This window comes from Pseudomonas sp. Pf153, from assembly GCF_001269775.1.
Lineage (GTDB): Bacteria > Pseudomonadota > Gammaproteobacteria > Pseudomonadales > Pseudomonadaceae > Aquipseudomonas > Aquipseudomonas uvaldensis.
Genome location: NZ_LHVL01000006.1, coordinates 343,946 through 401,426, shown reverse-complemented (window position 1 = coordinate 401,426; position 57,481 = coordinate 343,946). Strand labels below are relative to the sequence as shown.

The 57,481-nt window shown below is 57.6% G+C and carries 50 protein-coding genes, 4 tRNA genes, 1 pseudogene and 1 riboswitch (1 of these 56 only partly in view); of the genes and pseudogenes, 19 read left to right on the top strand and 36 right to left on the bottom strand.

Translation table 11 applies throughout. From position 1 onward, the window contains the following. The first annotated feature begins 48 nt into the window (after window positions 1-48). The 4 genes from flgA (at window position 49) to AD666_RS02655 (ending at window position 2,646) form a co-directional block, all read left to right on the top strand. Complete coding sequence (flgA, locus tag AD666_RS02670) at window positions 49-813, top strand: flagellar basal body P-ring formation chaperone FlgA (RefSeq protein ID WP_053147266.1); 765 nt, start codon at window positions 49-51, stop codon at window positions 811-813. A 173-nt stretch (window positions 814-986) separates the two neighbouring features. Continuing rightward, a complete protein-coding gene (gene flgM, locus AD666_RS02665; RefSeq protein ID WP_053147265.1) occupies window positions 987-1,292 on the top strand; it encodes a flagellar biosynthesis anti-sigma factor FlgM in 306 nt (101 codons plus the stop codon). Window positions 1,293-1,340: 48 nt separating this feature from the next. Next, window positions 1,341-1,808, top strand: coding sequence for a flagella synthesis protein FlgN (locus AD666_RS02660; protein WP_053147263.1), 468 nt, complete (start codon window positions 1,341-1,343; stop codon window positions 1,806-1,808). Between the two features lie 91 nt (window positions 1,809-1,899). Next, window positions 1,900-2,646 carry a flagellar brake protein gene (locus tag AD666_RS02655; RefSeq protein ID WP_053147261.1) on the top strand — a complete coding sequence of 249 codons (747 nt, stop codon included), beginning with the start codon at window positions 1,900-1,902 and terminating at the stop codon, window positions 2,644-2,646. A gap of 174 nt (window positions 2,647-2,820) precedes the next feature. On the opposite strand, the gene AD666_RS02650 is transcribed toward AD666_RS02655, so the two are convergent. The 5 genes from AD666_RS02650 to AD666_RS02630 all read right to left on the bottom strand — a co-directional run bounded on the left by AD666_RS02650 (window position 2,821) and on the right by AD666_RS02630 (window position 8,488). Then, a complete protein-coding gene (locus tag AD666_RS02650; protein WP_053147259.1) occupies window positions 2,821-4,131 on the bottom strand; it encodes an MFS transporter in 1,311 nt (436 codons plus the stop codon). A gap of 67 nt (window positions 4,132-4,198) precedes the next feature. Next, entirely contained in the window at window positions 4,199-5,440 is a 1,242-nt protein-coding gene (locus tag AD666_RS02645; RefSeq protein ID WP_172679586.1) for a glutamine synthetase family protein, read from the bottom strand. Between the two features lie 332 nt (window positions 5,441-5,772). Next, window positions 5,773-6,465: a sensor histidine kinase KdpD gene (locus AD666_RS02640; protein WP_053147255.1), complete on the bottom strand. Its 693-nt coding sequence runs from the start codon at window positions 6,463-6,465 to the stop codon at window positions 5,773-5,775. Continuing rightward, on the bottom strand, window positions 6,458-8,065 hold the full coding sequence (locus AD666_RS02635; protein WP_053147254.1) for a tetratricopeptide repeat-containing response regulator: 1,608 nt from the start codon (window positions 8,063-8,065) through the stop codon (window positions 6,458-6,460). Before AD666_RS02635 ends, AD666_RS02640 begins: the two co-directional genes overlap by 8 nt. Before the next feature lie 346 nt (window positions 8,066-8,411). Next, window positions 8,412-8,488: transfer RNA gene (locus tag AD666_RS02630), tRNA-Arg, on the bottom strand. A gap of 526 nt (window positions 8,489-9,014) precedes the next feature. On the opposite strand from AD666_RS02630, the gene AD666_RS02625 reads away from it, so the two are divergent. Beyond that, the gene (locus tag AD666_RS02625) at window positions 9,015-9,341 is read left to right on the top strand and encodes an Arc family DNA-binding protein (protein ID WP_053147252.1); all 327 of its coding nucleotides are present in this window, start codon (window positions 9,015-9,017) and stop codon (window positions 9,339-9,341) included. Window positions 9,342-9,511: 170 nt separating this feature from the next. On the opposite strand, the gene mgtE is transcribed toward AD666_RS02625, so the two are convergent. Then, window positions 9,512-10,954: a magnesium transporter gene (gene mgtE / locus AD666_RS02620; RefSeq protein WP_053147250.1), complete on the bottom strand. Its 1,443-nt coding sequence runs from the start codon at window positions 10,952-10,954 to the stop codon at window positions 9,512-9,514. A 377-nt stretch (window positions 10,955-11,331) separates the two neighbouring features. Here mgtE and AD666_RS02615 point away from each other — a divergent pair, with 377 nt between their 5' ends. Beyond that, a complete protein-coding gene (locus AD666_RS02615; RefSeq protein WP_053147248.1) occupies window positions 11,332-11,835 on the top strand; it encodes a cell envelope protein SmpA in 504 nt (167 codons plus the stop codon). 40 nt (window positions 11,836-11,875) lie between these two features. On the opposite strand, the gene AD666_RS02610 is transcribed toward AD666_RS02615, so the two are convergent. The 7 genes from AD666_RS02610 to ltaE all read right to left on the bottom strand — a co-directional run bounded on the left by AD666_RS02610 (window position 11,876) and on the right by ltaE (window position 17,835). Continuing rightward, window positions 11,876-11,952 (bottom strand) — tRNA-Arg (locus AD666_RS02610). Between the two features lie 73 nt (window positions 11,953-12,025). Then, window positions 12,026-12,102: transfer RNA gene (locus AD666_RS02605), tRNA-Arg, on the bottom strand. Window positions 12,103-12,208: 106 nt separating this feature from the next. Further along, window positions 12,209-12,299, bottom strand: a tRNA-Ser gene (locus AD666_RS02600). A 62-nt stretch (window positions 12,300-12,361) separates the two neighbouring features. Beyond that, entirely contained in the window at window positions 12,362-12,550 is a 189-nt protein-coding gene (gene csrA, locus AD666_RS02595; RefSeq protein ID WP_003178872.1) for a carbon storage regulator CsrA, read from the bottom strand. A 185-nt stretch (window positions 12,551-12,735) separates the two neighbouring features. Further along, window positions 12,736-13,977: an aspartate kinase gene (locus AD666_RS02590; protein ID WP_053147246.1), complete on the bottom strand. Its 1,242-nt coding sequence runs from the start codon at window positions 13,975-13,977 to the stop codon at window positions 12,736-12,738. A gap of 87 nt (window positions 13,978-14,064) precedes the next feature. Further along, window positions 14,065-16,686, bottom strand: a complete 2,622-nt coding sequence (gene alaS, locus AD666_RS02585) for an alanine--tRNA ligase (RefSeq protein WP_053147244.1) — start codon at window positions 16,684-16,686, stop codon at window positions 14,065-14,067. 144 nt (window positions 16,687-16,830) lie between these two features. After that, the gene (gene ltaE, locus AD666_RS02580) at window positions 16,831-17,835 is read right to left on the bottom strand and encodes a low-specificity L-threonine aldolase (protein ID WP_053147242.1); all 1,005 of its coding nucleotides are present in this window, start codon (window positions 17,833-17,835) and stop codon (window positions 16,831-16,833) included. Window positions 17,836-17,982: 147 nt separating this feature from the next. Beyond that, a riboswitch (FMN riboswitch) is annotated at window positions 17,983-18,149 on the top strand. 100 nt (window positions 18,150-18,249) lie between these two features. On the opposite strand from ltaE, the gene AD666_RS02575 reads away from it, so the two are divergent. Then, window positions 18,250-18,759: a 6,7-dimethyl-8-ribityllumazine synthase gene (locus AD666_RS02575; RefSeq protein WP_053147240.1), complete on the top strand. Its 510-nt coding sequence runs from the start codon at window positions 18,250-18,252 to the stop codon at window positions 18,757-18,759. Between the two features lie 139 nt (window positions 18,760-18,898). On the opposite strand, the gene astE is transcribed toward AD666_RS02575, so the two are convergent. The 13 genes from astE to acs form a co-directional block, all read right to left on the bottom strand. Then, a complete protein-coding gene (astE, locus tag AD666_RS02570) occupies window positions 18,899-19,906 on the bottom strand; it encodes a succinylglutamate desuccinylase (RefSeq protein ID WP_053147238.1) in 1,008 nt (335 codons plus the stop codon). Window positions 19,907-19,918: 12 nt separating this feature from the next. After that, window positions 19,919-20,206 carry a hypothetical protein gene (locus tag AD666_RS02565; RefSeq protein ID WP_053147236.1) on the bottom strand — a complete coding sequence of 96 codons (288 nt, stop codon included), beginning with the start codon at window positions 20,204-20,206 and terminating at the stop codon, window positions 19,919-19,921. Between the two features lie 68 nt (window positions 20,207-20,274). After that, window positions 20,275-21,621, bottom strand: a complete 1,347-nt coding sequence (gene astB / locus AD666_RS02560) for an N-succinylarginine dihydrolase (RefSeq protein ID WP_053147233.1) — start codon at window positions 21,619-21,621, stop codon at window positions 20,275-20,277. A gap of 171 nt (window positions 21,622-21,792) precedes the next feature. After that, a complete protein-coding gene (gene astD / locus AD666_RS02555; protein ID WP_172679580.1) occupies window positions 21,793-23,262 on the bottom strand; it encodes a succinylglutamate-semialdehyde dehydrogenase in 1,470 nt (489 codons plus the stop codon). Continuing rightward, window positions 23,259-24,284, bottom strand: a complete 1,026-nt coding sequence (astA, locus tag AD666_RS02550) for an arginine N-succinyltransferase (RefSeq protein WP_053147229.1) — start codon at window positions 24,282-24,284, stop codon at window positions 23,259-23,261. Before astA ends, astD begins: the two co-directional genes overlap by 4 nt. A gap of 43 nt (window positions 24,285-24,327) precedes the next feature. Then, a complete protein-coding gene (aruF, locus tag AD666_RS02545; protein ID WP_053147227.1) occupies window positions 24,328-25,347 on the bottom strand; it encodes an arginine/ornithine succinyltransferase subunit alpha in 1,020 nt (339 codons plus the stop codon). Between the two features lie 201 nt (window positions 25,348-25,548). Further along, window positions 25,549-26,769 (bottom strand): aspartate aminotransferase family protein, encoded by a 1,221-nt coding sequence (locus AD666_RS02540; protein WP_053147224.1) that lies wholly within the window; start codon window positions 26,767-26,769, stop codon window positions 25,549-25,551. A 357-nt stretch (window positions 26,770-27,126) separates the two neighbouring features. Beyond that, complete coding sequence (gene argR / locus AD666_RS02535) at window positions 27,127-28,107, bottom strand: transcriptional regulator ArgR (RefSeq protein WP_053147223.1); 981 nt, start codon at window positions 28,105-28,107, stop codon at window positions 27,127-27,129. 113 nt (window positions 28,108-28,220) lie between these two features. Beyond that, window positions 28,221-28,985 carry an ABC transporter ATP-binding protein gene (locus AD666_RS02530; RefSeq protein ID WP_053147221.1) on the bottom strand — a complete coding sequence of 255 codons (765 nt, stop codon included), beginning with the start codon at window positions 28,983-28,985 and terminating at the stop codon, window positions 28,221-28,223. Window positions 28,986-29,041: 56 nt separating this feature from the next. Next, the gene (locus tag AD666_RS02525) at window positions 29,042-29,740 is read right to left on the bottom strand and encodes an ABC transporter permease (RefSeq protein WP_053147218.1); all 699 of its coding nucleotides are present in this window, start codon (window positions 29,738-29,740) and stop codon (window positions 29,042-29,044) included. Then, window positions 29,737-30,426: an ABC transporter permease gene (locus tag AD666_RS02520; RefSeq protein ID WP_053147216.1), complete on the bottom strand. Its 690-nt coding sequence runs from the start codon at window positions 30,424-30,426 to the stop codon at window positions 29,737-29,739. Before AD666_RS02520 ends, AD666_RS02525 begins: the two co-directional genes overlap by 4 nt. Before the next feature lie 90 nt (window positions 30,427-30,516). Then, the gene (locus AD666_RS02515; RefSeq protein ID WP_053147213.1) at window positions 30,517-31,290 is read right to left on the bottom strand and encodes an ABC transporter substrate-binding protein; all 774 of its coding nucleotides are present in this window, start codon (window positions 31,288-31,290) and stop codon (window positions 30,517-30,519) included. Window positions 31,291-31,986: 696 nt separating this feature from the next. Then, window positions 31,987-33,942, bottom strand: a complete 1,956-nt coding sequence (gene acs, locus AD666_RS02510) for an acetate--CoA ligase (protein WP_053147211.1) — start codon at window positions 33,940-33,942, stop codon at window positions 31,987-31,989. A gap of 430 nt (window positions 33,943-34,372) precedes the next feature. Between acs and AD666_RS02505 the strand changes: the two genes are divergently transcribed. The 4 genes from AD666_RS02505 (at window position 34,373) to AD666_RS02490 (ending at window position 38,154) form a co-directional block, all read left to right on the top strand. Then, window positions 34,373-34,636: a DUF2790 domain-containing protein gene (locus AD666_RS02505; protein ID WP_053147209.1), complete on the top strand. Its 264-nt coding sequence runs from the start codon at window positions 34,373-34,375 to the stop codon at window positions 34,634-34,636. A gap of 18 nt (window positions 34,637-34,654) precedes the next feature. After that, complete coding sequence (locus AD666_RS02500; RefSeq protein WP_053147206.1) at window positions 34,655-34,870, top strand: hypothetical protein; 216 nt, start codon at window positions 34,655-34,657, stop codon at window positions 34,868-34,870. 501 nt (window positions 34,871-35,371) lie between these two features. Next, complete coding sequence (locus tag AD666_RS02495; protein ID WP_053147204.1) at window positions 35,372-36,619, top strand: ribonucleotide-diphosphate reductase subunit beta; 1,248 nt, start codon at window positions 35,372-35,374, stop codon at window positions 36,617-36,619. A 401-nt stretch (window positions 36,620-37,020) separates the two neighbouring features. Further along, window positions 37,021-38,154 carry a hypothetical protein gene (locus tag AD666_RS02490; RefSeq protein ID WP_156315905.1) on the top strand — a complete coding sequence of 378 codons (1,134 nt, stop codon included), beginning with the start codon at window positions 37,021-37,023 and terminating at the stop codon, window positions 38,152-38,154. Window positions 38,155-38,314: 160 nt separating this feature from the next. Here the strand turns inward: AD666_RS02490 and AD666_RS02485 are convergent, their stop codons facing one another. From AD666_RS02485 to AD666_RS02455, 7 genes and pseudogenes are all read right to left on the bottom strand, one after another. After that, entirely contained in the window at window positions 38,315-40,126 is a 1,812-nt protein-coding gene (locus AD666_RS02485; RefSeq protein WP_053147200.1) for a hypothetical protein, read from the bottom strand. A 15-nt stretch (window positions 40,127-40,141) separates the two neighbouring features. Next, window positions 40,142-42,532: an ATP-binding protein gene (locus AD666_RS02480; protein ID WP_053147199.1), complete on the bottom strand. Its 2,391-nt coding sequence runs from the start codon at window positions 42,530-42,532 to the stop codon at window positions 40,142-40,144. A gap of 31 nt (window positions 42,533-42,563) precedes the next feature. Then, complete coding sequence (locus AD666_RS02475; protein WP_053147198.1) at window positions 42,564-43,391, bottom strand: phosphoadenosine phosphosulfate reductase family protein; 828 nt, start codon at window positions 43,389-43,391, stop codon at window positions 42,564-42,566. Beyond that, entirely contained in the window at window positions 43,369-46,830 is a 3,462-nt protein-coding gene (locus AD666_RS02470; protein ID WP_053147197.1) for a hypothetical protein, read from the bottom strand. The genes AD666_RS02475 and AD666_RS02470 overlap by 23 nt, the downstream gene beginning before the upstream one ends. After that, window positions 46,823-47,728 (bottom strand): DUF4007 family protein, encoded by a 906-nt coding sequence (locus tag AD666_RS02465; RefSeq protein ID WP_053147196.1) that lies wholly within the window; start codon window positions 47,726-47,728, stop codon window positions 46,823-46,825. The genes AD666_RS02470 and AD666_RS02465 overlap by 8 nt, the downstream gene beginning before the upstream one ends. Then, window positions 47,721-47,921 (bottom strand): hypothetical protein, encoded by a 201-nt coding sequence (locus tag AD666_RS02460; RefSeq protein ID WP_039591846.1) that lies wholly within the window; start codon window positions 47,919-47,921, stop codon window positions 47,721-47,723. Before AD666_RS02460 ends, AD666_RS02465 begins: the two co-directional genes overlap by 8 nt. A 777-nt stretch (window positions 47,922-48,698) precedes the next feature. Beyond that, a pseudogene (locus AD666_RS02455) lies at window positions 48,699-48,866 on the bottom strand (antitoxin Xre/MbcA/ParS toxin-binding domain-containing protein); the annotation flags it as partial. A 191-nt stretch (window positions 48,867-49,057) separates the two neighbouring features. On the opposite strand from AD666_RS02455, the gene AD666_RS26960 reads away from it, so the two are divergent. Beyond that, window positions 49,058-49,216 carry an HNH endonuclease gene (locus tag AD666_RS26960; RefSeq protein ID WP_371259562.1) on the top strand — a complete coding sequence of 53 codons (159 nt, stop codon included), beginning with the start codon at window positions 49,058-49,060 and terminating at the stop codon, window positions 49,214-49,216. A 156-nt stretch (window positions 49,217-49,372) separates the two neighbouring features. Here AD666_RS26960 and AD666_RS02450 read toward each other — a convergent pair whose 3' ends face one another. Together AD666_RS02450 and AD666_RS02445 are read right to left on the bottom strand one after the other, a co-directional pair. Continuing rightward, entirely contained in the window at window positions 49,373-49,774 is a 402-nt protein-coding gene (locus AD666_RS02450; RefSeq protein WP_053147194.1) for a hypothetical protein, read from the bottom strand. Window positions 49,775-49,986: 212 nt separating this feature from the next. Continuing rightward, on the bottom strand, window positions 49,987-50,253 hold the full coding sequence (locus AD666_RS02445; protein ID WP_053147193.1) for a type II toxin-antitoxin system Phd/YefM family antitoxin: 267 nt from the start codon (window positions 50,251-50,253) through the stop codon (window positions 49,987-49,989). Window positions 50,254-50,559: 306 nt separating this feature from the next. Between AD666_RS02445 and AD666_RS02440 the strand changes: the two genes are divergently transcribed. Then, window positions 50,560-51,180 carry a LysE family translocator gene (locus tag AD666_RS02440; RefSeq protein ID WP_053147192.1) on the top strand — a complete coding sequence of 207 codons (621 nt, stop codon included), beginning with the start codon at window positions 50,560-50,562 and terminating at the stop codon, window positions 51,178-51,180. A 10-nt stretch (window positions 51,181-51,190) separates the two neighbouring features. After that, window positions 51,191-52,177: a quinone oxidoreductase gene (locus tag AD666_RS02435; protein WP_256222419.1), complete on the top strand. Its 987-nt coding sequence runs from the start codon at window positions 51,191-51,193 to the stop codon at window positions 52,175-52,177. 18 nt (window positions 52,178-52,195) lie between these two features. On the opposite strand, the gene AD666_RS02430 is transcribed toward AD666_RS02435, so the two are convergent. Next, window positions 52,196-53,077, bottom strand: a complete 882-nt coding sequence (locus tag AD666_RS02430) for a LysR family transcriptional regulator (protein ID WP_053147191.1) — start codon at window positions 53,075-53,077, stop codon at window positions 52,196-52,198. 110 nt (window positions 53,078-53,187) lie between these two features. On the opposite strand from AD666_RS02430, the gene AD666_RS02425 reads away from it, so the two are divergent. From AD666_RS02425 to AD666_RS02405, 5 genes are all read left to right on the top strand, one after another. Continuing rightward, on the top strand, window positions 53,188-54,324 hold the full coding sequence (locus AD666_RS02425) for a fatty acid desaturase (RefSeq protein WP_172679579.1): 1,137 nt from the start codon (window positions 53,188-53,190) through the stop codon (window positions 54,322-54,324). Window positions 54,325-54,326: 2 nt separating this feature from the next. Further along, window positions 54,327-54,782, top strand: coding sequence for a cobalamin B12-binding domain-containing protein (locus AD666_RS02420; protein WP_053147190.1), 456 nt, complete (start codon window positions 54,327-54,329; stop codon window positions 54,780-54,782). Window positions 54,783-54,824: 42 nt separating this feature from the next. Then, window positions 54,825-56,030 (top strand): methylaspartate mutase, encoded by a 1,206-nt coding sequence (locus tag AD666_RS02415; protein WP_053147189.1) that lies wholly within the window; start codon window positions 54,825-54,827, stop codon window positions 56,028-56,030. A 219-nt stretch (window positions 56,031-56,249) separates the two neighbouring features. After that, a complete protein-coding gene (locus tag AD666_RS02410; RefSeq protein WP_053147188.1) occupies window positions 56,250-57,236 on the top strand; it encodes a hypothetical protein in 987 nt (328 codons plus the stop codon). 138 nt (window positions 57,237-57,374) lie between these two features. Then, window positions 57,375-57,481: the start of a helix-turn-helix transcriptional regulator gene (locus AD666_RS02405; RefSeq protein ID WP_053147187.1), read on the top strand. It continues 211 nt past the right edge of the window; 107 of the gene's 318 nt are visible here — the first part of the coding sequence; it begins with the start codon at window positions 57,375-57,377; its stop codon lies off the right edge, out of view.

Below are 57,481 nucleotides of genomic sequence, written 5' to 3'. Positions count from 1 at the left end.
CGACGCGCATTCATCACTAAACGGCACGGGGCTTGCTATTCAACCGGCATGAACGCACAAACGACATTTTCTCGACGCCTGACCACTCATTGCCGCCACTGGCTAGGTGCGCTGCTGGCTGTCTGCCTGTTCGCCTCGGGCGGTCGTGCCCTCGCCGATGCTTCGGTTACCTTGCCTGATCTCCTTATCGGCGTCACTCAGGGCTTTCTTGAATTCACCGTAGAAGACTATCTGGCTTCCAGTCAAACCGAAGGCCGCTACGAAATCGAAGTCAATCAGCTCGACCCGCGCTTGCGCATGCCGCTGTGCGACAAGGATTTGACTGCCTCACTGGAAAGCCCGGCCAGGCCCCTGGGTCGCGTCACGGTCAAGCTTCGCTGCGACAGCGCGGCCCCGTGGACGGTGTTCGTGCCGGCTCAGGTGCGCCTGTATCGCGAAATCGTCACCACTACCCGCCCGCTCAAGCGCGCCGGCATCGTCGAACCCCAGGACGTCATGCTGCGCGAGCGAGACGTCAGCCAGATCACCCAGGGTTTCCTGACTTCCGTTGACCAGGCCATCGGGCAGAAACTTGTCCGACCAATGGTAGCCGATCAAGTGGTAACCCTCGTGCACCTGGAACAGGCCGAAGTGGTCCGCAAGGGTGACCAGGTCGTGATCACTGCCCGTAGCGGCACCCTGGCCGTGAGAATGCCGGGCGAGGCCCTGTCCAACGGTGGTATGCGTGAACAGATCCGGGTGAAAAACCTCAATTCCCAACGCGTGATTAAAGCGCAAGTGATGGCCCCGGGCCAGGTGGAAGTGGCTATGTAGCGATCCGGTAGAAGCGGGTAGAAAGCTGGCGCTAGCCCCCGCCGTTCCCTAGACTGTGCCTTATGCCAAGGCAAGCGCAGACGTGCGCACGTTCATTGAATAAATGAGCCTAAAGTTTTTTTGGGAATGGCCGAGAACATGGCAAGCGTCCAAATACCCAGAGGTTTTCTACCATGGTCATCGACTTCAATCGTTTAAACAGCTCTTCACCCCTGACAGGCACCACGCGCACCAGCGCCAGCAAGGAAACCGAGAAATCCTCGCCGGTCGAGCAGGCCGCCACGGTCAAGAATGGAGAGACGGTACACCTCAGCGATGAGGCTCAACAGTTGCAGAAGGTCACTGACAAGCTGCGCGATCAACCTGTCGTCGACAACGCCCGCGTGGCCGCGTTGAAAGCAGCAATCGCCGATGGCAGCTATAAAGTCGACAGCAACCGTGTAGCCAGCAAACTGCTCAACTTCGAAGCCCAGCGCTAGGCCGCCGCCTGCGCCAGGCTTTTGGACGCTTAAGACCCAAGGCCAGCCATGCACGACACTACTTTATTGCAACTGATCATCGACGACTTCGTTCCAGTACAGCAATTACTGGAACTCCTGCAGACCGAATCACTGGCGCTGCACGGTCGCGACATGCCTTTGCTGGAAAATATTCTGGCGCAGAAACAGGCGTTGATCATCTTGCTCGATCAGCATGGCCGCAAGCGCAGCGAGATTCTTGCCAGCCTCAACCTGCCCGCCAATCAAGGCGGCCTGGAACAACTGGCCAGCCAGTCGCCGATCGGCGACCAACTATTGTCCCAAAGCGCGGCACTCAATGACCTGCTTGCCCAATGCCAGGCCGCCAACGCCCGGAACGGCCAGTCGATTCAGGTCCAGCAGGCGGCGACCGCCAACCAGCTTCGCATTCTCAATGGCGGCGAAATCCCGACGCTTTACGATGCTCGCGGCTCGACCGCAAAAATGGTCAAGCATCGCCCGCTCAGCCAGGCATGAAATGAACGATGCCTGTGCTCTATCAACGTGCGATACATGCTGGCAAAATGCTGGCTACTTGTAGTCGTATTTAGCCTGGAGATTGACCCTCGTGTTCAATGCCTCAAACGCGGATGATGCTCCGCAGCCCCCCAAGGTCCTCACCACACCTCTGGAAATCTCCGGCAACCTGAGGATGCTCCAAGAGAGCCATGATCCGCTGATCATCACCTTCCACGAACGCAGCCAGCGCTTCCAGAGCTATCTGGTCGATGTCGATCGCGAGAAGAATGCCCTCGCCCTGGACGAGATGATCCCGCGCGACGGGGAGCGTTTTCTGCTGGCAGGCGAGCCGTTTCGGGTCGAGGGCTTCCATGACGGCGTGCGCATTGCCTGGGAAAGCAATGGCCCGTTGATCATTGATGACTCCAGTGACGGCCGCTGCTATCGCGGCGCGCTGCCCGAGGAAGTGGTCTACCACCAGCGTCGCAATGCCTTCCGCGCCGCCTTGAAACTGGCGCAACTGGTGGACGTTGAATTGGGTGGCGAAAAGCTCAAGTCACCGGTAGTTGGCAAGCTGTTGGATATTTCCGCGACCGGCTGCAAGCTGCGTTTCGATGGCGACATCACCGCACGCCTGCAATTGGGCCAAGTCTATGAGCGCTTCATTGCGGCCCTGCCCTTCGGCAACATGACCGCGCCGGTCGAACTGCGTTACCTGCATTTCGAAGAAAGGATCAACACCACCTTCGCCGGCGTGCGCTTCCACAACATCAGTGGCCTGGTGCAACGGCAGGTCGAGCGCTTCGTCTATCAGTTACAGCGCGAAGCCCGCCGTTTCGATAAAGACGACCTCTGATCAGCCGGGCATAAAAAACGGGCAGCCTCCACAGGGGACTGCCCGTTTTTTTTGCCGTTTAGATCCGAGTGCTACCGCGTTTGGGCCGGCCTCATTACGAGCAGGGCTCGCACCCACCGGGCCCACCACCAATCCCTGAGGGAGCGAGCCTGCTCGCGATGAGAACACCACGGTCTACTTGAGCGGCTCCTCGACCGGCGTTTCAGCGACCTGCTCCTCCACAGGAGTCTGCATCTGCTCCTGCACCACCTGTTCGTCCACCCGCGGATCAAGGCACGCGACCAGGGGCGAGCTCGACATGCTGTCCGGCATCGCCACGTGGTGCAGCGGTGCATCGTCGACCTGATGCAGGTTGGTCACGGCTTTCGGCCGGATGCGCCACACCAGGATCAATGCAAAGAACGCGAAGAAGGCATACAGCATGTGGCTGCCAAACGACTTCATCAGCACACCGGCCACCAGTGGCCCGATACTGGCGCCGATGCCATAGGTCACCAACAACATTGCCGTCAATGACACCCGGCGATCGCCTTCGACGTGGTCATTGGAAAACGCCACCGCCAGTGGGTACAGGCAGAACTGAACCAACGAGCAGAGGAATCCGGCGACGAACAGCACTTCCAGCGGCACCTGGGGCAGAATCGCCAGCGGCAGTGCGCAAACCGCCAGGAATAGTGCGAAACAGCGGATCAGCAACGCCCGGTCATAACGGTCGGACAACCAACCCAACGGCCATTGCACCAACAGCCCGGCAAAAATGCAGCTGCCCATGAACAAGCCCACCTGCTCCGTGGACAACCCTTGCTGGGACGCGTACAGGGGCGCCAGGCCATAGAACGAGCCGGCAATCAATCCGGAACCCAACACCGTGCTCAACGATTGCGGTACGCGCTTGATGAAGAAGCGTGGCTCCATCGGCGCAGGACGCAGCGGCGCCGGGTGGATCCGCCGGGTCAGCGCCACCGGCACCAGGCACAGGGCGAAACACAGCGCCACCAGCATCAGCAGCTCGAGCCCCAGGGAGGGATGCATGACCAGAATCAGTTGCCCCAGCACCAGCCCCAGGTACGACGCGATCATATAACCGCTGAACACCACGCCGCGCTGGCTGGCCTCGGCCTGCTCGTTGAGCCAGCTTTCGATGACCATGTACTGGCACATCATGCCCAGGCCGACGATCACCCGCAGTACGATCCAGGCCGGCAACCAATCCACCAGACCATGGCCCAGCACCGCAGCGCCGACCAGCCCGGCGCAAGCCGAATAGGCGCGGATGTGCCCCACGCGGGCAATCAGCCGATGGCCGATCTTGCCGCCCAGTACCAGGCCGAAATAGTTGGCCGCCATCAGCGCGCCGACCCACAGGCTGTCTACGTGATCGGCAGCCAGGCGCAAGGCCAGGTAGGTACTCAGCAGGCCCGAGCCGATGAGCATCATCAGCGAAGCGAAATAAAGCGCTCGAAAAGGTTTCCAGATTTGGCGCATCGGCGTTCCGAGCGGCTCCTTGAGGTGGGTAAGGGCTACCTATAGATAGCCCAAATGCGACAGTACGTTAGACCTGTGCTCCTAGCACGCGTCGTTCCCAGGGCGTGATTTCATCGAGGAAACTGGTCAGTTCAAGGGTTTTCGAAGCGATGTAACCTTCGATGAACTCCGTACCGAACAGTTCCTTCGCCAGAGGACTACGCTTCAGACGCTCCAGAGCGGCATGCAAGGTACATGGCAGGGAGAGCTTGTCCGGCACCTGGAACTCACCCTGTATCGCGGCGCTCGGCTCCAGCCGGTTTTCGATGCCATGAAGACCGGCCGCCAGGCTGGCGGCAATCGCCAGGTAAGGGTTGGCATCGGCCCCCGGCAAGCGGTTCTCGACCCGACGGGCCACCGGCGAGCTGGCGGGGATTCGCAACCCGGCAGACCGGTTGTCGTTGGACCAGCAGGCATTGTTCGGCGATGCGAACGGGTGGCACAGGCGCTGGTAGGAATTGACGTTGGGCGCGAACAGCGCCGTGAAATCCGCCATGCCAGCCTGTTGCCCGCCAATAAAGTGCCGGAACACCGCCGTCGGCTCCCCTGCCTCATCGCTGAACACATTGCGGCCGCTGTCCAGCTCGACCACGCTCTGGTGAATATGCATCGAGCTGCCTGGTGTGTGAGCCAGGGGCTTGGCCATGCACACCACGGTCACACCGTGCTTGAGGGCCACTTCCTTGAGCAAGTGTTTGAACAGGAATGTCTGGTCGGCCAACAGCAATGCGTCGCCATGAAGCAGATTGATCTCGAACTGACTCACGCCCATTTCATGCATGAAGGTATCGCGAGGCAGCCCCAACGCGGCCATGCATTTATAGACTTCGCTGAAAAACGGTCGCAGGCCGTTATTGGAACTGATGCTGAACGCCGAATGGCCATCTTCGCGCCGTCCATCCAGGCCCACCGGGGGCAGGAACGGCCGGGTCGGGTCCGGGTTGGGTGCGAACACGAAGAATTCCAGCTCCGTCGCCACCACCGGTGCCAGGCCCAGGGCGGCATACCGGGCGATCACTGCCTTGAGCTGGCCACGCGTCGAGAGCCGGGAGCTTTCGCCAGTCAACTCATCGGCGTCGCAAATCGCCAGGGCTCGAGGATGTTCACTCCAAGGCAGACGGTGGATCTGCTTCGAGTCGGGCACCAACGCCAGGTCGCCGTCGTCGCTGCCGTAGAAGCGCGCCGGCGGGTAGCCGCCCATGATGCATTGCAGCAGCACGCCTCGGGCCATCTGCAACCGCCGCCCTTCCAGGAAACCCGCGGCGGTCATCACCTTGCCCCGTGGTACGCCATTGAGATCCGGCGTGACACATTCAATCTCATCAATGCCCGTCAATCGCTGCGCGAGTGAACGCTGGCCATCGGTCGTCATGACGCATTCCTTGTTATGTGCGAGCCGCGAACGGCAACCCGTACAAAATAGGCTTCGGCTGTTCGGAATATCAAGCACTCCAAAACAATAAACAAGCCAGCCTGAAATACACTGTGGGAGCAAGCCAGCTCGCGATAGCGTCGGGTCAGACAATTCTTGGCTGACTGATCCACCGCTATCGCGAGCAGGCTCGCTCCCACAGGGGTTCTGTGTGGGCCAGGGTTATTTTTTCAAGGCAGATAAATCCTGAACACCCCGCCCCCCAGCACACCGCCATTGGCAATTTCGGTACGCCCACATACACCGCCGCGCTGATGCAGTCCGGCGATCCGTGCGGCGAAGTACAGGCCCAGTCCGGTGCTGCCGCTGCTGTGGTTGATGCCCTGAACGTATTCGGCCTGGCGCTCGATCATTTCGGATGGATAGCCTTCGCCATCGTCATTGATGGTGAGCACCAATTGGCCGGCCTCGTCGCTCACGCTGATCAACAGCGCCTGGCGCGCGTGGCGAATCGCATTGTTGATGATGTTGTCGAGCACCGAAGCGATGAGCTCGCGATCGAAAAAACCCAGGGGTGTCAGCGGATCGACCTCATAGGTGGCCATGATTGCGCGACTGCGGAACACGTCCTGGTGACCGGCCAGTTGCGCCTCGATGAAATCATCCAGTTCGTGGTAGTCGGGGTGCAACGGCAACTGGTTGACACCCAGCTTGTACAGCCCCAGCAACTGCACCAGCAGCCCGTTGAGGCGGGCGAATTCGAACTCCATCACACCCTGCTCCGAGGTCTGCCGGGATGGCTCGGGCAGACGTTCGAGCCATTGGGTATGGGCCTGCATGAGCAAGGTCAGGGAGTTCTTCATGTCGTGCACGGTCGATGCGATCACCGTGGAAAAATCGAGTGCCTGTTCGCTGTCATTCATCGCCAAATGCCTTGCTTCGCAGTTTCTGATAACGCGCATAACGCGCATCGGTATCGGGCATCATGCCCACCAGTTTCAGGCAGGCGCGACATTCCTCCAACAGCTCCGATTCCACGCTGGTATCGGTGCCATGCAGCAGGGACTGCGCCATGTTCAGGGCAATACTGATGTTCTTGGGTTGCATCTTCAGGGCACGGCGGAACAGCTCTCGCGCCTCCGGCAGCGCGCCGGTCTTGTAGACACGCACGCCTTCGCGGTTCAGTTCGGCAGCGGCGTTGCCCTGGTTGAGGATGTTCGGGTCGTCGGTGAGCTTGGCGATGCCTTGCATCACCACAGGGTCATCGCCGTAGATTTCCGCGCAGTTCTTGAGCATCGATTCGCCGGCGCTGGTCTGGCCGAGCATCTGTAGCTGCTTGGCTACCAGCAGCGCGGCTTCGGCGCTCATGAACTGCTCCATGCCGTCGAGGCGCTGCAAGGCCTGTTCGGTGAGTTTTTCCGCAGTTTCGGCGTCGTTGAGCAACAGGCTGGTGGCTTTCATCAGCCGCGCCCGCACCTGCAGTCCCGGATCGTTGAGGTTTTCCTTGGCCACCGCACTCAGCGTGGTGTTGATTTCGAGCCGCGTGCGGGTATCCAGGCCTTTCTCGCTGCCCTTGCTGATCAGCGCATGGGCCAGGCCCAGGTTGCTTTCCGGGTCCTTGAAGCGCGACTGCGCGCCCTGCCCGACCGCCTGGCGATAAGCCCTGGAGGCGGTATCGTAGTCTTCGTTGGTCATCGCCAGCTTGCCCAGCAAGGATTGCCGACGGACCGCCAGCGGCGACAGGCGAACCGCCTCCTCCAGCACGCTCTGCGCCTGCTTCGTGTCACCCTCGGCCACCAGCACATCGGCCATGCCGTCATACAAGGCCGGCATCATCGGGAACGTCTTCAGGGCTTTTTCATAGACCGCCTTGGCCTGGCCTACCTGGCCGCGCTTGAACAGCAACTTGCCCAGGCCCGCATAGGCCCAGGGCAACGGGCGGTCCGCCAGGATGGTGTTGTACAGACGCTCCAGGGCTTCGTTCTGATTCAAGTCGCGCAATGCATCGGCCCGATAACGCAGGCACAACGGCCCGTAGCGCGGATCCTGTTTACACAGGGCAATACAGGCATTGAGCACTTCCAGCGGCTTGCCACGATCCAGGGCCTGGAGGATTGGCTTGAGCAGGGTCTTGCGCTGCTCCAACCGCTCCAGCCGCTGGGCCAGGCCTGAGCGGTTGAAGGGTTTGGTCAGGTACGCATCGGGCTCGTGCTCCAGCGCACTGAGCACCATGGCCTGACTGGTCTCGGCGGTCACCATGAGGAACACGCTTTCATGGCTGATCAGCTTCTCGACCATCAGATCTTCCAGCACCTGCTGGCCGTTCTTGCGGCCGTCGCCCAGGTGATAATCCTGCAGGATGAAGTCATAGCGCTTCTGCGAACACATGCGCAGCGCGACTTCACCGGTGTCGGCGGTGTCTACGTCCTTGACGCCCAGCTCACGCAACATCGATCGGATGGAACTGCGGAAATCCGAGAAATCATCGACGATCAGAAAACTTTTTTGGTGGTACGCCAGCATCGAGGATGTCCAGGCAAGTAAGAAAATAACCCAATGGCATAACAACGAAACGCCGTGTCACAGCCCCGAGGCGCGCAGATGATAGCCACCAGCCGGCAACGTACAAGAGATTTCAGCAACCGCTTGGCCTGGCTGTGTCGTGACGCACATTGCGAGCCGAAACGTTGAAGACAACCGGGCTCATCGGGTTATCGGCAGCAGATGGCGTTCCGTTAAGGGCAACGTATGGGAGAAACCGAGCGTAGGGGATCGGCTACACAAAAAAGCCAATCGATCCGGGAGATACGAGAAGGGGGCAATGCGCTGGTGGGAGGCAGGTCGTCGATACCCGACCCACTGATATAAATGGTGTCCCAGGGCAGGTTCGAACTGCCAACCTTCCCCTTAGGAGGGGGATGCTCTATCCAATTGAGCTACTGAGACACAGGTGATCACGAGAAGCGTGACGCGATGAACGGCGAGCATGTTAACGGGCAGCCTTGCGTTTGTCATGTTGCGCATGGCTTTTTAAGTGTAGGCAAATGGTACAGCCCGCCGCCTCGACGAGCCGAGGCGGCATCCCCCCCACACCGCTCATCCGCCTCCGGCCTTTTATCGTCCCAATTCGGCAGTTTGCCACTATCCTATACAAAACAAGGACAGCACGGGCCCATGTCCGCCGCTCCGGTTATCCGCCGGACGGTATGGCACATAGACACGATGCAGTGGTCACAACATGCGGACCTGTTGGTTTTTCAAACCAGTCCGCATTTTTTGATGAGGGGTACTGGCATAACGCCTTTACCCGGATCAGAATTTGTCACAGAATTGGCGCCAATGATCTGGCCATTTTGAGGCATGATGCGGGCCTCTTAACAATTCAGGTTGAACATTTGGCAACAGCGCTTGTCCTATCGACATCCTGCGGCCAATCCCAAGAACCGCTCCCCTGAACTAACCGGTTAAATATATGCGCCCATTGAAACAGGCAATTTATTCCAGCCGTACGGCTGACAAGTTCGTCGTACGTTTGCCCGACGGAATGCGGGAACGCATTGCCGAGGTGGCTCGCAATCATCATCGCAGCATGAACTCTGAAATCATCGCGCGCCTTGAGCAAAGCCTCATTCAGGAAGGCGCGTTGGGTGAAGAACTGAGCATGCGCCTGGACAGCCCCGAGCTGTCTTTGCATGAGCGTGAGCTGCTTCAGCGATTCCGACAACTCTCCCATCGCCAGCAGAACGCCCTCGTTTCGCTGATTGCCCACGATGTAGAAATGACCGCAGACGCGTCCTGATCGCAACCGGAACACCCAAGCCAGCCTAGTGCTGGCTTTTTTTTGGTCTTTTTATGGAGAAGGAACTGGCTCGCTGGGCGGCGAATCGAGCACAAAAATCGAATGATTAGAAAACCTGAGAGCGAGGACGGCTACGACACAACGCAAGCGAGCCCTCGCTACGGAATGGGTCAGAGCAGGAAAATCGTCGCCAACCCCAGGAAGATAAAGAAACCGCCACTGTCGGTCATGGCCGTAATCATTACACTGGCTCCCATGGCGGGATCGCGGCCCAACCGGGCCAGCGTCATGGGAATCAAGACGCCCATCAAGGCCGCCAACAGCAGATTGAGCGTCATTGCGGCAGTCATCACGACGCCCAGCGACCAGCTGCCATAAAGCAGATACGCCACCACGCCGATTACACCTCCCCATAGCACGCCATTGATCAATGCCACGGCCAGTTCCTTGCGCATCAGGCGCGACGTATTACCCGTACTGACCTGGTCCAGCGCCATGGCGCGCACAATCATGGTGATGGTCTGGTTGCCGGAGTTGCCTCCGATACCAGCCACGATGGGCATCAACGCCGCCAATGCCACCAGCTTCTCGATGGAGCCCTCGAACAAACCGATGACCCGGGACGCGACAAATGCCGTGATCAGGTTGATCGCCAGCCACGCCCAACGGTTGCGCAGGGATTTCCAGACCGAGGCGAAGATGTCTTCCTCTTCCCGCAGACCGGCCATGCTGAGGACTTCGTTTTCACTCTCTTCACGAATGAGGTCGACCATTTCATCGATGGTCAGACGGCCGATCAACTTGCCGTTCTTATCGACCACCGGCGCGGAAATCAAGTCATAACGTTCGAACGCCTGGGCCGCATCGTAGGCGTCTTCGTCCGGCTGGAAACTCACCGGGTCGCTGGCCATGACCTCGGCCACCTGCTTTTCCGGATCGTTGACGAGCAACCGCTTGATCGGCAACACCCCTTTGAGCACACCGTCATAATCGACGACAAACAACTTATCGGTGTGACCCGGCAGCTCTTTGAGGCGGCGCAGGTAGCGCAACACCACTTCAAGGCTGACATCCTCACGGATCGTCACCATCTCGAAGTCCATCAGCGCACCGACCTGCTCCTCATCATAGGACAGCGCCGAACGTACCCGCTCACGCTGCTGGGCATCGAGGGATTCCATCAACTCGTGGACAACGTCCCGCGGCAGTTCGGGGGCAAGGTCCGCCAGTTCGTCGGCGTCCATTTCCTTGGCGGCCGCCAGCAGCTCGTGATCATCCATGTCGGCGATCAGGGTTTCGCGAACCGAGTCGGACACTTCGAGCAGGATGTCACCGTCGCGATCGGCCTGGACCAGTTGCCAGACTGTCAGACGCTCTTCCAGCGGCAAGGCTTCGAGGATGTAGGCGACGTCGGCGGAGTGCAGGTCATCGAGCTTGCGTTGCAGCTCGACGAGGTTCTGCCGGTGAACCAGGTTCTCGACCCGGTCGTGATGCGGACCTTCCTGACGATGCGTCAGGTCTTCGACGACCCGCTGGCGATGCAGCAGCTCAACGACTTGAGCGAGACGGTCCTGAAGGCTTTCCTGTGTTTTCTTTACTTCTACTTCGGTCATAGGCGAACTCCACTCCCAGCAGTGGGCACGCCGGAAGGATCAATCGGTCAATTCATGATTGGTAAAACGCGGTATTGAGTAACTACTGGGTAAGTCCATGGAGATATTCCAAAGCCCCGGCGGGGCTGACGGGCGCAATCATACACCGCTTGGCGTTTTAAAACGTTAAAAAATCATGGCAAGAACAAGCGCTTGCGAGAGAAACCTGAACATAGGCTGAACCATGGAACTACGACGACTCATTCTGAAAAGAAAACACACCCCTGAGTAAAAATGCAGCGGCTACCCTGAAGTCAATCAGCCAGTCACGAACCTGCTCCCACAGGTTGGCCGGCTTAGCGACTCCCCCATCTTTCTACGTCAAGGACGACGCTCGAATGCTGGCCAACCGTTATTTACCGCTGCTCGCCACCCTGTGCTGCTCGCCTTCGTGGGCCGCCGAACACATCGTTCATCGCTGCGAAGACCGCACGGGGCATATCACCTTTACCACCATGAGCTGCGGACCGGGGGAAGACTTGTCGTTGCAACGAGTCCACCCCTATAGCCCGGGCAGTATCGAGTCGACTACCGAATCAATGCTGCCCGAAGCCGAGCACCGGCAAACGTCAGGCAACAAGATCACGCGCAGGGAACCGACCGTGGTCGGCCAGTTCGAAGACCGCTGCGGGAATCAGATCAGCGCCAGGCAGCGCCGCGAAGCAATCATGGACAAACGGATTATCACCGGGATGAGCCAGCAGGATGTGCAGAGCGCCTTGGGCAAACCCGACTCGATCAAGATCCGCAATGCGAGCACCCGGTACACCTACAAAGCGAAGAAAGGCCGCAGCGCCGAGATTGTGTTCGATGAGAATGGATGCGTGAAAGGCAAATCGTAGATAGCAAAAAGCCCGCGTTAAACGCGGGCTTTTTGTTGTATGGTGCACTCGACAGGATTCGAACCTGTGACCGCTCGGTTCGTAGCCGAGTACTCTATCCAGCTGAGCTACGAGTGCAGGTTTGTGGTTTTATACCAGATCACAACTGGTTGAAGCCAAGTTATTTGCATTACTGCAAACGACTCTTAAATGGTGCACTCGACAGGATTCGAACCTGTGACCGCTCGGTTCGTAGCCGAGTACTCTATCCAGCTGAGCTACGAGTGCATTTGTTGCCGCGCATTATAGGTCGTCAAATCGTTTTGTAAAGCGCTTTTTCCAGTAATTTCAATAACTTACCGAACAAGCCAAATTCAACGCACTACATGAATAATGGCGGAGAACGGGGGATTCGAACCCCCGACACCCTTTTGAGGTGTACTCCCTTAGCAGGGGAGCGCCTTCGGCCACTCGGCCAGCTCTCCGCAACACGGGGCGTATATTAACCACCTTCCTCCCCGTTTGCAAACATAAAAATCGATAAAAATTAATGGCTTGGTTCGTCGTCCTTCTCTTTCTTGATACGCAGGTAAATTTCCTCTCGGTGCACCGCAACCTCTTTCGGGGCGTTGACGCCGATACGAACCTGGTTTCCTTTGACGCCGAGCACGGTCACGGTGATTTCGCCATCGCCAATAATCAGGCTCTCCGCGCACCGACGAGTCAGAATCAACATACCTTTCTCCTCACGCAATTCAGTTCAGGGACAACAGTCTGCAAAAAAAGGGCATTGGGCCTACAACCGAAACGGTCGCTGCCTACAGGCCTAAGTATTGACCAGCGCGGGCAAAAGAACAGTTTTGAAACGCGCCATTCAAAAAACAAAGGGCGCGGCCAAGCCGCGCCCTCTTGAACAACGTCTTACTCGCCCTGGCGGGCGGCTGCATCAAGTTCGAAGGCCGTATGCAGGGCGCGCACGGCCAGTTCCAGGTATTTCTCTTCGATCACCACGGAAACCTTGATTTCCGAGGTCGAGATCATCTGGATGTTGATGCTTTCCTTGGCCAGGGATTCGAACATCCGGCTGGCCACGCCTGCGTGGGAGCGCATGCCGACGCCGACGATTGAGACCTTGGCGATCTTGGTGTCACCCACGACTTCCCGGGCACCGATTTCGGAGGCAGTTTTCTTCAGGACGGCTTCAGCGGCCTGGTAGTCGTTGCGGTGTACGGTGAAGGTGAAGTCGGTGGTGTTATCGTGCGAAACATTCTGCACGATCATGTCGACTTCGATGTTCGCGGCACTGATCGGGCCGAGAATCTTGAACGCCACGCCGGGGGTGTCTGGCACGCCACGGATGGTCAGCTTGGCTTCATCGCGGTTGAAGGCGATGCCGGAAATGATCGGCTGTTCCATGGATTCCTCTTCATCGATAGTAATGAGGGTGCCCGGACCCTCTTTGAAGCTGTGCAGGACGCGCAGCGGAACGTTGTACTTGCCGGCGAATTCGACCGCCCGGATCTGCAGCACTTTCGAGCCGAGGCTGGCCATTTCCAGCATCTCTTCGAAGGTGATCTTGTCCAGGCGCTGAGCCACGGGAACCACCCGTGGATCAGTGGTGTAGACACCGTCCACGTCGGTGTAGATCTGGCACTCGTCAGCCTTGAGGGCCGCCGCCAGCGCAACGCCGGTAGTGTCCGAGCCGCCACGGCCGAGGGTGGTGATGTTGCCGTGTTCGTCCACACCCTGGAAACCGGCGACCACCACGACGCGACCGGCTTTCAGGTCGCCGCGAATCTTCTGGTCGTCGATCTGCAGGATACGCGCCTTGTTGTGCGCGCTGTCCGTCAGGATACGAACCTGGTTGCCGGTGTACGATACCGCCGGTACACCACGCTTGATCAGCGCCATGGCCAGCAAGGCGATGGTCACCTGCTCGCCAGTGGAAACGATCACGTCCAGTTCGCGGGGAACCGGCTGCTGTTCGCCGCTGATTTGCTTGGCCAGATCGATCAGACGGTTGGTTTCGCCGCTCATTGCCGACAGCACAACCACCAGGTCATCGCCCGCATCACGGAATTTCTTAACCTTGTCGGCGACTTGTTCGATTCTCTCGACAGTGCCGACCGAGGTGCCTCCAAATTTCTGTACGATCAAAGCCATTTCAAAGCCGCCTCTGCCCGTGAAGGGCGCCCAATAGTTACTACGGCGGTCGGGCCCGCGACTAGACCGCGAGCCCGAAGCACCGCCTTAAATACCCTGCTCTACAAATGCAACGGTCTGGGCCAGTGCCGCGTCCAGCGCGCCGGCATCGGTACCGCCGCCTTGCGCCATGTCCGGACGACCACCGCCCTTGCCGCCCACTGCCGCAGCGGCCTGCTTCATCAAATCACCGGCTTTGAGTTGGCCGGTCAGGTCCTTGGTCACGCCTGCGACGAGAACGACCTTTTCCTCATGGACACTGCCGAGCAGGATCACTGCGCGGCCGAGTTTGTTTTTCAGTTGATCGACCAGCGCCAGCAGCGACTTGCCATCCTGTCCATCCAGGCGCGCGGCCAGGACCTTCACGCCCTTGACATCCACGGCCTGGGCCGACAGATCGTCACCCGCAGCACTGGCGGCCTTGGCCTGTAGCTGCTCCAGCTGTTTTTCCAGCAGGCGGTTGCGCTCCAGCACAGCCGACAGCTTGTCGATCAGGTTGTCACGACTGCCCTTGATCAGGCTCGCCGCTTCCTTGAGTTGTTCTTCGGCGGCGTTGAGGTACGCCAGCGCGGCAGCGCCGGTGACCGCTTCGATACGCCGTACGCCCGACGCCACGCCTCCCTCGCTGATGATCTTCATCAGGCCGATGTCGCCGGTCCGGTTGGCATGAATACCACCGCACAGCTCCACGGAGAAATCACCCATGCTCAGCACGCGCACGCTGTCGCCGTACTTCTCGCCGAACAACGCCATCGCGCCTTTCTTCTTGGCGGTGTCGATGTCGGTTTCTTCGGTTTCCACCGGGGAGTTCTTGCGAATCTCGGCGTTGACGATGTCCTCCAGTGCCTTGAGCTGCTCAGGCTTGATGGCTTCGAAGTGGCTGAAGTCGAAGCGCAGGCGCTGACTGTCTACCAACGAGCCTTTCTGCTGAACGTGCTCACCCAGCACCTGGCGCAACGCTGCGTGCAGCAGGTGCGTGGCGGAGTGATTCAACGACGTGGCGTGACGCACCTCGGCATCGACGTGGGCTGCCACCGGGGCGGCGACCATCAGACTGCCCGAGGCCAGCACGCCGTGGTGCAGGAATGCGCCACCGGTCTTGGTGGTGTCCCGCACGTCGAAACGCGAGTTGCCGGCCTGCAGGTAGCCGCTATCGCCGATCTGGCCGCCGGACTCGGCATAGAACGGCGTCGTGTCCAGCACGATCACGCCTTCCTGGCCTTCGCTCAAGATGTCGACCGATTGCCCATCCTTATAGATGGCAACGATCTTGGCCGAGCCGGTGGTGCCCGCGTAGCCGGTGAATTCGGTGGCCACATCGACCTTGACCAGGCTGTTGTAGTCCATGCCAAAGGCGCTGGCGGAGCGTGCGCGTTCCCGCTGGGCTTCCATCTCGCGCTCGAAACCTTTCTCATCCAGGGTCAGGTTACGCTCACGGGCGATGTCGCCGGTCAGGTCCATTGGGAAGCCATAGGTGTCGTACAACTTGAACACCACGTCGCCCGGAACCACGTTGCCCTTGAGCTCTGCCAGGTCCTGCTCGAGGATTTTCAGGCCTTGTTCCAGGGTCTTGGCGAATTGTTCTTCTTCCGCCTTGAGCACGCGCTCGATGTGCGCCTGCTGGGATTTGAGTTCCGGGAAGGCATCGCCCATCTCGGCCACCAGGGCCGCGACGATCTGATAGAAGAAGCTGCCCTTGGCGCCCAGCTTGTTGCCGTGGCGGCAGGCGCGACGGATGATCCGGCGCAGCACATAGCCACGACCTTCGTTGGATGGCAGCACGCCATCGGCGACCAGGAAGCCGCAGGAGCGGATGTGGTCGGCGACCACTTTCAGCGATGCCTGGTTGTCGTTGGTGCAACCGATGGCCTGAGCCGAAGCGCTCAGCAGGCTTTGGAACAGGTCGATTTCATAGTTGGAGTGAACGTGCTGCAAGACCGCACTGATCCGCTCCAGGCCCATGCCGGTATCCACCGATGGCGCCGGCAGCGGATGCAACACGCCGTCGGCGGTGCGATTGAACTGCATGAACACGTTGTTCCAGATCTCGATGTAGCGATCGCCATCCTCTTCCGGCGAACCGGGTGGGCCGCCCCAGATGTCGGCGCCGTGATCGTAGAAGATTTCGGTGCAAGGGCCGCACGGGCCGGTGTCGCCCATGGTCCAGAAGTTGTCGGAGGCGTAAGGCGCGCCCTTGTTGTCGCCGATACGCACCATGCGCTCAGGCGGGACACCGACCTCTTTGGTCCAGATGTCATAGGCCTCGTCATCGGTGGCGTAGACCGTGACCCAGAGCTTTTCCTTGGGCAGGTTCAGCCACTTTTCGGAGGTCAGGAAGGTCCAGGCAAAGGTGATGGCGTCGCGCTTGAAATAGTCGCCGAAGCTGAAGTTACCCAGCATTTCGAAGAAGGTGTGGTGACGAGCGGTATAGCCGACGTTTTCCAGGTCGTTGTGCTTGCCGCCGGCACGCACGCACTTCTGGCTGCTCACCGCACGGGTGTAGGCACGTTTTTCCTGGCCCAGGAAGCAGTCCTTGAACTGGTTCATCCCCGCGTTGGTGAACAGCAGGGTCGGGTCGTTGCCCGGAATCAAAGAGCTGGAGGCTACTCGGGTGTGGCCTTGCTCTTCGAAGAAGCGAAGGAAGGCTTCACGGATTTCTGCGCTTTTCATTAGGTTCTTCCACGGAGGCTGCGGCCAAAGGCCTGTGCAAACGTCGACAGACGAAGCAACGGCAAAGGGCCGCATTATATCGGCCCTGCGCTTGGGGTACAGCGTGTTATGCGATAGAAACTGTCAATTGGGCCACCTGGGCGATCAGTTGCCGGAAAATTCGACGAAAGTGGCAACCACTTGGTCGATTTGCCCGGCGCTGACGTCCATATGCGTCACCATCCGCAAACGTGACGCCGCGCTGAGCCGGATACCACGCTCAGCGGCAAACGCCTTGATCGCCTCGGCCCGCTCGCCCATCTGCACATAGACCATATTGGTCTGCACCGGCTCTACCTCGTAGCCCGCCCCACGCAAACCGTCGGCCAACCGCTGGGCATTGGCGTGGTCATCGGCCAGGCGCGGGACTTGATGATCCAGCGCATACAGCCCCGCCGCCGCCAGGATCCCGGCCTGGCGCATGCCGCCGCCGACCATCTTGCGCAGACGCCGGGCCTTGCCGATCAGCTCGTCGGTGCCGCATAGCACCGAGCCCACCGGGGCGCCGAGGCCTTTGGACAGGCACACCGAGACAGAGTCGAAATGCCGGGTAATCTCCCGGGCATCGACGTTGAGCTTCACAGCGGCGTTATAGAGCCGCGCGCCGTCCAGGTGCAGGGCCAGTCCATGCTCCTGGGTGAAACGCCGGGCACGGGCCAGGTAATCCAGCGGCAGGACCTTGCCCTGCATGGTATTTTCCAAAGCCAACAGGCGGGTGCGAGCGAAGTGGAAGTCGTCGGGCTTGATGGCTGACGCCACCTGCGCCAGATCCAGGGAGCCGTCCGCCTGCACTTCAAGGGGCTGGGGCTGGATCGAACCGAGCACCGCCGCCCCACCCCCTTCGTATTTATAGGTGTGGGCCTGCTGGCCGACGATGTATTCATCACCGCGCTCGCAATGGGCCATCAACCCCAGCAGGTTACTCATGGTGCCACTGGGCACGAACAACCCCGCAGCGAAGCCCAGGCGTCCGGCCAGTTCGGCTTCCAGGCGGTTGACCGTCGGATCCTCGCCATACACATCGTCGCCGGTAGGCGCGCTGGCCATGGCATCCAGCATGGCGGCGGAAGGTTGGGTGACCGTGTCGCTGCGAAGATCGATAACGCTCATGAATCTGGCCTCGGGTTCAGGTGGGGGAATTCCCTTTCGGAGGACCATTAAATGTGTTGGCGCCATCGCGAGCAAGCTTTGCTCCCACCGCTCGCTCCCACAAAGGTTATGTGTTAAAAATCCTACGCCGCACACGACATGGCGGCATAACGTTCTCAGGGCGGGGTGCAATTCCCCACCGGCGGTAATTGCACTATGTGCATAGCCCGCGAGCGCTTGGCGATGCACGGCTTTTGGTGGTGCAGCGGCAAGGTCAGCAGACCCGGTGTGATTCCGGGGCCGACGGTCATAGTCCGGATGAAGAGAGAACGGGATTGGCACCCAAGGGCCGCCTGCGACCGTCTGTTCGCGGCGTACCCTCGAATCCCCTTCGATTCATGACGCCCTGTTTTTCAAACAAACAGGAACCAGAACATGCAACCCACCGCAATCGACAGCAAGACCAAACACCATCCAGGCGAGCGCATTGCGTTCATCCAGGCTTGCTGGCACAAGGAAATCGTCGACCAGAGCCGCAAAGGCTTTGTCGCTGAGATGATCAACCAGGGTTATCAGGAGAGCGATATCGACTTCTTCGAAGTCGGCGGCGCCTTCGAAATCCCGCTGCATGCCAAGCTGCTGGCCAAGTCAGGCCGCTACGCCGGCGTCGTCGCCGCCGGTCTGGTGGTGGATGGCGGCATCTATCGCCACGAGTTCGTCGCCCAGTCGGTGATCAGCGGCCTGATGCAGGTCCAGTTGGAAACCGAAGTGCCGGTGTTCTCGGTCGTGCTCACGCCGCATCACTTCCATGCCGGGGAGGAGCATCAGAAATTCTTCTTCGAGCATTTCGTGCACAAGGGCCAGGAAGCGGCGAAGACCTGTGCCGATACGTTGCACAAGACCAGGGCGTTGCGTCGCACTGAGCAGCGGGCGGTCGCGGTCTGACGCTAGACGCAAATCCCCTGTGGGAGCGGGCTTGCTCGCGATAGCGGTGGGTCAGTCGACATCAATGCAGCCTGACCCGACGCCATCGCGAGCAAGCTTTGCTCCCACGGCTCGCTCCCACATTCTGGAATTCGTTGTCTCAGGCCAGGTTTTCGTCGGTCGCCGGCACAATCAGAATCCCGGCCCGCAAGCCGTTCTTGACCTTGGGGTTCGGGAAAATGATCCGGGCACCCTCTTCTTCGATGACCCAGCGGGTCTGGGCAATGTCTTCGGCCAGGACGTAGCCTTTTTCCAGTTCAGAGAAGTTCTCGATGTCCGCTGGCAGGTTCAGGCGAAAGCTGTCGCTGTGCTTGATGATTTCCCGCGCCACGCTGAACAGCTGGAGCCCGTCCAGGCCCTCGTCCTCCTCGGGCTCGTCGCCTTCGATGATCTGCTTCAGGCGGGCCTCCAGCAGGCTGACGTTGACGCCGTCGTTTTGCCCGAACGGTCTGGCCTTGCCCAGCTCCAGGGTAAAGGACTCGGCGCCGAGCTGATCATAGGTGTAGGCGCTGAACACGATGGAAGGCTTGTTTTGCAGCAGTACCGCTTCCATGCCGGCGGCGCGCAGACGGGCCAGCTCGCGACGTGAATGCTGTCGCCCTTCCTTCCATGGATACAGGGCAAACTGTTCGATCTTCGAACCGCGAATGGCAGTGTGCAGGTCGTAGTGCAGGCGACTGCGCTCCGGCTTATTGAAGAAACTGGCCGCCAGCCGCTCCAGCTCGCAAGCCCGCAACGCCTCGGGCCCGCCACTCAGTTCATGACGGCCATTGAACAGCCGGTTGACGTCCTGATCGACGAAGCGCTCGCCGCGGCGGATGGCCTCGGGGTTGCCGAACAGGAACAGAATACGGGCCCGTGGCTTCAGGTCGCCACGGGCGATGTCGTGCAGCAGGCGGTCGAGCAATTCGATCGGCGCGGTTTCGTTCCCGTGGATACCGGCCGACAGCAGTAAATCCAGGCCGTTATCCCGGGCTTCGGGCGGCTTGACCTCCAGCGCGCCCTCGCTCAACCAGCGCATCCGTACGCCTTCGACAGTCAGTTGAGTCTTCTCCGCCGGTTCACGGCCGGCGAGGGTCAGTTCAAGCAGTTTGCCGAGGGCGAGCATAGCGCGGTTTCCTTAGTGGTCGTGGCCGCAATCCGGGCCATGGACATGGTCATCGTCGCCGAGGTCGGCCGGTTCCATTTCCAGTTGCAGACTGACCAGGTTGGTGGCCAATGGGCGCAACAACAGGTTGGCGTATTCCTCGTCCCCCTCCTCCACGTCCACGCCGATCAGCAACTGACCGCGGCCATCCTGCTGGATCCACAACTCCTTGCCCTGCCACATCACCGCGACGCGGGTGCAGGAAGTTTGCAGCTGGGTGCCGTCGGTGTCTTCAAGAATCAGTTGCAGGGAATCACTCATGTTTTACGTTCTCGTTCGGGGATAAGACCACGCGCCCTGCCTTGACTGTAGTCAGGTCGCGCGCGCTTTCAATTGATCTGGAATGGATAAACCGCGCCCAGTTTAAGTATTTGTGTCAGTTCATCCAGCGCCGACCGGCATTCGAGCAACAATTGCGGGTCCGCCAGATCGCTCTCGGTCAAGCGGTCGCGGTAATGACGCTCGACCCACCGGGTCAGCGAATCGTACAACGACGCGGTCATGATAACCCCTGGATTGACGGCCGCCAGTTCGGTTTCGTTGAGCGCCACGCGCAACCTCAGGCAAGCAGGGCCGCCGCCGTTCTGCATGCTCTGCTTGAGGTCGAAGACTTTCACTTCGCGGATGACCCCGCCAGAGCTCGTCAGGCCTTGCAGGTATTGCCAGACGCGCGCATTGCTGCGGCACTCTTCCGGTACGATCAAGAGCATCGAGCCGTCGGGACGCGACAGCAACTGGCTATTGAACAGGTAGGAACGAACCGCATCGTCGACGGTAACCGCGGAACGCGGTACGCAGACGGATTGAAATTTCCCACCGACGTTGGCGAGTTTACTGTTCAGCTCAGCCAGCATCCTTTCGGTCTCGAGGAACGCGTCCTCGTGATAGAACAGCACCTCGCCGTTGCCTACCGCGATCACATCGTTATGGAACACACCCTGATCGATCACGAACGGGTTCTGCTGAGCGTATACCACGCCCTCGTCCCGCAAGCCGTGCAGGCGTGCGACGGCGCGGGACGCCTCGAGGGTCTGGCGCGCCGGGTACTTTTGCGGCGCCGGGTAACGGGTATCGAAGGCACTGCGTCCGAACACGAAGAACTCGACCCCGGCCTCGCCGTAGCTCCGGCAGAAACGGGTGTGGTTGGCCGCGCCTTCGTCGCCGAATTGCGCCACCGCCGGCAATGCGGCGTGATGGGCGAAGTGCTGCTGATCGGCGAACATCGCCCCCAGGACGCGACTGGTGGTCGGGTGCTCGATGCTGCGGTGGTATTTGCAGTTGAGGTTGGCGGCAGTGAAATGCACGCGGCCGTCGGCGGTGTCGGCGCTCGGGCTGACCGTGGCGGCGTTCGCCACCCACATGCTGGAAGCCGAGCAACTGGCGACCAGCAGCGGCATCGCTTCTTTCGCCGCCTGCTGGATGACCTGGGCGTCGCTGCCGGCAAAGCCAAGCCGACGCAGGGCTGCTACGTCGGGGCGCTCCTGGGGCGCCAGCACCCCTTGCTGGAAGCCCATGTCCATCAGCGCTTTCATTTTCGCCAGGCCCTGCAACGCCGCTTCCTTGGGGTTGGAGGACTGCTGGCTATTGCTCTGGGACGCGACGTTGCCGTACGAGAGCCCGCCGTAGTTATGGGTCGGCCCCACTAGACCGTCAAAGTTGACTTCAAAGGATTTCATCAGCGAGGCTCCACGAGAATCTGTTTTTTATAGGCATCAAGTAACAACGGTGGCGCGGCTATCGCGGGCAAGCCTTGCTCCCACAGGAGATTGCATAAGCCTGTGGGGGCAAGCCTTGTTCTAACAGGGACCGCACACACCCGTGGGAGCAAGGCTTGCCCGCGATGGGGTCTACGCCATTCTCACGCCAGGCGTCAGGGCAGCCGGCATGACAAGGCTCGGGGTTTCCAGAGACGCCACCGGGTACGCGCAATAGTCGGCCGCGTAATAGGCGCTGGCGCGATGGTTGCCCGAGGCGCCGACGCCGCCGAACGGCGCGCTGCTGGCAGCGCCGGTCAGTTGTTTATTCCAATTGACGATGCCCGCTCGGCTTTGCAGCCAGAACTGCTCGTAACGCGCCAGGGAATCGGACAGCAATCCGGCGGCCAGGCCGTACTGGGTGTTGTTGGCCTCGGCGATGGCTGCCGGGAAATCCGTGTAGCGGATCACCTGCAACAACGGCCCGAAGAGTTCTTCGTCCGGCCGCTCGGCCACCGCCGTCACGTCCAGAATCCCCGGCGTCAGCAACGCTGCCTGGGGCACTGGCTGGGTCATGGCCAGCAACGGCACGGCCCCCAGGCCCAGCAGATGGTTCTGGGCATCCATCAATGCTTTCGCTGCCGCCAGGGAAATCACCGACCCCATGAACGGCGCCGGTTGTTGATCGAAGGCACCGACCTCAAGGGTCGCGCTGACCGCCACCAGGCGCGCCAGCAAGGCATCGCCCCACGCCCCTTCCGGCACCAGCAGGCGGCGCGCGCAGGTGCAACGCTGGCCAGCGGAAATGAATGCGGACTGGATGATGGTGTACACCGCCGCATCGACATCCGCCACCTCATCCACCACGAGCGGGTTGTTGCCGCCCATTTCCAGGGCCAGGATCTTGTCCGGGCGACCGGCAAATTGCTGATGCAGCAGATTGCCGGTACGGCTGGAGCCGGTGAAGAACAATCCGTCGATACCTGGGTTCGCCGCCAGGGCAATGCCGGTTTCCCGGGCGCCTTGCAGCAGGTTCAACACGCCCACCGGCAGGCCGGCCTCGATCCAGCATTTGACCGTCAGCTCGGCGACTTTCGGCGTCAGTTCGCTGGGCTTGAACAGCACGCTGTTACCGGCCAGCAGCGCCGGCACGATATGGCCGTTGGGCAAGTGCCCGGGGAAATTATAGGGGCCAAACACCGCCACCACGCCGTGGGGTTTGTGGCGCAACACGGCGGTGGCGTCGCCCAGCGGGCCGCTCTTCTCGCCAGTGCGCTCGCGGTAGCTCTGCACCGAGATAGCGACTTTGTTGACCATGCTGGTGACTTCAGTGGCAGCTTCCCACAGCGGCTTGCCGGTTTCCTCACCGATGCAATGGGCCAGTTCGTCAGCGTGGCCCTTCAAGGCAGCGGCAAACGCTTCCATCACCTGGATACGCTCATCCAGAGAGCGTCGCGCCCAGTCCGGGAACGCCTGGCGCGCTGCCTGCACCGCCGACTCGACCTGCGCCGCCGTGGCGCCCTTGCCCGACCACAACACCTGCTGGGTCACCGGGTTCAACGACTCGAAGACGTCGCCCTGGCCTTCGAGCCAACTTCCCGCGATGTACAGCGACTTCATCATTTCGACTCCCGAGCAGCGGACAACGCAACGGCACGCACCTGGTCGCCGGCGTTGAGTTGAAGACGTTTGGCGGTCAGCGGATCGACCACCAGGGTTCCCGAGGCGAAGCGCGCCGGAGCGGCCGTGATGCGGCAGTCCAGGCACTTGCGGTTATGAATGAGGAACGGCGTGGCGTCGTCACCCGGCGTGCCGATGGCCAATACCAGCGCCTGGCTATCGCGAACCGCGCGGATCTTGGCGGTCTCGCATTCCACGGCCGGGCCGGCGTCGAAGATGTCGACGTAACCCTGGTAATTGAACCCTTCGCTCTTGAGCATCGACAACGCAGGTTCGGTGTCCGGGTGAACCTGGCCGATCACGGCCCGGGCATCCTCGGACAGGAAGCAGGTGTACAGCGGAAACTTGGGCATCAGCTCGGCGATGAACGCCTTGTTACCCACGCCGGTCAAGTAATCGGCCTGGCTGAATTCCATCTTGAAGAAGTGCCTGCCCAGGCTTTCCCAGAAGGGCGAACGACCGGTTTCATCGGACATGCCACGCATTTCGGCGATGATCTTGTTGCCGAACAGTTGCGGGAATTCGGCGATGAACAGCAACCGCGCCTTGGCCAGCATGCGACCGTTGAGGCCATTGCGGTAATCGGCGTGCAGGAACAGCGAACACAACTCGGAGTTACCGGTCAGGTCGTTGGCCAGGAACAGGGTCGGGATTTCCCGATAGATGTTCAATTCCTGGGAAGCACTGACCGTGAGGCCGACGCGGAAGTTGTACCAGGGCTCACGCAGCCCTACGGCACCGGCAATGGCGGAAATGCCCACCACTTTGCCGTCGTCGTCCTCAAGCACGAACAGATAATCCGCATCGCCGCGCCCGGCCTCGCCGCGAAAAGTCTTCTCGGCCCAGCCGACCCGATGGGCCAGGCGCTCTTCGTTGGCTGGCAAGGTGGTCAGGCCGGTGCCGGTGCTGCGGGCCAGGGCGATCAGGGCGGGTAAATCGCTGCTGCGTACGGGACGAACGATCATGCTATCTCCTCAAACGGGCCGCTCACGCCGCCCGCGAAACTCATTAAACCGCCACCAGGCGCACGCTGGCGCCTTCGCCGACGCCCAGGGCCTCGGCCGCTTCCATGTCCAGGGTCACCGGTTTGCCCGGCGCGTAATCGAGCTCGAGCAGCACGGCGCGGTAATCCTGCAACTGGGCATTGGCCACCAGATATTGGCGACCGGCACCCTTGACGGGCTCGCCGATCCTCACCGGCACCACGCGGCTCTGGGCAATCGAGCGGATCCCCGAGACACGGGCATGCAGGGTCGGGCCACCGTCAAAAATGTCGATGTAGTGATCGGTTTCGAAACCCTCGCGCATCAGAATGTCGAAGGTGATCTGCGCACGTGGATGAACCTGGCCCATGGCTTCCTGAGCAGCGTCCGGCAGCAGCGGCACGTAGATCGGATAATGAGGCATCAGCTCGGCGAGGAACGTACGGCTTTTCAGCCCGCACAAACGCTCGGCGGCGGCGTAGTTGAGGTCGAAGAAGTTACGGCCGATGGCGTCCCAGAACGGCGAATCGCCATTCTCATCGCTGTAACCGACAATCTCGGTGACCACCGAATCGGCGAACCGCTCCGGATGGCTGGCGACGAACAGCAGGCGTCCGCGAGAATTGAGTTCTGCCCAGGGCGAGCCGACCAGTTCAGGGACCACATAGAAGCTGGTCAGCAGGCTGTTGCCAGTCAGGTCGTGGCACTGGGACAACACGTGGATCTTGTTGTGGATCTTCAGTTCGCGGGACGCGTGGACGAACGTTTCGTTGCGGAAGCTATAGAACGGCTCGGAGTAACCGGCCGACGCGACGATGGCCGAACAGCCCGCCAGTTTGCCGGTGGCGGTGTCTTCCAGGACGAAGAAATAGCTTTCTTCGCCATTGAAACTGACTTCGGCGGCAAACGAGGCTTCGCTTGCGGCGATCTTGTCGCTCAGGCGTTCCACGTCATCCGGCAAGGAAGTGACACCGATCGGGCTGTCCGCAGCCAGACGCTGTACCTCGCCCAGATCAGCCATTTGCGCGGGGCGCATCACCAGCATGGTGTCACTCCTTACTTGAAATAAAGGGGTCGACCGAAAGAGGTCGATACACAAGAAAAAATACAGGCTCCCTGTGGGAGCAAAGCTTGTTCGCGATGCAGACAATGAGCTCTACCTGTCAAACCGAGGCGATCCCATCGCGAGCAAGCTCGGCTCCCACAGGAACCTGGCTCCCCATGGAGCCGGTTCAGCCTGTAAGGATCAAACCTGGGTCAGCTTCGCCGCGGCCCGTTCGAAGCGGTCCAGGCCGGCGTCGATGTCGGCGTCTTCCACCACCAGGCTCGGGGCGAAGCGAATCACGTCCGGACCGGCTTGCAGAATCATCAGGCCCTCCTGTTCGGCGGCGTTGAAGATGTCCTTGGCCTTGCCTTTCCAGGCGTCGTTCAGCACGCAGCCGATCAACAGGCCCAGGCCACGCACCTGAGTGAACAGGCCGTATTTGGCCCCGATCTGCTCCAGGCGGGTCTTGAACTTGTCATGCTTGGCCTTCACACCGCCGAGCACTTCAGGAGTATTCACCACATCGATCACTGCCTCGGCCACGGCGCAAGCCAGTGGGTTGCCGCCGTAGGTGGTGCCGTGGGTACCCACCACCAGGTGCTTGGCCAGCGCTTCGGTGGTGAGCATCGCCGCGATCGGGAAACCGCCGCCCAGGCTCTTGGCACTGGTGAGGATGTCCGGGGTCACGCCGTAATGCATGTAGGCAAACAATTCGCCGCTGCGGCCCATGCCGGTCTGCACTTCGTCGAACACCAACAGTGCGTTGTGCGCATCGCACAGCTCACGGGCGCCTTGCAGGTAGTCCCGCTCGGCCGGCAACACGCCCCCCTCGCCCTGGATCGGTTCCAGAACCACGGCGCAGGTCTTGTCCGAAACGGCCGCTTTCAACGCCGCCAGGTCATTGTAGGGAACGTGGGTGATGCCGGTGATTTTAGGACCGAAACCGTCGGAGTACTTCGACTGCCCGCCAACGTTGACGGTGAACAGGGTGCGACCGTGGAAGCTGTTGAGCGCGGCGATGATCTCGTACTTCTCGCTGCCGAAACGGTCGAACCCGACACGACGGGCCAGCTTGAAGGCGGCCTCGTTGGCTTCGGCGCCGGAGTTGCAGAAGAACACGCGCTCGGCGAAGGTCGCATCGACCAGTTTATGGGCCAGGCGCAGCGCCGGCTCGTTGGTAAAAACGTTGGACACGTGCCACAGCTTGTTGGCCTGTTCGGTCAAGGCTCCAACCAATGCGGGGTGGGCATGACCCAGCACGTTGACCGCGATACCGCCGGCGAAATCGATCAACTCGCGACCGGACTGGTCCCACACACGGGAACCGGCGCCACGCACCGGAATGAAGGCCGCAGGTGCATAGTTGGGGACCATTACCTGGTCGAAATCGGCGCGTTGTACGGCGGCTTGCTCAACGGACATCGGAGTCTCCTGAAGAGGAACACCCGCCTGGAACTGGCGAGTGATGGAGGGATTGTAAGGACAGTTTTCGGCCCGGCCTTGTCGCCAAGCGACAACTTCTTATAGCGCCAACCCCCGTTTTCAGCGGGTTTATGGCAATGCGACAAATAGCGTCGCAAAGGCGCAGTTTAAACGTTGTGGCGGGATTTGAGGTGCCGGCATCCAGATTTCCATTAACACACACAACGCCTATGGGGAGGATCTGTGGGAGCAAAGCTTGCTCGCGATGAAGATGACTCGGTTAGCCTGTATAAATGCGGGCGCCTGCATCGCGGGCAAGCCTTGCTCCCACAGCAACCACAGCCCCGCAGGCTAGTCCTAGCCGCGCTCGGACGGCACCGAAGACAATTCGAAGGGGTTGCTGCTGCGCCGCTGGTTGCGATCTTCCCGCGGCGTGGCGCCGAAGAAGTTGCGGTAGGCGCTGGAGAAATGCGGCCCCGAGGAGAAGCCACAGGACAGGCCGATCTGGATGATGGATTTGCTGGTCTGCATCAACATCTGCCGGGCCTTGTTCAGGCGCAGTTCCAGGTAATACTGGCTCGGCACGCGGTTGAGGTATTGCTTGAAGATCCGCTCCAGTTGCCGGCGGGAGACGCACACATGCTGGGCGATTTCGTCGGTGGTCAACGGTTCTTCAATGTTGGCTTCCATCAACAGCACGGCCTGGGTGAGCTTCGGATGGCTGGAGCCCAGGCGGTTTTGCAACGGAATGCGCTGGCGCTCGCCACCTTCGCGGATGCGCTCGACCACCAGCTCTTCCGATACCGCCCCGGAAAGCTCCGCGCCGTGGTCCCGGGCCAGCACCGCCAGCAATAGGTCGAGTACCGACATGCCACCGCAGGCGGTCAGGCGATCGCGATCCCAGTCGAACAAGTGGCTGGTGGCGATGACCTTGGGGAAACGCTCGGAGAAATCATCCTGCCAACGCCAGTGCACGGCGGCGCGGTAACCGTCGAGCAAGCCTAGCTGGGCCAGGGGATAGACACCGGCCGACAACCCGCCGATCACACAACCGGCACGCACCAGTTGCTTGAGGGCACTGCTCAGGTTCGAAGCCAGTGCAGCCGGCGGTTCATCGGCCAGCAGGAACAGCTTCTGCAAGCCTTCGAGCTTGCCCGCCCAAGGCTCGCCCGGCAGTTGCCAGCCATTCTCGACCGGCGGCTCGGCCTGCAGGAACGACAGTTCGTAGATCACTTCAGGATGCACCCGCTGAGCGACACGCAAGGCCTCCTCGGCCAGCGCCAGCGTCAAGGCTTTAGTGCTGGGCCAAATCAGGAAACCAATTCGATGGGCAGTCATGGCGGGCAATCCGAAGCGAAAACAGTGTTAAAGCCAAAAGCGGCTGCAACCAAATTAGACCATCTGGCACCGAGTGCGCGGCATGATCCAAATCAGGTGCGTAACGGGAGCGGTTACTTCAGGCTGCCCGACAGAAATTGTTGCAAGCGTTCCGACTGCGGATTGACCAGCACTTCCCGCGGGTTGCCGCTTTCCTCGACGATCCCCTTGTGCAGGAACACCAGCTGGTTGGACACCTCGCGGGCAAAGCCCATTTCGTGGGTCACCACCACCATGGTCCGACCTTCCAGGGCCAGGGCCTGCATCACCTTGAGCACATCGCCCACCAGCTCCGGGTCCAGCGCCGAGGTCGGCTCGTCGAACAGCATCACTTCAGGCTCCATCGCCAGCGCACGGGCAATTGCCACGCGCTGCTGTTCGCCACCGGACATGTGGCCCGGGTAAGCGTCCTTACGGTGAGCCACGCCAACCTTGTTCAGGTAGTGCTCGGCCTTCTCGCGAGCCTCGGCCTTGGACACGCCCAGCACATGCACCGGTGCTTCGATGATGTTTTCCAACGCCGTCATGTGGGACCACAGGTTGAAATGCTGGAACACCATCGACAACCGCGAGCGCATGCGCTGCAGCTGCTTGGGGTCCGCCGCCTTCAAGGCGCCGTCCTTGCCGGCCACCAGTTTCAGCTCTTCGTTGTTGAGCAGGATCTTGCCGGCATGGGGTTGCTCAAGCAAGTTGATGCAACGCAGGAAGGTGCTCTTGCCGGAGCCACTGGAGCCGATGATGCTGATCACATCGCCGGCGGCGGCCTTCAGGGACACGCCCTTGAGCACTTCGTGACTGCCATAGCGTTTATGCAGGTCTTGGACTTCAAGCTTGTACATGCGGTCGGTTCTCACAAAACGTCAGTCGTTGAGCAGTCGAGCGGGTCGATGCGTTATCAGTGCTTGCGCGGGGCCAGGTAACTCAGCCAGCGACGCTCGGCCAGTTTGAACAGGCGCACCAGGATGAAGGTCAGGCACAGGTAGAAGGCACCGGCCGTGATGTAAGCCTCGAACGGCAAGTAATACTGGGCGTTCACCGTGCGCGCGGCACCAGTGATGTCGATCAGGGTCACGATGGACGCCAGACTGGTGGTCTGCAACATCATGATCACTTCGTTGCTGTATTGCGGCAGCGCCCGGCGCAATGCCGACGGCAGCAGGATCCGGCGATACAGCTTGGCGCGCGACATCCCCATGGCCTTGGCCGCTTCGATTTCACCGTTGGGCGTGGCCCGCAGGCTGCCGGCAATGATCTCGGCGGTGTAGGCGCTGGTGTTGATGGCGAATGCCAGGCACGCACAGAAGGTCGCGCTGGACAGCCATGGCCAGAGGAAGCTCTCGCGCACGAACTCGAACTGTGCCAGCCCGTAGTAGATCAGGAACAGCTGCACCAGCATCGGCGTGCCACGGATCACGTAGGTGTAGAGCCAGGCCGTCATGTTGACGACGGGCTGCTTGGACACCCGCATCAGGCCCAGGGGCAACGCCGCCAGCAGGCCGAAGAACAGCGACAGGGCCAGCAGCTTCAAGGTGGTCAGCAGGCCGCTGAAGTACAGCGGCAAGGCGTCATAGATGACGTTGTAGTCGAAGATCATAGATCAGCCGCCCTTACGCCTACCGAATAGCGCTTCTCGAGGTGACGCAATGCCAGCAACGAGACACTGGTGATCACCAGGTACATCGCCGCCACTGCCAGGAAGAAGGTGAAAGGCTCACGAGTGGCATCCGCCGCCTGCTTGGCCTTGAACATCATGTCTTGCAGGCCCACCACCGAAATCAGCGCGGTGGCCTTGGTCAACACCAGCCAGTTGTTGGTGAACCCCGGGATCGCCAGGCGAATCATCTGCGGCACCATCACCCGGAAGAACACCTGCACGCCACTCATGCCATACGCCAGGCCCGCCTCGGCTTGCCCCTTGGGGATGGCCATGAACGCGCCACGAAAGGTTTCCGACAGGTACGCGCCGAAGATGAAACCCAGGGTGCCGATACCGGCCGCCAGCGGGTTCAGATCGATGTAGTCGTCATAACCCAGCATCGGCGCCACACGGTTGAGCAAGTCCTGGCCGCCGTAGAAGATCAGCAGGATCAGCACCAGGTCGGGGATGCCGCGAATAACGGTAGAGTACAGGTCGCCCAACCACGCCAGCCAACGCACCGGCGAGAGGCGCAACGCGACCCCGATCAGCCCCAGAACGATGGCCAGGGCCATGGACGACAAGGCGAGCTGAAGCGTCAACCATGCGCCATCGAGGATGACAGCCCCGTAGCCTTTCAACATGATTCAGGTCCTCGAAAGTGGGATGAAAAAATGGCGCAAACCGCAGGGAGCCTGTTGCTTGCGCCATTTCGCACGAGTAGCGAGACGTCGTTACTTGCCGTAGATGTCGAAGGCGAAGTACTTGTCCTGGATCTGCTTGTATTTGCCATTCGCACGAATGGCGGCAATCGCGCTGTTGATCTTGTCTTTCAGGGCATCGCCCTTGCGAACCGCGATACCAATACCATCGCCGAAGTACTTCTCATCGGTGAAGGCCGGGCCTACGAAAGCAAAACCTTTACCGGCGTCGGTCCTCAGGAAACCGTCGTCCAGCAGAGTGGCGTCTGCCACGGTACCGTCGAGGCGCCCGGCGGACACATCGAGGTAGATTTCATTCTGCGAGCCGTATGGCTTGATCTCGGCACCCAGCGGGGCCAGGACTTCACGGGCGAAGCGTTCGTGGATCGAACCGCGCTGCACGCCGATGTTTTTGCCCTTGAGCTCGGCCAAACTATCGCTGACCTGGGTACCGGCCTTCATCACCAGACGCGCCGGGGTGTTGTAGTACTTGTTGGTGAAGTCCACGGACTTCTTGCGATCTTCAGTGATGGACATCGAAGACAGGATCGCATCGATCTTGCGCACCTTCAGCGCCGGGATCAGGCCGTCGAATTCCTGCTCGACCCACTGACACTTGACCTTCATTTCTTCGCACAGCGCATTGCCGATGTCGTAGTCAAAACCCACGATGCTGCCGTCCGGGGCTTTCGAGGCAAACGGAGGGTACGCCGCTTCGATACCGATCTTCAGGGGCTTTTCATCGGCGAAGGTCGGCAAGGACAGCACGGACAGTGCCAGGGCGCCAAGCAGCACGAGTTTCTTCATCTTGGGACTCCATCGGTAAAGGGCAAAACGGCAGAGTGAGCAACAGCCCAATATGCGAATGGGTGGACGGCTGCGTCCTAGGAAGCCTGCGTTCGATTCAACACAGGCCACGACGAGCGAGTGATCGGCATTCTAACGACAGGCCCGAAGCCGATATTTCTTCAATGCGACAACAAATTACAGAAGCACCGAGAAAGCTGTTCGAGCGCATTGACAGCCCCGCAAATTCATGCAAGAGCAAAAGAAGGGGAACCGATCTAAGCTGCAAATAGCGGGCCCATTATTCGCAAACCCTTCTAATCCGGCAAGCACAGCGTGTCGCCTAATTTTTCGAGGCGCTTGCAAACGCCCTGAAACAGGGCTTTGCGTTTCCCGTCGCCCCGTTGCGGTGCCTTGGGTTACACATTTCGAAACCTCGGTAACGCTCGGAAGCGTCCCACTTTAAAGATCGATATTTATTCGCCGCCGGGGTTGTGGGTTTGTGGCGGGCTGCGGGGCTGTGTGAACTGTGGGAGCAAGGCTTGCCCGCGATGCAGGCGATGCGGTCTTTCGGAAACCGAGGCGCCTGCATCGCGAGCAAGCTTTGCTCCCACAGCTGTATCCCCACAAGCTTTGCTTCCACAAGTTGTGCCTCACAAACGAAAAAAGCCCCACCCGGCAACTACCGGGCGGGGCTTTCGGTTCTAGCGGTGAGCGTCAAGCGACGTTCATGGTCTTGTGCGTCTCGATCAGGTGCGCTACCACGCTCGGATCAGCCAGGGTGGAGATATCGCCCAGGCTGTCGTATTCCGCCGTGGCGATCTTGCGCAGGATGCGGCGCATGATCTTGCCCGAGCGGGTTTTCGGCAAACCCGGCGCCCACTGGATGACATCCGGCGAAGCAATCGGGCCGATCTCCTTGCGCACCCAGTTCTTCAGCTCCAGGCGCAGCGCTTCGCTGGTTTCTTCGCCCGCGTTGAGGGTGACGTAGACGTAGATCCCCTGCCCCTTGATGTCGTGAGGCACACCCACCACTGCTGCTTCGGCGACTTTCGGGTGGGCAACCATGGCGCTTTCGATCTCGGCGGTGCCCATGCGGTGGCCGGACACGTTGAGCACGTCGTCCACCCGACCGGTGATCCAGTAGTAGCCATCCTCGTCGCGACGGGCACCGTCACCGGTGAAGTACATGCCGCTGAAGGTCTTGAAGTAAGTGTCGACGAAACGGTCGTGGTCGCCGTACAGCGTCCGCGCCTGACCTGGCCAGGAATCGAGGATCACCAGATTGCCTTCGGCCGCGCCTTCGATCAGGTTGCCGAGGTTGTCCACCAGTGCCGGCACCACACCGAAGAACGGACGCGTGGCCGAACCTGGCTTCAACGCCGTGGCGCCCGGCAACGGGCTGATCAGCACGCCACCGGTTTCGGTTTGCCACCAGGTGTCGACGATCGGGCAACGTTCCTTGCCGACATTCTTGTAGTACCAGTCCCAGGCTTCCGGGTTGATCGGCTCGCCCACCGAACCCAACAGGCGCAGGCTGCTGCCGTCGGCGCCGTCGACCGCGGCGGTGCCCGAGGCCATCATGGCGCGGATCGCAGTCGGCGCGGTGTAGAGGATGTTGACCTTGTGCTTGTCGATGACCTGGGCAACGCGGGTGATGTCCGGGTAGTTCGGCACGCCTTCGAACAGCAACGTGGTCGCGCCGTTGGCCAGCGGGCCGTAGACAATGTAGCTGTGGCCGGTGACCCAGCCGACGTCGGCGGTGCACCAGTAGATTTCGCCCGGTTTGTAGTCGAACACGCGCTCATGGGTCAGGGACGCGTAGAGCAGGTAGCCGGCCGTGGTGTGCTGCACGCCCTTGGGCTTGCCGGTGGAACCGGAGGTGTAGAGGATGAACAGTGCTTCCTCGGCGCCCATTTCCTTCGGCGCGCACACGGTGCCGGCCACTTTCATCAGGTCTTCGTACCAGATGTCGCGGTGCTGGTTCCACTTGATGTTGCCCGCGGTGCGCTTGCACACGATGACTTTCTGGATGCTGCTGGTTTCCGGGTTGGTCAGCGCATCGTCGACGTTGGCCTTGAGCGGGATCTTCTTGCCGGCGCGAATACCTTCGTCGGCAGTGATCACCACTTTGGATTTGCAGTCGATGATCCGCCCGGCCAGGGCTTCAGGGGAGAAGCCACCGAACACCACCGAGTGGATCGCGCCGATCCGGGCACAGGCCAGCATGGCGACTACGGCTTCGGGGATCATCGGCATGTAGATGGTCACGACGTCGCCGCGGTGCACGTCCTGGCCACGCAGGGCGTTGGCGAACTTGCAGACTTCTTCATGCAGCTCGCGATAAGTAATGTTACGACTCTCGGACGGATCGTCGCCTTCCCAGATGATCGCCACCTGATCGCCACGCTCGGCCAGGTGACGGTCCAGGCAGTTGTAGGACACGTTCAACGTGCCATCGGCAAACCACTTGATGTCGACATGGTGATCGTCGAAGGATGTCTGCTTCACCGTGCTGAAAGGCTTGATCCAGTCGAGGCGCTTGGCCTGCTCGCGCCAGAAACCATCCGGGTTGACCACCGACTGTTGGTACATGGCCTTGTAGGTCGCCTCGTCAGTCAGCGTGCTAGCCGCAACCTCGGGACGAACAGGATACAGAGAAGCCGCACTCATCTTTCTTACCTCGGTGACATAGTTGTTTTTGTATGGTCCCGTTGTAGCCTGGGGCGGGCCTATAGAACCATTCGACGATGGTAGTAACAAGTCCCTACAAAATGTCGGTACTAACGTACAAGTCCCTTGCCCGCCCCCCACTTCCCTAGTAAGAGCGAGCCTGCTCGCGATGACGCCCGTAAATCCAACACAAATTGACAGACACTCTTCGGCCGTCAGCGATTATTACCAAATCAACCAAAAGTGTTTATCAAAACCCGGTCTGTTTACCTCCAACCCTGCTCCCTAAAATTCAACTCGCCAACCGGCAAACGCGATTAACGCAACACAGCCCCCACGAAGGCCGTTAATCAAACTTTCCAATACCCGCTCCACACGCAACCCCAAAAAGGTTGCGTGACCCCACTCGACCTCAGAAAAGGTGAAACAGATGAAAGCTCTATGGGTTCTGGTCCTCGGCAGCCTGTGCGCCACCGCGATGGCAGACGAGGCCCCGACCGATGTTGCCCAACAAAAACCGGCGATCGAGGAATACACCTATTCCACCCACCTGGACATCGCCAAAGTCATTTCCATGAGCGAAATCCCGAACGTCTGCGAAGTCGTGCCGGCGAAGATGGAATACGACGACTCCAAAGGTCAGCGCCACATCCTGCGCTACAGCGTCATGGGCAACGGCTGCTCCAACGGCTGATAACAAGGAGCAACCACCATGAAAACCCATCTGTTCCTCGCACTGACCCTGTCCGTGATGGCCACCCAGACGTTCGCCGCCGACGGTTTTGACCGCACCGGTTCCGCCGCCGCAATCAGCCGCTACGACACCGCGGACACGGCCACGCTCGCCAGCGACGACCACGACCGCGCCAACCCGGACACCGTCGCCGCCGATGGCAGTGATCACACCGGCTCGGCCCGTACCGATTGATCATAACTGGCATTTTCCGGAGCCCGGTTTCGACCGGGCCTGATTGTGTCTGAAACCACAGAAAAGCCTTCACAAACACAACATGTTGTGCTTAATCACAAAAATTGCTGTTTTTTTGATCAAAAACAACCGTCACCCGACCCAGGCAAAAAAAATTCTCAGCGGGCCTGCGGCGATGAAAGCCTTATAAATCCTCACTCCCGTGGGAATTTGACATCCGCGCCCTCCTCCGTGGGCTCTTTCGCCGCACCACGTAGGCAAAAAAGTCCTTATAATGCGGCCTTAAACGGGCCCGCAATATTCCCTTACAGGGAATCAAGCCTGCCTGAAGCCCACGCAGAGGCCAGTCGCCTCCCTGCGTCCATCTCCGCTTCAGCGCTCCCCCGTACATTTTTCTGTTTATTGCCTGCGTCACTGCTGCAAGAAACGATTTTTCCAAGATCCACCGCGGCCAGTTGGCCTTCACCGGGCATCTGGCCCTCACGCAGGAGACGACACGTCATGCTGAGCTGGGACGAATTCGATAAAGAAGACGGCGAAGTCGCCGTAAAAAGCGCCAACACCGGCAACGCTTCCGAAGCCAACATGGACCGCCTCGACAGCGCCGGCGGTGCCGCCGCCCTCGAAGCCCGGGCCGTGACCGCCAACGACTCGGCCGCGATCATCCGCGCCAAGGCCGCCCTCGACAAACTCGACATCGCCGAAGGCCTCGCCGAACTCGAAGGCGCATCCGCCCGCGTCGCCGTCGATGAAAAGCGCATGATCAACTGCCGCGCCGACCTCAACCAGCTCGTGCCATTCAAATACGACTGGGCCTGGCAGAAATACCTGGACGGCTGCGCAAACCACTGGATGCCGCAAGAAGTCAACATGACCGCCGACATCGCCCTCTGGAAAAACCCGGAAGGCCTGACCGACGACGAACGCCGCATCGTGATGCGCAACCTGGGCTTCTTCTCCACCGCCGACTCCCTGGTTGCCAACAACCTGGTCCTGGCCGTGTACCGCCTGATCACCAACCCGGAATGCCGCCAGTACATCCTGCGCCAGGCCTTCGAAGAGGCGATCCACACCCACGCCTACCAGTACTGCATCGAATCGCTGGCCATGGATGAAGGCGAAATCTTCAACATGTACCACGAGATCCCATCGGTCGCGAAAAAAGCCGCCTGGGGCCTGAAATACACCCGCTCGATCTCCGACCCGACGTTCCAGACCGGCACCCCGGAAACCGACAAAGAACTGCTGCGCAACCTGATCGCCTACTACTGCGTCCTGGAAGGCATCTTCTTCTACTGCGGCTTCACCCAGATCCTCTCCATGGGCCGCCGCAACAAAATGACCGGCGTCGCCGAGCAGTTCCAATACATCCTGCGCGACGAATCCATGCACCTGAACTTCGGTATCGACGTGATCAACCAGATCAAAATCGAAAACCCACACCTGTGGGATGCCGAGATGAAGGAAGAAGCGACCCAGATGATCCTGCAAGGGACCCAACTGGAAATCGAATACGCCCGCGACACCATGCCTCGTGGGGTATTGGGCATGAACGCGGCGATGATGGAGGACTACCTCAAGTTCATCGCTAACCGTCGGTTGTCGCAGATTGGTTTGAAAGAGGAATACCCAGGGACTACCAACCCGTTCCCTTGGATGAGCGAGATCATGGACTTGAAGAAAGAGAAGAATTTCTTTGAGACGCGAGTGATTGAGTATCAGACGGGTGGGGCTTTGAGCTGGGATTGATTCGAAAGAACGTAGGTTTTCATGTTCGACTGAAATTTTTTCAGGAGCCGCTGAAACGGTAGTCTACACATAGTGAATACCTCAGCGTAAACTTTCAGCAACGTTTGAATTTTCAGGACAACCTGAAACAGTAAAAGCTTGAACTTAAAGCCGCCTCAGCTATAGCAGCGAAGGCGGCTTTTTAACGAAAGTCATTTGTAAACTTTACCCCTTTCAACAGCTTGAAAATACAACACTCACTTACTGCACAATAGAATAATAATCTCTTAGGTCTCTCTGCGCGAAAGAACCATCTATGCAAACAACCTGAAAAATGACTTTATCGATACACCCTCAAACCAAGCCCGCTCGCGCCTAACAACCTTCGCATAACACAACTTCACGAAAAGGAATTTAATAGTATGACCGCAATTGCCGGATTTGAATTCAGAGGTACAGCATTTCTATATGGCGACATAATTGCTACCGCTCCACTCCACCCTGGATTCCCTCACGCAGAAGTTCCCACCTACCTATCAGATGATGGCAGCGGTCCTATTTCAGGTGGGCGAGGAGTATCGGGACTGTATCAGAAAATTATTTTGCTGAGTGGAAGCTGCGCAATAGCATGCACTGGCAGGGTAGACGAGATCGTATCAATCATCCATGAGTTCCGAAAATTACCTTCTGAAAAACTCATAGGTACTTTGATGCTCCGAATGCTTGAGGAGGATACAGAGCTAAAAAGATATGATGTCGGAGTCATCATACTCACAGTGGAAGACAGTAAACCAATTATTACCGCGCACAACGTTATTCAGATTGACTCAGCTCTTTTCGAGAATGCCGTCGCCGCTGGTTCAGGTGTGGAGGCTTTTGAGAAGTACCTCTACATGTACGGAGAAAATCCTCTTGGTGAGATTGCAGAGGACGAAATCGTTGTCCATGGCACGTGTGCTGTACTCTTTCAGTTCAGCCTTCTTCTCCATCACGAATTCAACAAACAAGACTTCTCAGATACGTTTTACGATCACTTTGGCGGAGGCTACGAGCTAATAGCATTTTACGACGGGAAATTACAGAAAATTAACAATGCATTATATGTATTCTGCAAAGGTCTTATCAATTCTGACGGATTCCTATCAGTTAATACACCTTCACTTCTAATAAAGCAGGAACATATAGATAGTGAGCTTTATATACGCAGCGTTCATACAACACACCAATCACACAATGAGAGCGCTGACATACTTAGCGACAGAACGTTCTTGATCCCAGCCATTCACCATATTAACGCTAAATCTCAAGTTGTCACAGAAACGCCTATTGAACTTACTGGTGAGTTTCTGTGTTTAATCGTCGACGTTGAGTATCCAGATAATCACGTTGCTAGGATACCGTATATCAAAAAATTTTCGTCCCCGGCATCACTAGCGGAACAAGCCTTTCACCCTGAGGTGGTTGGCGATAAGCTTTCATTTCAGTGGCAAGAAACAATATCAAACGAATTACCTGACTATCTGATTCGAGCGCTAGACCACTGGCACTCAAACTAGAAAATCTTGATAATTATGAAAACACTTACGAACAAGCCAATTACTGCAAAAGAAAAGCCATCTCTTCCAGTCTGGCAAGAATGGCTTTTCACCCACATGCTTTTAATCTTTAGTCAATGCACAACCAGCGCCGTACTTACAAAAAATCCACGCTAGTAATTTAGCGATCAATTGACTCGACCAGCAGAACAATTTCTAGCAGTACCCTAGCCTGGAGCTCATCGGTCGGCGCAGACGTATCCACTCGAAGTAGAAGTTCATTTTTTCTCGCCGTATGATTTCCATCCAACGGGAATTGAGGACCTCCGAGAGCAGCTAAGCACTGGGTTAGCTTCTGTTCTATTTGGACGCCAGCAGTTATGGCCTCCTCTGAAACCTGTCGACCGACCCAATCCTTAAACTTATCAGACAGAACAACTGTAGGGGCCGGTTTTCGGCCTCCCTCTTTGACTTGCTCAGAATAAGTTAGTACTGCTGAAATAAAGTCACCCGCTGGAGTTTCATGGGTATGTACCGCGCCATTTGATCTCCAGCGAATTACCGCATTTAATGCAAACGGTGGAGCCGGGTTAATTGAAGTCCCAACACGACCTAAATTCCGCAAGACTTCTTCTTTGACTTCGTGAGCAAAGATCTCATTCATCAATCCAACCCGCTCGAATGCTTGCCCTGAGAGCTCTGCATATTTGTACGTATGAATCGAATCTTTTTGCCAAGTCAAGAGTAGCGATTGTTCTGAGTCTCCAGCACCGACTTTTAGAAGATGCCTGAGCCCCGACTCGTGTTTCCCAAATAGTTTTTCCTTTGATTGTGTTCTAGGATCACTGTAATCCAGCACACTGGCCTCAACACATAGGATATTTTTTGCCGCATCGCATCTAACCAAATCACACGCAGGTGTCAGGACGAGCAAATATCTATTTTCTTCAGTTCTAAAAATATCACCAAATCTCGCCCCGCCCGTTGACAAAGCAGGAGAAAATACAATCTCAGAAAAGAAATCATACAAAACGCGTTTTTGGAGGATATCGCCAGTGAAGGTGGCCTCTTCAGATACTATGGTACTACTTGCTACTTTGGGCAAACCGAGACGTCTTGTTTTCGCTGCGAGGGCTTCTGAAAACAACCAGGTCAAGTATTCCGGAAGCGTTTGGTTCTCGGCATTTAATCGGAAAAGTTCTAAAAACTGGAGGTCGTGAATTTCTAAATTTTCAGACTGCTGATTAAATTCCGCAGCGGCCTCATGGGCTGCCGCCATTAGTCCTTCTATGACGCCCTGAAGAGCCCAATTGCCCTCGTAGGTTTTGGTCTTATGCTCGATACGCGCTTGGACAAACCCTTCGTTCATCTGCGTTTTTGTCATCACCTCAAAAAACGCAGTACGTACTCCTAATATATCCCTCACCTTTTGTTGCGTTTCTACAGAAGCGCGCGAGGACATAAAAAACACCAGCTTAGCTCTGCTAAGCACAGCTGTTGATGCCTTTATCCTAGCAAGCGCCTGATCTTCACTTTCATTATCACTCATGAAAAAATCAATGAACGCAACATCAGCACCAGATAAAAAATCGGCAGCACTCTGGATATTAGAGAACTGTCGCACACCATCTGGGTCGTCCACCATTCCCTTTAAAACTCTTGTTACCAGCTCAGCTTTCTCAGACTTCCCTATTCGATTCAGGCGCTCAGCCTTGAACAAATGCTCTAGGCCCAGCTTTTGGGCTTTTTTCTCCTCCATGCTCATCTCCCAAAGTTTTGAAAGAAGTTCATGCTTGGAGGTTAGCTCGGCAAAAAGCTCACCTACATCAGAGAAACCAAGATCTACAAACTCCTCAAGGAGAAAAGTCTGTACCTCATCGCTTCCCAACAAAAAATCGAGCCAGTTATTTTTGTCTTCACTTTCCACAGCACCTGCCGCAGGTGCGCCTAAGGAGTCATCTACCACAGCAGCTTTAGAAATCTTAAAAACCATAGCATCCCTACTTAATCAATTAAATGAAATCACGAATTCCCTGTACATGCCATCTTCATCCGGCTGTATCAGCGCCAAGGTTGAATCATTTTCCTCAGCCAGGCGGCGTGCAATGTAAAGACCTAAGCCACGACCTTCTCTGGGAGGCTTTGTGGTAACAAATTGATCAAATACAGACTCAATACGTTCAGCAGAAATACCCGGGCCATTGTCGGAAAATCGTACCGTCTGCGCTAGCCCATCAATATCAATATGAATACTCGGGGGCTTACTCTGATCATATCGATTTACCAACCAGTAAAATGAATTGCTGAATAGATTATCGAGAATCTGCAAAATCTGGCCCTTTTCAACTCTTCGGGACAACTTAGACTTGCTCGACTGCGTCAAGATCACTTCGATGCCATGCCGCTTGCATTTTGAAGAATGAAACTCTACAAGCATTGCAGCTATATCGTAAATATTATGATCCGCCTTCCGTTGTCGACCAGGCACACTCAATTCGTCGAGAATACGAACTCTCTTTTCTAGTGTTTTTAGCTGTGCCTCAACCACTTCAAGAGGAACTTTTCCTGAGGAAACACTACGCAAAGTATCTTGCGTAACGCGGGTTAGCTCGTGAGCAATGAACTCAATCATCAATCCAACCCCAGCAAGATGCATAAACTGGTCTAGCTCTTCTTCAAAACTATTTATTCGAACCTTCGCTCTTTCCCATGCCTCACTGACCTCCTCTAAGTGATGCATTACCACTTCGAGATTTTTCGCTTCTTGGGGAACTCTTCCTTTAATCTGCTTTAAGCTAGCAATGGCTTTTTGCTTAGATCCCGTAATTTTTTCTTCAACTGCGGCCACAACCTCCTCAACCGGAGGGTTACTTTCTCTTTCTACAAGTTCAAGGAACGGTCGACAGACGCAGAGTATCACATAGCGCAATAGGCGAATTAAGGCTTCCTTGTCATAGGAGTCTCGAAAACCTTCTCGGTTTGTCTGGTCGTAAAGTTTGGGGTTTGCCGCCGAAGATATCCGCAAATACCCTACCATCTGCGCTCTATTTAGCTTATAAGCAGATGCAGCAAGGGCGTTTCGATCAAGATCGAGCCAGTCGTCGGAACGCTCACCATATGGATATACACGATAGCCATCACGGTAAACAAGAAATCCGCCACCCCATTGCTTTAAGAAAGGTTTAACAGAGCGATTCCATAGATCGTTCTGCTCCCGCATGATCTTGCCTCGGTTAAACCAATGAAACTCCATTTCCCAAGGCCCCAAGTCTCTGAGCGCTTTGGCCACTATCTCCCCATCAATTAACTGAATTTTCTTTTTCTTGGTCGTAGCCTCTTCTCTGACTGTCGCCCGCAAATGATCACCAGAAATATTGTCCGTTCGCTCTCTGGCATAGCGCTTATAGTCAACATTAACGATAAGATGCGGACTACCGGTATCATCATACTCTAGCCGAGCTCTGCAAACAGCATCGGCAGCTGACAAGGGTTCTTGGTCAAGATGGGGAATGGAACGAGGCTTACCTTGAAACTTCAGATTAATGAATTTATTAGCCGCCACAGACTTAAACGGATCCGCCAACTTAGCAAGATCATTATTTATAATTCCATCAACTTTTTCAGACGACCAATCCCCTTGAAGATCACTGATATAAATTGATGTGCCTGCTTTGACGTAGTCATCTTGATTGCAGTCTTGCTGGAACGGTTCAAAATCTAGATCTGTTGCGTCCAAATTCGGATCTAAGAATGCTGGACGCCAATCTAGCTCTAACCAATTCCACACTCGCTCCCCTTCCATTTTTGATTTTACGTTAATTAAGTGCCCAAGCCGCATTGCGGAAAGTCGGCCAATGCCCTTCTCTCCCAGCGGCAACTTCTGGGATGACTTAATATTTCCCTGAATTTGATTTTTATCAATTTTTCCAATTAAAATATTTTTTTCGATCAGTCTTCCTGGAGTCCCCACAGTTAGATAGCAAGAGTTCAGCGCTTCAATTGACATTCCTGATCCATGATCCCGGATGACAATTGTGCTACCTTCACAAAATGCTGCCCTAAGGCTCCTCAGGGCTTCGGCAGCGCTCGAGGGCGCCCCGTAAGCCTTATCAAATCGGCCCTTCGTTTCTGCAGTAACATCGTTTTCAATGCAGCTACTGACGAGAGCATTAAAAGCTCTCGCATCAAAATCGGAATCTTCGTCATTAATGACGTATAGCAAAGACTCTTCTAGCTGACTGTATGCGGAATACTGCAAGGCGATATCGATATCAATTTCAACTCGTTTCGAGCCTGCATCCAGCGCATTTTTCACTAGCTCATAAATAGCAACCGCATCAGAGCTAATTAACTCCGCCCCCAGCTCCAGCAGGACTCTTGCTTTAAAATTAATAGCCATATTTATCCCTAATTAGCAATTCCCACTTAATCTACAGCTGGCACACCAAGCACCCCTGATCATCGTCGTCATCCGGAACTTCCGTTCCTTCATGATCCGAGAATACCGCGATGAGTGTCGAGTTATCTTTGCGTTGAGATTGCCGTTCGACCCGAAGGGCATGATCTCGCTTGATTTGAGCCATTCGCTCAGGCCTTTCTAACTCAGCAAGGCTCTCGCCTTGACTCCAGGTAAAGAAATTTCCCGTTTTTTCAAACGGCACTTCATATTCTTTTGCTTTTTCATACAAATCAGGATGAGTCTCTTTCAAACGCACCCACTCGATCTTCTGTTGATAGAAGCAGAAGAAGCAGCCAGACCGCGTACGTCCCCATTTGGTGTAGGGCGGCATACCGACCCCCGAGGTTCGGAGAATCTCTTCGATGTCACGCAATATCAATCCGTCTTCTTGGAACGGGTAGACCGCCTTAATATTGGTCTTGTGGCTGATGTAGCCCGAGCGATTCTCCTCCGCGCGTAGCCCTACGTAATTGATCACTGGTTGATCGCCGCAGAAATCTTCAAATGGCTTAAGCTTGAGCATCTTGGTGCACCAACGGCGGTGATTCGAAGGAATCATTCCGCCATACATGGTGTACCAATGATCAAAGCCTAGGTCTGCATTCAAGCGATGTAGTGGCTTGCCTAGATAATTCTCTAGGCGCTGCAAATAGTCGTAAGTTTCCGGCAGTTCCTTGCCCGTGTCGCTGAAGATGTACTCCATCTCCGGCACACGGTCACGCATGTAGATCGCCAGCGCCGCGCTGTCCTTACCACCGGACAGGCTGAGAATATGTCTAACCTGCGGTTCTTTGCTCATGCGCCCTCTCCTTTTTTTCCGTGTTGGCCGTGCTCTGAAGTTTCATCAGCGCCTGTGCCAGAGTGGCAGCAACACGGTCTCGATCACCGCCTGCCTGCTGTGTCATCTCTTCAACCAAGAGATCCGCAGCATTTTGAGTTTCCGTATCGGCGGTCAGCAGCATCGCTGCCTCTTCACCACTGGGCAGCGTCAGGGTCAAACCGACAAAACGCTGGGTATGACGCTCCAGTTCACCGTCAGACATGGCAACCTGAAGCCAGCGTTTGTAACGTTTGCAAAGCGCCTTGACCTGGCTGGCAAACAACGGAACCTGGGAATCCGTCCAGACATCCAAGGGTCGGTGGACGACCACACTCGCAATGGAGTCGAGCCACTTGTCATCGGTCAATGTGATGTCCGAGCAGCGCATGATGAAGGCCTTGAGATCAGCTTCCACCAATCGCCCCACCACATCGGCACATTCAGCCTGCAGTTGACTACGCAACAGTTTCAGCGAGCCTGCGATGGAAAAGGCTTGTCCCATCGCCTGACTGATCTCATCTTGCAAATACCTGAAAGCCAAGCCCAGTTCGGTCAGCGAATTGCCAAGCGAGGTGCGGAAATCCCCACCGGCGCTGCTTTGCCCAGCCGCAAGAACACGAGGAATATCCTGAGCCAGCAGAGCCACAGGGTCAGTTGCTCGCTTGAGTACATCACGTAGGGCTTTGGTGGTCGGAGAGACGCGCAGTGTTTCCTGGGTATATTGAGGCAACCGCATATACCAGCGAATCATCTCCCGAGCGACATCTAGGTACGTCGCATCGATGCCGACCTGTACCCCAACGCTACCCAGCGCGGCGGCATAGTCCTGAACCAAGTCTTTCCGTTCACTGACAGTGTCGAACCTCCGGAGCTTGAAGGTCTGCGGACTACGGAACATCCGCTGCAAATGCTCCGGTGTCATTGCAATGACCAAACTGCCGCGCTCGAATATCGCACAGGAGTCGCGGTTGACCAGCAAATAGGTGACGCACCAAATCGAAGCCGGTCCGTTGCGCACGCCCAGCGGTGGCAATGCGAGGCGCGCAATGACGTCTGCGAAGCTGATCTGGTCATCGGCTTTGAGGGCCGCATCCAACTCAGCCCAAACCTTGCGGATCCCTTCGCCGCTATCTTTGTCTGGAGCACTCAACTGCCAGCGCTTGCCCACTTGGCGATGCAGGCGGGTGGACTGAAGCAAAGATCCGTACAGGAGACGCTCTGGAGGGAAGTCACTGAGCCCCAGCAGCTCTTGATCACCATTCTTGTCCAACAACTCGAAGAGTCGCTGTCGAGCCAGGGTAATTGCCGAGGACGGCTTGTCTTTGTTGATCAATTCATTGTGGATGACGGGCGCCGAGTTGAAGACACGATCGAACAACCAAGAAGCCGCTTGACTCATGTTCATCGACTGACTGCCAACGACGACCTCGCCAGCGTACCAGTAGCTCAGACTGTTATTGGACTCGTGCTGACGATTCAGGATCGCCAGGACGAGTCGAGCGACCTGCTCCCTGGCCCGGCCCAATTGGGTCTCCACATGACGCTCGGTCCACGGATCCAAAAGACGGCTTTTTACCTGGTCGTGTACCCAGGCCCATCGTGAGTATTCGATCAACGCGGCCCGCTCCTGCTCCCCCACGCGAATGATTGCGCTCAGGGTCTGCGGGTCGCGCATCTCGACAACGATCTGCTGGGCGTTATTGACCTGCTCAATCATCGCCGCATCGACAAACATCAAGCCAATGGTTCCATCATGCTGCGTAGGCTGAGCCAAGGCCGCCTTGATGGTTTCAGGAGCGCCGGTTACCACACGCGCCGAGCGCAAAGTCCCCGTCTGCTGGTAATGGCGGCTTGCGATAACACTTCGGTCAGACAAAACATGAGCAATGCCACTGAACATCAGTTCCTGCTCAGAACGCTGCAAGGTCTCCTGAAACAGTGCCTCAATATTTACGGCCGTGCTCACCGCAAACACGTAGTCATTATTGGCATGCCGGTGCTGCAGGATGGAGCGGAAGGCCAATCCAGCCAGGGCGTCCTGAACCTCTTCGACGGCACCGCCCTCGTTCATCACAGTGAAGGCCAGCAATTCGGCGGTCGTCACCACATGCAACGTGGCGGCAACCAGTTCGATGACCGCCAAGGCTTTGAGCAACTGAACTTGCAGCTCGGACAGATCCGCGTCACCGCGTTCAATTACCGAACAAGCAAAATCCCAGCGACGCTGTTGCTCCAGATCCCGGAAGTGCAGTCCGCTGCCGGCGGCAAGATAGTCATAGAGATGTGGCAGGGTATACCAAGCGTCCGGACTTGCTGCCGTGGTAGTGGCAAAATCACGTAGAGCACCGACTTCATGCCCGCGCATGAATGCATGGAAAGAACGCTCACTTTGGCCGAAGCGTTTGGAGATCACGGCGAGCGATGCAAGGGCAGCGGGGTGCAGCGGGTACAGCACCTCCGCCTGACCCAGCACGGCATCTCCATCGATACTTCGGAAGAAATTGAACGTTGCACTTGTGGCGTAGAGGCTCCGTGCCCTTTGCTGATAATCCACCTTCTCGGTGATCGGTGCCTGGACGGCCAAGGCATGCTTGGCGAAGTACGCGTAACGCTCTACTGGTTCGTCGAACGGCACGTCATCGAAGCGCGCCGAAACCTTGTGCCACTCCTCGGATAGGGACCGCCCCACACCGCGTGCATAGGCATCGAAATGCTGGTGCAGCATGGCCATTACTAAAAGGCGGTCATCGGTCGAATGCGAGGCGGCTTCAGCGATCTGCTGCAACGCCATCAAGTCGCCACCCTCGGGATGCAACGCGGCGTGCTCGATGAACTTGCCCAACTCATCGACCAGCAGCAAAGCACCGCGATAGCCGGCCGTTTGAACCACTGCCACAAAATCGCCCAGCATCGCTCCGACCGCAGCGTTGATCGGTAACTCGCGGTAGGACGAACTCGCGAGATCAACCTGCCGTGCAAATTGTGTCGCTATGCGACTCTTGGGCAGACTCGCCAAGGCGTCCAGCATCGCCTGGGCCAACGCCTCGCCCAAGGAAACACGTGAGCCCGAGACAGCAAGCGCAAATCGGTTATTTTGCGCGCGGAAAGCGGCCGCGATCTCAGGGGCGACTTCGTGCAACTGCTGCGCGAGCGGACCGTCGGCATGCTTACTATCGAGCAGACGGGCAATCAACAACCCAAGGGCAGACTTGCCGCTGCCATAGGGTCCCATGACCTTCCACGCACGCTGTGCACTTCCGGCATGAAGGGCGCCGCCGATCTGACGCAGCACCGTAAGGACCGCCGGAGTGATCAGGTAATTGTCGAGCGACTCCGGCGAATGCAGATCGCGAGTAAGGGAGATCGAGCGAAGAAACGTACCATCCAGCTCAATTTGTTCAATCAGAAACTCAGACATTCAAATCATCCCGTACTGTCTGCAACTGCTGCGCCCACTCGGGCATCTGGGCAGGTTCAAAAATGACTTGCTGGGTATCAGCGGTATCCACAAAGCGCACAGCGCTGGGGAAGTCCCGTTCTACGTTTTCCAGCAGTCTACGCAGTTGAAACTCATCTAGACGGAACACAACGCCAGGGCTGAATGGGCCGTGCAACAAGGTCTCCAAGCTTAGGCTGCGCGCCTCCGCACGGCGCGAGTAGTCACTCAGGGACAACAGGACGACGCGGCTGGTGATGCCTAGCGGAGCATTGCGACCGATCAGGTAGACGGTCGCCCCATCATCGGCGGTGGCCTGCTCAAACAGATCCAGATCCTGCAATGGACACCAAGACGTGTCATCGAGCGCGGAGGCTTCGCGTCTGTAGGATTGCAAAAACAGACCGGCATGCTGTTCTAGCGTCGAGCCGGCAAGCTTCTTGCCGTTATTTTCGGCGCGGGTCTGCAGGGCCTTAACCAGCGTCTTGCGATCGAAGCGAGAGAAACCTCCGGTGCCGAAGACTAAGTTCCACACCGCCACATCCGCGCGAGTAGACATCCACCAGTGCAGTAGCCATAAAGATTCAGGGTGTTCGAGGAACGGATCCCAGCCATCGTCACTAAGCAACAGTCGACCCAACGGCCCGGACTGCAAGCCTCCCCCCTGGGTACGCGCCTCCAGGACACCGAATGCCTCCGCCCAGAACTGCACCGACTTAACCATATTTCGGCCGATACCCAATGTCAGGGTAGCTCGGGCTTCATCCTTGAGGGCATAGGGATCTTGGCTGACAGCCGTATGAACCTTGGGCAACCACCCATAGCGACAGACAAACGACTCATGTCCGGAAAAACGCTCGTCGCGCCGCGGCTCAGCCATTACGCACCTCTCCTTGGACCGATTCCTGTTCTGCATCACGTGCAGCCGCTTCAATGATGATGCGCTTGGTCGCGGCATCAAAATAAATGTCGACCTGATCACCCTCTTCCAGCCCGGCATTCCGCAGTATCTGATCTCCGAGAGCTACCCGCCCCAGCTTCTGGATCCTACGGGTATCAAAAAACACCTTCATTCTGGTACTCCACGCCTGGTAACAGGCTCTTTGAATACTTGAATGATACTTTACTGACTGTCATTCGGGAGCGTTAAGAATGTCAAAAATAGCGTTTTTTGCAGATTTTTCAGCGTATTAGCTGATGGCAACAGGATAGCCAAGCATCAAGGCCAAATGATACTACGTCCGGCCCGCCTATTACGCATGCGCAGAGTAGAAATGGAGAGCTAGCGCTACGAGCGCTGCACGGGGCGCCTGCGAGGCGAAGAAAAGAAGCGGTGCCGCTTGCTGAATCGACCTTACGGCAGAGCGTCAGCACCACGTGCTGCCGATGCGCGAAGATGGTGTTTCAGGCAAACCGCAACGCTTCGGGAGAGGACGTCCTACACCGCCCACCGGGGTAATCCACAGAAAAGCGGCGAAGGAAGCCGACAACCCCAGGCCTACCGCCGCGCAACGGAACTGCTTGGACCGCCCAACGCATCAACCTGCAAGGCTGCATTGATATCCATGGGTCGGCGATGGCAAACCGATATTCCTCGTGGCTGAGCCTCAAAAACTCATTAACTATTCCACGAGGAGATAAACCATTCCCGCCTAACCACGACCATCCCACCGCCCCCAAACCAGTCAATGACAGTCGGCAGTTAAGTTGCTTAAGCCGCCTCAAGGGAGCTTTAACAGGAATCGGTTGCAGACGCCAAGTTTCCACGGCTCCAGCGCCGCAATCGGCACTGAGCATTATTGCCGTCGTTGATTACTCATCAAGCAGAATGCCAAGCCCGAGCCAGGTACTCATTGGTAAACCCCCAACTCAATGCGCTGCAAATACGCTTCGACAATTTGGAAGCCGAGTGCGTTTGCGATCAACTCCAGCGGGACATTACCCGCCAGGTGCTTGCACGGCCTCCCAAGCCATTCTTCGGCCCGTTGCTGAGAACCAAACACTGAGGCGGAGTGCTCGAAGCTGCAAAAGAAAGGTCTCAAGGTTGAGCCATCAGGCATTCCAAATCCGCAGCAAGTCCCCACGATTACGATGTCCTACGTTCGAGATCCCAAAAATCCGGGCATGGGTTGCTGAACTGGCTAAAGGTATTTGCGAAGGTTGCGGCCAGAAAGCACCGTTCGAGGTAGATGGGTTGCCGTTTCTTGAAGTGCATCATGTGAAGCATCTGGCTCAGCAAGGATCGGATAGCATTACTAACGCGGTTGCGTTGTGTCCGAACTGTCACCGGCGTTGTCATTTTGCCAGTGATAAAGAGGCGTTCACCTTGTCACTGTATGGGAAGGTGAGTCGGTTGATTGCTGAGTGAGCTTAGTATTCGATTCACTACCTTCAAGTGGAGATATGACGGTGTCTGTCTTGCAGCTCGCCGACTGCTTCCAGTGGCCGGGCATATGGGATGGCCCCAAGCTAAATCGATATAGAGCCATTTGGTCATTCTTCCATCGCAGGCGTGCTGCGACGATTACGACCATAGGGCAATAGCCATTGCTTTGAATGTCATGAACCATTCGAGAACTGCGTGGATAGCAATGGTCGTGCCTTTCCACTGAGCCTGACCCAAAGCTACTCCAATGACGACGGTAGCTACCACAACGAATTTTGCAGCTAACTTCAGCACCCAGAGTTGCCTCCAAAGAGGGTGCTCTGCAGCGAAATCTGGCTGATGAATTCGAAATCTCTTCCCGACCACAACCACCCAGAGTAATAGAGCAACAACCAAAAGAGCGGCGACCGGTTGCGCCATAGGAAAATGAAGCATTAAAGCGACGATTGTTGCAGGCCACACCAGCTTCGCTGCGTATCTCTTGGCTTCGATTTCGCTTGGCGTCGTAAATTGGGGGCTGTACTTCCTGAACATCAACATGACTCAACCCTTACGGCACTTGCCGACTCTGCTGAATGGTATGAAAGCTATCAAATTCGCGGGTTTGGAGGGTGCGGGCCTGTTACAACCTTTTGCAACACATCGCTTCAGCACCGCTTAATGCGTTGGGACAAGGAGTGCATGATTCAACCTACGCCTTGCGAATTTGTTTGGAATAATCAGCGTTCTTGAGCCTGGGCAATAACATTTGCTCATAGGGAGCATGAGGGTTCCAGGGGACCGCCCTCGAATCCATCGTTGAAGTCGTCGAGGGTCTGGTTGAATTCCGCAGACATCCGGATCCTACCCTTCAACCGCCCAGGCTTGCGTACCCGTCGTGTATCGAGATGAGGCCGCAGCTCCAGATATGGCTGGCCGGCTCTGGTGATCACCACCTTGTCGCCACGCCACACCCGTTCAGCCAGTTGGGAAAGTTGGGACTTGGCCTGGTGTATATCTACTTGCACCCGTTCACTCATAACCACCTCCCTTGGGTTCGCTAAGCTAGCCCACCCTGGAGGTTTCCGATAGCCAAGAGCACCTCCCCATCAAACCTTATAAGACATCACCTCATCTGGATTCTTAATCTCACCGGACGCCTCACGCCCAAGCAGCTTGGCCTCCCCGAAACGTTGGTTCACCTAAAGGCAACGGGAACCACCCTCCTCCACGTCACCCTTCCCCCATTTATGGGAAACCGCCTTGCGCTCTTAGCTATAACCTTAGAAGCAACTGCGAATTAGACTTGCCGAGGTGAAATCCGCGTTGTGATTAAGGAAGACAACATGCAAGAAATTTTCAGCATCAACTGGTTGCTTTGGCTATCGACCATGGTTCCGCTGACCTTGAGTGCAGGCCCTGGCAACTTGATGGTGGCGACGTCGGGTGCGCAAAGCGGTGTACGTCGTTCGGTGCGGTTTATCGTTGGGCTCGACATTACTTACTTCCTGATCGCCGTGCTGGTCGGCTTGGGCCTTTATCACACGCTGACGAACAATCCGACGCTGGTATGGGCGCTGCAAGTGGTGGGCAGTTTCTACATCTTGTGGCTGGGGGTGCGCATGCTGCGTCGTCCACTCAAAGCGCCCACCGACAAAGCCATGCACCTGCAATTTCGGGACGGCATTGTTGTGCAACTGGGCAATGTGCAAGGGATCGTGATGTTGCTGGTGATGTTTTCCACGTTCATGCCTTCCGGCGAGACCAGCAGCACGGTTGTGTTGATCCTTAGTGCGGCGCTGATTTCGCTGAATTTCTTCTCGCATGTCATCTGGGTGTCGATGGGGTCGACCGTGCAAAGGCTGATCCGGTCCCGCCCCAGATTGCTGATGTTTCAGAACGCTGCGTTTGGCCTGATGCTGATAGCGGTTGCTGTATGGATTTTCCTGCGCATCGGCCCGCTTTAAGGAGGCTTCCATGACCCAGACTCACGGGATTGTCTTCGCCGCCCCCGGCGCACCCAACGTCATGGAGTTTCGTCAATACCCGCTGCGTACCGCCGGCCCTGAAGAAATAACGGTTGCCATCGAAGCCGCCGGCGTGAACTTTATCGACTTGCACCGGCGCTCCGGCGCGCTGGACGATGGTTCAGCCTACCCCCGAAGCTTGGGCATGGAAGGTGCTGGGCGTGTCGTCGAATGTGGATCGCAGGTGAAAAGCCTGGCCATTGGCGATCGAGTGGCCTTCGTGGACAGCTCGACCGGCAGCTACGCCAGTCACGCGGTCGTTCGCGCTTCGCGGGCGATACGCCTGCCCGATGACGTACCGAGCGAAGTCGCGGCAGGCGTACTGTTCAAAGGGCTGACGGCCGAATACCTGACGCATCGCTGCGTGCCGCTGGCGCCTGGTGACTTTGTGGTATGGCACGCGGCGGCGGGCGGCGTGGGCAGCATTGCCACAAGCTGGTTGGTCGCTCGCGGTATGCGCGTGATAGGTCTCGCGTCGACCGAAGCCAAACGCCGCCAGGCTCTGGAGGTAGGGTGCATAGCGGCTCTCGATGCCGAAGCGCCAGACACACTGGGGTCGATCCGTGAATTGACCGATGGCAAAGGTGCCCATGTCGTGTTCGACTCTATCGGCAAAGATACCGTGGAGCTGTCATTGGCGAGTTTGCGTCCGTGCGGCCACCTCGTGCTGTTTGGCAATGCTTCGGGCGACGTGACGGATTTCAACCTGTCCCGGCTCGGGCAAATGGGCTCGCTGCATGTGACGCGGCCGTCATTGAAGCACTACATCGGTGGCGACGCTGAATTGACTCACGCGGCCGCACGGGTGCTACAAGCAGTGTCCAGCGGTGCGATTCGTTTGCCGCCAATAGCGCATTTCCCCCTCGCGCTGGCTGCCCAGGCCCACTGCGCCATGCAATACCGCCAAACCCAGGGTTCATTGATCCTGGTGCCATGACCCCGCGGTAAACGGCCGTCAGTGCATGCCGACCGCTTTGCTGTGAAACAGCTCCGTCAGATATTCCACCACTCGATCAACGCGGCTCACACCCTGGGTCGCCTGATTGCGCAGCAACCAGATTTCCGAGCGGCGAGCAGGGTGATTGGCCAGTACCTGGCACAGACCGGACTGGTGCCCGACATAGACGGGTAACGCGGCAATCCCCAGATCGGCTTCGACTGCCTTGAGCTGCGCATTCAGATTTGAAACGCGCATCCACAGCTTCTGCTCTCCGGTCATTTCGCTCAACCATTGGGCGAGCGGCATGTACGACATTTCTTCGGTCCAGCCGATCAGGCTGTGGTGCTTGAGATCGGCGGGTTCGGCCGGCAGACCGTTGGCATCGGCATAAGCCTTGGAGCAGAAAAGCCCCTGCATCAGCGTCCCGACCCGGCGCATGGTGAAGTTACCGTTCTCCGGTCTGCGCAAGCGGATGATGATGTCGCTGTGGCTCTGCGTGAGTTTCGACGACACCGCCGAGTTAATGAAGTCAAAGCTGATCTCGGGGTACTGATCATGGAATACCGCGAGTTGGGGAATGATCAAGTGCGTGCCCATTAGTTCAGGACAATCGATGCGCACCTGCCCCGCCATCCGATCCCCCGGTTGCGACATCTGCCGCTCGATCAGTTTGAAACGCTCCTCCGTTTCCAGTGCCAATGGCAGCAACGCTCTTCCCGCTTCAGTCAGGAAGTAACCGTTAGTCTTCTTCGAAAACAACACCGTACCGAGCGCTTCCTCAAGCGCCGCGATCTTGCGCGACACCGTCGACGCCGAAACCTTGAGCGAGATTCCGGCCTCGGTCACGTTGTTCGATTTAGCGACGAAGATAAAAACCTTCAGATCATCCCAATCCATGTCGATGACATACCCAAAAATGGAAAATCGATCCCCACCTATTTCTATTCGAAATATTCAGAGGCCACGTTACAGTTTTTGCATGGAGCAAAACCCTAGAGGAAACATGGATGATACGTAACTCAATGCGCGCCCTTCCAGGGTTCATGCAGCCGTTTCTGAGTTGGCTGACAGCCAAGCCTCTCCCTGAAGATCTCGATAAAGTCCGACCTCTGAAGCCGTTCCACCATATCGTCGTGTCGGCGGGATTGATAGCCGGCGGCGCGCTGTTGGCCGGTATCGGTTATTCGCAAGCCAGCATTGCGCTGTGGCTGCTGGGCTTTGTCCTGGCCACCGGTGGCATCAAGCAGATGCAAGTGATGATCTGCCACAACTGCGCCCATGACATGGTCTTCGAATCGCGCGAGATCAATATGGTCGTCGGCCGGATCATTTCCGGCGTCCTGATGCTCAAACCCTTCGATACCTACAAGAGCGAACATGCTCTGCACCACAGTTCGAAAACGCTGCTGACCGACGATGATGACACCCTCTCTTACCTGCAAAGTGTGGTGGGGTTAAAACCGTCCGACAGCACCACCACCATGTGGGCCAAACTGGTCTGGACCGCGCTGTCGCCACTGGCCGTGCTGCGTTCGTGCTGGAGCCGATTGAAAGGCACCGCCACGGCTGAAAACCACCGAGTCGCAGCATTGACGCTGGTCTTCTGGGCGGGCCTTGCACTGCTCTCGGCAGCCTTGGGCCATTTCGATCTGTTCATCGCGGCATGGGTGATCCCGATCTTCGCCGGCTACCACATCAGCACCACATTTCGCCTGGCGGCCGAGCATACCTGGCCCAGCGTGGACGTACTGGAACGGCGTGGCATCGACTTCATTTGCGAGAGCACCACCGGCGTCTTTATCGGCGAAGAACTGCGCATACCCGTAGGTGCCGGAACTGTTCGACGCTTCGCCCATATCAGCGTCTGGCTGATCAAGATGCTGGCGTTCCACTTGTTTGTCCGGGTGTTTGTGATGGTCGGCGATACACCGTGTCACGACTTTCATCATCGGCGCCCAAGATCCAAAGACTGGCCGAACTACATTACTGCCCGCGAACGCGACAGGATCGAAGGTTCCAAACCTTTTCCCACGAACTACACCGAGACCTGGGGCTACATCAACTCGGTGACTACCAACTTTCGCAACTTTCAGCGGGCGCTCCCGTACTACACAACCAGGACAGCCACTCAAAAGGGACTTTAACGATGACGTTCAGCAAAACTGCTCTGCTCACCACCGTGCCTTCGGACTCCCATAGCTGGAACCTGGTGTTCATGGAGTTCCTGCTTACAGACATGGGCTACAACGTCGAGAATCTGGGGCCGAACACGCCCATGGATGAAGTGATTGCGCGGCTCAACCGCCACGCCAGCGCCATGGTTGTCGTCAGCACGGTCAATGGCCATGGTTACATCGAAGGCGCTGAACTGGCGCGGCGTATTCGTCGCGAAACCAAACACACCGACGGGGTGTATATCGGTGGCAAGATCTGCACCGAAAACGACCCGCAAACCATCGCCCGACATAGCGACACACTGCGCGCCGCCGGTTTCGATGAGGTGTTCGACGACAGCGTGGCCAACAGCTTCGATGCCTTTCAGGAACTGGTGTCTGCCCAGTTGTATCCAGAGCATTACCTGGAGAAACGGGTCGCGCGCTGACCCGTTGCACTCTTTATCGATTCGCAGAAAAGGCAGATCAGGATGATCGATTTCAACACCCATGTTCTCGAACGCTTCAACACGCATGGCCCGGTACTCCAGCCGCGAATGGGCTTCAGTGACCCGGCCCGGATGCAAGCCGGCCTGGAAGCCACAGCAGCGAGCCGTGCGAACACGGTGTGCACCATCACGCTTGACGCGTTCACCCGGGTGAACAATCTTGAAGCAGCGCAACGGGCCATCGACAGCGCATCGATGCTCAACGGTTATCCGATCGTCAACCATCCGCCCGCGCAGACCCGTGCCATGATCGACCAGATTGATGCGCGCTACCGCCTGCCAGTGCAGGTTCGTCATGGTTCACCCGACCCGTTGCACATTTTCGAGCGCATGGTCGACGTCGGTCTGCCCACCACCGAGGGCGGGCCGATTTCCTATTGCCTGCCCTACAGCCGCACGCCGTTGCGCGAGGCGTTCGGTCACTGGGAGAAAGCCTGTCAGGTGCTCTCCAGCGGCGTCGACAACAGTCACATCGAAAGCTTCGCCGGTTGCATGATGGGACAGATGTGCGACCCGGTGATCCTGGTGGCGCTGAATATTCTTGAAGGACTGTTCTTGCGCTCACAGGGCATCAAGACGCTGTCGTTTTCCTACGCTCAAGGCACCTCGCCGGTGCAGGATCGTGCGGCGGTAACAGCCCTGCAACAACTCGCGGCCGAATATTTTGCGCCGGGCAGCTATCACTTTGTCGGTTATGTGTTCATGGGGTTTTTCCCACGCACGCTTGGCGGTTTTTGCCGAATCACGGGCGATGCGCTGGCGATGATCCGCGCCACGGGTGTGCAGCGGGTGATCATCAAGACGCCGGTGGAATCAAGGCGCATTCCCCGGATAGAGGAAAATATCGCGGCGCTGGAGTACTGCGACTACTGCCTGAACACCGACGGTGTTTTACCGCAGATTCCGTTCGATGCCCAGGAACACGGACGCGTCCTGCGTAGCGCGAAGCGCCTGATCGAAGGCACGCTGGCCCACGACAGTAACTTGTCCGAAGCCCTGCTCGGTGCCTTCGACAGTGGTTTTCTGTCGATTCCCTACTGCCTGCACCCCGACAACAAACGCGGCGCCGGCACCGTGCTGACACCAGAAAACTATTACCACGGCTTCCAGGGCGAGCGGGTGGAAAACGCCTTCTCGTTTCTGGCGGCGCTGAGACAGAACATCCGCACTTATGACTGCGTGCTTTGACGCCGGACCTAGGCCATCAGTACGCGCACGGCACGGTCATGAATTTGTATGCGAAACCCGGCTTCGCGCCATCATTCATGCCGTCGCCCTTGTCGCTACTCGTAGCTCTCTCCACTGACTCGCGAAAAAGTAGAAGTGGTTGCCTGAAAATATCCCGTGCAACCCACCCCCACAACCCGCTATTAATACCCTCCCCCACTCAAGGACCCGAACCCCATCGTGAAATTCGACCTCGCCTACTGCCTCAGCCTCGACGAAAAGCTGTCGATCTATGACGTGCGCGATTTGAATTTTGACGAGACGGTGGCGTTCGATTCCGCGAAGGAACACTTCCAGTGCCCCAACGATGCGTGTCGGGCAGCGTTTGATGCAGGGAATGTACTGGGGACGTTCAACGCCAAGAATGTGCGCTACGTGCGTACACCGCACTTCAAGAACATCCCCAGCACGCGGCACATAGAAGGTTGTCCTTACGTCAGCCTGAAAGCACCGGCGTCGGGGCTGGAGGGGGAAGGTGCGGAAACGGATGACAGTCGGGAGGAGCATTTCCCGTCGGAGTTGTTACTGACTCGCCGTGAGTATGTGCGTAAGCCGTCCAACCCGGCGCTAGTGACAGACGTCATGGGCGATGAGCGAGCGCGTTCGCCTGCCAGTCATGTCGAGCACCCGAGCCGTGATTCAGCGCCAGACAAGACCAGTGTCTTCGCCCACCCGGTTGAGTGTTTTGTCTCGAACTTCGCCGACAAGGACCTGCTCAAGCGCATGCCGCTGAAGATCGGCGAGCACTCGGCGCCCTATGGATCGTTCTTCAAGAAGATCGAGTACCTGCTGGACAACAAAGGGTTGATTTACTGGGGCAAGATCAAGGAGATCAAGGACTACACCCAGAGCTTTCGCATCGATTTCGAACAGAAAGTCTGGTTCAAGCAACCGGACGACACGAAGAAGAAGCCTTACTCGGTGAATGTTTACCTGAGCAAGAAGCTGATCGACAACTACCGCAAGCGCAAGGCGTTCCTGGAAGAGATCAAGCACGCCGCCGCCAGTGAAGCGCCGTTGTATTGCTTCTTTTATGGCGTGACGCCGGAGTTCAAGCAGGTGCCGAGCAAGAAAAACCCCGAACAGACGTTCGGGATATTCAGCGCCAATATCGAGAACCTGGACCACTTCATTATTCGCGAAGCGCCGGGGTTGGCCGCCGAGTGAACAGCTCGACATCCGCGACTCAAAAGCGCCCGGATGGAGAAACCGCCGGTCACCTATCCAAAAAATGAGATTGATCCGGACCCAAAACAACTGTACAAAAACACAGTATTTTTGAATCCACCGCTTTGGAGAACTCTCATGGCCTCTCTCGCAATCAAAAACACCCTGGAACGCATCGCTGTCTATCAATTCACTCCTGCCCACAGCGCGCAGGCGCGTGCGATGCTGGGCTGGAGCGTCGAGGA

Coding starts and splice junctions, on each gene's coding strand:
- flgM (WP_053147265.1), top strand. CDS start 987: ATGGTCATCGACTTCAATCGTTTAAACAGCTCTTCACCCCTGACAGGC.
- AD666_RS02465 (WP_053147196.1), bottom strand. CDS start 47,728: ATGGCTGAGCCGCGGCGCGACGAGCGTTTTTCCGGACATGAGTCGTTT.
- AD666_RS02515 (WP_053147213.1), bottom strand. CDS start 31,290: ATGAAGAAACTCGTGCTGCTTGGCGCCCTGGCACTGTCCGTGCTGTCC.
- AD666_RS02575 (WP_053147240.1), top strand. CDS start 18,250: ATGCAACCCACCGCAATCGACAGCAAGACCAAACACCATCCAGGCGAG.
- AD666_RS02530 (WP_053147221.1), bottom strand. CDS start 28,985: ATGTACAAGCTTGAAGTCCAAGACCTGCATAAACGCTATGGCAGTCAC.
- AD666_RS02500 (WP_053147206.1), top strand. CDS start 34,655: ATGAAAACCCATCTGTTCCTCGCACTGACCCTGTCCGTGATGGCCACC.
- mgtE (WP_053147250.1), bottom strand. CDS start 10,954: ATGACCGAAGTAGAAGTAAAGAAAACACAGGAAAGCCTTCAGGACCGT.
- AD666_RS02525 (WP_053147218.1), bottom strand. CDS start 29,740: ATGATCTTCGACTACAACGTCATCTATGACGCCTTGCCGCTGTACTTC.
- csrA (WP_003178872.1), bottom strand. CDS start 12,550: ATGTTGATTCTGACTCGTCGGTGCGCGGAGAGCCTGATTATTGGCGAT.
- AD666_RS02440 (WP_053147192.1), top strand. CDS start 50,560: ATGCAAGAAATTTTCAGCATCAACTGGTTGCTTTGGCTATCGACCATG.
- AD666_RS02640 (WP_053147255.1), bottom strand. CDS start 6,465: ATGAATGACAGCGAACAGGCACTCGATTTTTCCACGGTGATCGCATCG.
- AD666_RS02650 (WP_053147259.1), bottom strand. CDS start 4,131: ATGCGCCAAATCTGGAAACCTTTTCGAGCGCTTTATTTCGCTTCGCTG.
- flgA (WP_053147266.1), top strand. CDS start 49: ATGAACGCACAAACGACATTTTCTCGACGCCTGACCACTCATTGCCGC.
- astD (WP_172679580.1), bottom strand. CDS start 23,262: ATGATGAAGTCGCTGTACATCGCGGGAAGTTGGCTCGAAGGCCAGGGC.
- AD666_RS02495 (WP_053147204.1), top strand. CDS start 35,372: ATGCTGAGCTGGGACGAATTCGATAAAGAAGACGGCGAAGTCGCCGTA.
- astB (WP_053147233.1), bottom strand. CDS start 21,621: ATGAAATCCTTTGAAGTCAACTTTGACGGTCTAGTGGGGCCGACCCAT.
- AD666_RS02660 (WP_053147263.1), top strand. CDS start 1,341: ATGCACGACACTACTTTATTGCAACTGATCATCGACGACTTCGTTCCA.
- AD666_RS02445 (WP_053147193.1), bottom strand. CDS start 50,253: ATGAGTGAACGGGTGCAAGTAGATATACACCAGGCCAAGTCCCAACTT.
- AD666_RS02415 (WP_053147189.1), top strand. CDS start 54,825: ATGATCGATTTCAACACCCATGTTCTCGAACGCTTCAACACGCATGGC.
- astE (WP_053147238.1), bottom strand. CDS start 19,906: ATGCTCGCCCTCGGCAAACTGCTTGAACTGACCCTCGCCGGCCGTGAA.
- acs (WP_053147211.1), bottom strand. CDS start 33,942: ATGAGTGCGGCTTCTCTGTATCCTGTTCGTCCCGAGGTTGCGGCTAGC.
- AD666_RS02450 (WP_053147194.1), bottom strand. CDS start 49,774: ATGTTGATGTTCAGGAAGTACAGCCCCCAATTTACGACGCCAAGCGAA.
- AD666_RS02460 (WP_039591846.1), bottom strand. CDS start 47,921: ATGAAGGTGTTTTTTGATACCCGTAGGATCCAGAAGCTGGGGCGGGTA.
- AD666_RS02540 (WP_053147224.1), bottom strand. CDS start 26,769: ATGTCCGTTGAGCAAGCCGCCGTACAACGCGCCGATTTCGACCAGGTA.
- AD666_RS02520 (WP_053147216.1), bottom strand. CDS start 30,426: ATGTTGAAAGGCTACGGGGCTGTCATCCTCGATGGCGCATGGTTGACG.
- AD666_RS02625 (WP_053147252.1), top strand. CDS start 9,015: ATGCGCCCATTGAAACAGGCAATTTATTCCAGCCGTACGGCTGACAAG.
- alaS (WP_053147244.1), bottom strand. CDS start 16,686: ATGAAAAGCGCAGAAATCCGTGAAGCCTTCCTTCGCTTCTTCGAAGAG.
- AD666_RS02615 (WP_053147248.1), top strand. CDS start 11,332: ATGCTGGCCAACCGTTATTTACCGCTGCTCGCCACCCTGTGCTGCTCG.
- AD666_RS02425 (WP_172679579.1), top strand. CDS start 53,188: ATGATACGTAACTCAATGCGCGCCCTTCCAGGGTTCATGCAGCCGTTT.
- AD666_RS02645 (WP_172679586.1), bottom strand. CDS start 5,440: ATGACCGCCGCGGGTTTCCTGGAAGGGCGGCGGTTGCAGATGGCCCGA.
- AD666_RS02490 (WP_156315905.1), top strand. CDS start 37,021: ATGACCGCAATTGCCGGATTTGAATTCAGAGGTACAGCATTTCTATAT.
- astA (WP_053147229.1), bottom strand. CDS start 24,284: ATGATCGTTCGTCCCGTACGCAGCAGCGATTTACCCGCCCTGATCGCC.
- argR (WP_053147223.1), bottom strand. CDS start 28,107: ATGACTGCCCATCGAATTGGTTTCCTGATTTGGCCCAGCACTAAAGCC.
- AD666_RS02480 (WP_053147199.1), bottom strand. CDS start 42,532: ATGGCTATTAATTTTAAAGCAAGAGTCCTGCTGGAGCTGGGGGCGGAG.
- AD666_RS02430 (WP_053147191.1), bottom strand. CDS start 53,077: ATGGATTGGGATGATCTGAAGGTTTTTATCTTCGTCGCTAAATCGAAC.
- AD666_RS02470 (WP_053147197.1), bottom strand. CDS start 46,830: ATGTCTGAGTTTCTGATTGAACAAATTGAGCTGGATGGTACGTTTCTT.
- AD666_RS02505 (WP_053147209.1), top strand. CDS start 34,373: ATGAAAGCTCTATGGGTTCTGGTCCTCGGCAGCCTGTGCGCCACCGCG.
- AD666_RS02485 (WP_053147200.1), bottom strand. CDS start 40,126: ATGGTTTTTAAGATTTCTAAAGCTGCTGTGGTAGATGACTCCTTAGGC.
- AD666_RS02565 (WP_053147236.1), bottom strand. CDS start 20,206: ATGAGTGATTCCCTGCAACTGATTCTTGAAGACACCGACGGCACCCAG.
- AD666_RS02435 (WP_256222419.1), top strand. CDS start 51,191: ATGACCCAGACTCACGGGATTGTCTTCGCCGCCCCCGGCGCACCCAAC.
- AD666_RS02635 (WP_053147254.1), bottom strand. CDS start 8,065: ATGCTGGCGTACCACCAAAAAAGTTTTCTGATCGTCGATGATTTCTCG.
- AD666_RS02475 (WP_053147198.1), bottom strand. CDS start 43,391: ATGAGCAAAGAACCGCAGGTTAGACATATTCTCAGCCTGTCCGGTGGT.
- AD666_RS02420 (WP_053147190.1), top strand. CDS start 54,327: ATGACGTTCAGCAAAACTGCTCTGCTCACCACCGTGCCTTCGGACTCC.
- ltaE (WP_053147242.1), bottom strand. CDS start 17,835: ATGAGCGTTATCGATCTTCGCAGCGACACGGTCACCCAACCTTCCGCC.
- AD666_RS02590 (WP_053147246.1), bottom strand. CDS start 13,977: ATGGCTTTGATCGTACAGAAATTTGGAGGCACCTCGGTCGGCACTGTC.
- aruF (WP_053147227.1), bottom strand. CDS start 25,347: ATGCTGGTGATGCGCCCCGCGCAAATGGCTGATCTGGGCGAGGTACAG.